Annotated in this window: 58 protein-coding genes and 2 tRNA genes (1 of these 60 running past the window's edge); 37 read left to right on the top strand and 23 right to left on the bottom strand. The window is 69.7% G+C overall.

Features of this window, described 5'->3' with window-relative positions:
- The 4 genes in view from VF592_RS04575 to VF592_RS04560 are tightly spaced (at most 11 nt apart) and all read left to right on the top strand, a layout consistent with a single transcriptional unit that may run on beyond the window.
- Positions 1-402, top strand: partial view of a GlcG/HbpS family heme-binding protein gene (locus tag VF592_RS04575; RefSeq protein WP_331004428.1) — the 3' portion only. It extends 21 nt beyond the left edge of the window; the window shows 402 of its 423 coding nt (coding positions 22-423); its start codon lies beyond the left edge, outside the window; the stop codon is at positions 400-402.
- On the top strand, positions 399-1,355 hold the full coding sequence (locus tag VF592_RS04570; RefSeq protein WP_331004427.1) for a D-2-hydroxyacid dehydrogenase: 957 nt from the start codon (positions 399-401) through the stop codon (positions 1,353-1,355). Before VF592_RS04575 ends, VF592_RS04570 begins: the two co-directional genes overlap by 4 nt.
- A 2-nt stretch (positions 1,356-1,357) precedes the next feature.
- On the top strand, positions 1,358-2,551 hold the full coding sequence (locus VF592_RS04565) for a M24 family metallopeptidase (RefSeq protein WP_331004426.1): 1,194 nt from the start codon (positions 1,358-1,360) through the stop codon (positions 2,549-2,551).
- A gap of 11 nt (positions 2,552-2,562) precedes the next feature.
- On the top strand, positions 2,563-4,005 hold the full coding sequence (locus VF592_RS04560; RefSeq protein ID WP_331004425.1) for a carotenoid oxygenase family protein: 1,443 nt from the start codon (positions 2,563-2,565) through the stop codon (positions 4,003-4,005).
- A gap of 13 nt (positions 4,006-4,018) precedes the next feature.
- Here the strand turns inward: VF592_RS04560 and VF592_RS04555 are convergent, their stop codons facing one another.
- On the bottom strand, positions 4,019-4,678 hold the full coding sequence (locus VF592_RS04555) for a glutathione S-transferase family protein (RefSeq protein ID WP_331004424.1): 660 nt from the start codon (positions 4,676-4,678) through the stop codon (positions 4,019-4,021).
- Between the two features lie 13 nt (positions 4,679-4,691).
- A complete protein-coding gene (locus VF592_RS04550; RefSeq protein ID WP_331004423.1) occupies positions 4,692-7,097 on the bottom strand; it encodes a TonB-dependent receptor in 2,406 nt (801 codons plus the stop codon).
- A gap of 189 nt (positions 7,098-7,286) precedes the next feature.
- On the opposite strand from VF592_RS04550, the gene VF592_RS04545 reads away from it, so the two are divergent.
- Complete coding sequence (locus VF592_RS04545) at positions 7,287-7,973, top strand: DAPG hydrolase family protein (RefSeq protein ID WP_331004422.1); 687 nt, start codon at positions 7,287-7,289, stop codon at positions 7,971-7,973.
- A gap of 327 nt (positions 7,974-8,300) precedes the next feature.
- Here the strand turns inward: VF592_RS04545 and VF592_RS04540 are convergent.
- Positions 8,301-8,375, bottom strand: a tRNA-Thr gene (locus VF592_RS04540).
- Between the two features lie 99 nt (positions 8,376-8,474).
- On the opposite strand from VF592_RS04540, the gene VF592_RS04535 reads away from it, so the two are divergent.
- Positions 8,475-8,600, top strand: coding sequence for a hypothetical protein (locus tag VF592_RS04535; RefSeq protein ID WP_331004421.1), 126 nt, complete (start codon positions 8,475-8,477; stop codon positions 8,598-8,600).
- Here the strand turns inward: VF592_RS04535 and VF592_RS04530 are convergent.
- The 4 genes from VF592_RS04530 to VF592_RS04515 all read right to left on the bottom strand — a co-directional run bounded on the left by VF592_RS04530 (position 8,567) and on the right by VF592_RS04515 (position 11,897).
- Complete coding sequence (locus tag VF592_RS04530; protein ID WP_331004420.1) at positions 8,567-8,689, bottom strand: hypothetical protein; 123 nt, start codon at positions 8,687-8,689, stop codon at positions 8,567-8,569. The two genes, VF592_RS04535 and VF592_RS04530, sit on opposite strands and share 34 nt — an antisense overlap.
- Positions 8,668-10,467, bottom strand: a complete 1,800-nt coding sequence (locus tag VF592_RS04525; RefSeq protein ID WP_331004419.1) for an aminopeptidase P family protein — start codon at positions 10,465-10,467, stop codon at positions 8,668-8,670. Before VF592_RS04525 ends, VF592_RS04530 begins: the two co-directional genes overlap by 22 nt.
- 100 nt (positions 10,468-10,567) lie before the next feature.
- On the bottom strand, positions 10,568-10,939 hold the full coding sequence (locus VF592_RS04520; RefSeq protein ID WP_331004418.1) for a hypothetical protein: 372 nt from the start codon (positions 10,937-10,939) through the stop codon (positions 10,568-10,570).
- A 34-nt stretch (positions 10,940-10,973) separates the two neighbouring features.
- Positions 10,974-11,897: an NAD(P)/FAD-dependent oxidoreductase gene (locus VF592_RS04515; protein WP_331004417.1), complete on the bottom strand. Its 924-nt coding sequence runs from the start codon at positions 11,895-11,897 to the stop codon at positions 10,974-10,976.
- A 50-nt stretch (positions 11,898-11,947) separates the two neighbouring features.
- On the opposite strand from VF592_RS04515, the gene VF592_RS04510 reads away from it, so the two are divergent.
- Entirely contained in the window at positions 11,948-12,295 is a 348-nt protein-coding gene (locus VF592_RS04510; protein WP_331004416.1) for a DUF393 domain-containing protein, read from the top strand.
- 113 nt (positions 12,296-12,408) lie between these two features.
- The gene (locus tag VF592_RS04505; protein ID WP_331004415.1) at positions 12,409-13,494 is read left to right on the top strand and encodes a hypothetical protein; all 1,086 of its coding nucleotides are present in this window, start codon (positions 12,409-12,411) and stop codon (positions 13,492-13,494) included.
- A 15-nt stretch (positions 13,495-13,509) separates the two neighbouring features.
- Here VF592_RS04505 and VF592_RS04500 read toward each other — a convergent pair whose 3' ends face one another.
- Positions 13,510-14,274 (bottom strand): outer membrane protein, encoded by a 765-nt coding sequence (locus VF592_RS04500; protein ID WP_331004414.1) that lies wholly within the window; start codon positions 14,272-14,274, stop codon positions 13,510-13,512.
- A 213-nt stretch (positions 14,275-14,487) separates the two neighbouring features.
- On the opposite strand from VF592_RS04500, the gene VF592_RS04495 reads away from it, so the two are divergent.
- Both VF592_RS04495 and VF592_RS04490 read left to right on the top strand, forming a co-directional pair.
- Positions 14,488-16,545, top strand: a complete 2,058-nt coding sequence (locus VF592_RS04495) for a S9 family peptidase (RefSeq protein WP_331004413.1) — start codon at positions 14,488-14,490, stop codon at positions 16,543-16,545.
- Positions 16,542-16,931: an acyl-CoA thioesterase gene (locus VF592_RS04490; protein ID WP_331004412.1), complete on the top strand. Its 390-nt coding sequence runs from the start codon at positions 16,542-16,544 to the stop codon at positions 16,929-16,931. The genes VF592_RS04495 and VF592_RS04490 overlap by 4 nt, the downstream gene beginning before the upstream one ends.
- A gap of 94 nt (positions 16,932-17,025) precedes the next feature.
- Here VF592_RS04490 and VF592_RS04485 read toward each other — a convergent pair whose 3' ends face one another.
- From VF592_RS04485 to VF592_RS04470, 4 genes are all read right to left on the bottom strand, one after another.
- Entirely contained in the window at positions 17,026-17,436 is a 411-nt protein-coding gene (locus tag VF592_RS04485) for an endonuclease domain-containing protein (protein ID WP_331004411.1), read from the bottom strand.
- A 66-nt stretch (positions 17,437-17,502) separates the two neighbouring features.
- A complete protein-coding gene (ppc, locus tag VF592_RS04480; protein WP_331004410.1) occupies positions 17,503-20,253 on the bottom strand; it encodes a phosphoenolpyruvate carboxylase in 2,751 nt (916 codons plus the stop codon).
- Between the two features lie 56 nt (positions 20,254-20,309).
- Positions 20,310-20,690 carry a hypothetical protein gene (locus VF592_RS04475; RefSeq protein ID WP_331004409.1) on the bottom strand — a complete coding sequence of 127 codons (381 nt, stop codon included), beginning with the start codon at positions 20,688-20,690 and terminating at the stop codon, positions 20,310-20,312.
- A gap of 14 nt (positions 20,691-20,704) precedes the next feature.
- The gene (locus VF592_RS04470) at positions 20,705-21,271 is read right to left on the bottom strand and encodes an HNH endonuclease (protein ID WP_331004408.1); all 567 of its coding nucleotides are present in this window, start codon (positions 21,269-21,271) and stop codon (positions 20,705-20,707) included.
- 140 nt (positions 21,272-21,411) lie between these two features.
- Here VF592_RS04470 and gluQRS point away from each other — a divergent pair, with 140 nt between their 5' ends.
- From gluQRS to VF592_RS04455, 3 genes are read left to right on the top strand one after another with little or no spacing between them, the layout of a single operon-like run.
- Complete coding sequence (gene gluQRS / locus VF592_RS04465; RefSeq protein WP_331004407.1) at positions 21,412-22,263, top strand: tRNA glutamyl-Q(34) synthetase GluQRS; 852 nt, start codon at positions 21,412-21,414, stop codon at positions 22,261-22,263.
- 9 nt (positions 22,264-22,272) lie between these two features.
- The gene (locus tag VF592_RS04460; protein ID WP_331004406.1) at positions 22,273-22,497 is read left to right on the top strand and encodes a twin transmembrane helix small protein; all 225 of its coding nucleotides are present in this window, start codon (positions 22,273-22,275) and stop codon (positions 22,495-22,497) included.
- 17 nt (positions 22,498-22,514) lie between these two features.
- The gene (locus tag VF592_RS04455; RefSeq protein WP_331004405.1) at positions 22,515-23,087 is read left to right on the top strand and encodes a cob(I)yrinic acid a,c-diamide adenosyltransferase; all 573 of its coding nucleotides are present in this window, start codon (positions 22,515-22,517) and stop codon (positions 23,085-23,087) included.
- Between the two features lie 4 nt (positions 23,088-23,091).
- Here VF592_RS04455 and VF592_RS04450 read toward each other — a convergent pair whose 3' ends face one another.
- On the bottom strand, positions 23,092-24,096 hold the full coding sequence (locus VF592_RS04450) for a DUF1176 domain-containing protein (RefSeq protein ID WP_331004404.1): 1,005 nt from the start codon (positions 24,094-24,096) through the stop codon (positions 23,092-23,094).
- A 29-nt stretch (positions 24,097-24,125) separates the two neighbouring features.
- Between VF592_RS04450 and VF592_RS04445 the strand changes: the two genes are divergently transcribed.
- The 6 genes from VF592_RS04445 (at position 24,126) to VF592_RS04420 (ending at position 27,840) form a co-directional block, all read left to right on the top strand.
- Positions 24,126-24,995: a 3-hydroxybutyryl-CoA dehydrogenase gene (locus VF592_RS04445; RefSeq protein ID WP_331004403.1), complete on the top strand. Its 870-nt coding sequence runs from the start codon at positions 24,126-24,128 to the stop codon at positions 24,993-24,995.
- Positions 24,992-25,720 (top strand): 4-hydroxy-tetrahydrodipicolinate reductase, encoded by a 729-nt coding sequence (gene dapB, locus VF592_RS04440; protein ID WP_331004402.1) that lies wholly within the window; start codon positions 24,992-24,994, stop codon positions 25,718-25,720. The genes VF592_RS04445 and dapB overlap by 4 nt, the downstream gene beginning before the upstream one ends.
- A 4-nt stretch (positions 25,721-25,724) precedes the next feature.
- Positions 25,725-26,381 (top strand): endonuclease III, encoded by a 657-nt coding sequence (gene nth / locus VF592_RS04435; protein ID WP_331004401.1) that lies wholly within the window; start codon positions 25,725-25,727, stop codon positions 26,379-26,381.
- Positions 26,374-26,769, top strand: a complete 396-nt coding sequence (locus tag VF592_RS04430; protein WP_331004400.1) for a hypothetical protein — start codon at positions 26,374-26,376, stop codon at positions 26,767-26,769. Before nth ends, VF592_RS04430 begins: the two co-directional genes overlap by 8 nt.
- 34 nt (positions 26,770-26,803) lie before the next feature.
- A tRNA-Arg gene (locus VF592_RS04425) sits at positions 26,804-26,880 on the top strand.
- A 177-nt stretch (positions 26,881-27,057) separates the two neighbouring features.
- Complete coding sequence (locus tag VF592_RS04420) at positions 27,058-27,840, top strand: transglutaminase family protein (protein WP_331004399.1); 783 nt, start codon at positions 27,058-27,060, stop codon at positions 27,838-27,840.
- Here VF592_RS04420 and VF592_RS04415 read toward each other — a convergent pair.
- Together VF592_RS04415 and VF592_RS04410 are read right to left on the bottom strand one after the other, a co-directional pair.
- Positions 27,837-28,067, bottom strand: coding sequence for a hypothetical protein (locus VF592_RS04415; protein WP_331004398.1), 231 nt, complete (start codon positions 28,065-28,067; stop codon positions 27,837-27,839). The genes VF592_RS04420 and VF592_RS04415 overlap by 4 nt on opposite strands.
- Entirely contained in the window at positions 28,064-28,801 is a 738-nt protein-coding gene (locus VF592_RS04410) for a Crp/Fnr family transcriptional regulator (protein WP_331004397.1), read from the bottom strand. The genes VF592_RS04415 and VF592_RS04410 overlap by 4 nt, the downstream gene beginning before the upstream one ends.
- Before the next feature lie 213 nt (positions 28,802-29,014).
- Here VF592_RS04410 and VF592_RS04405 point away from each other — a divergent pair, with 213 nt between their 5' ends.
- Positions 29,015-29,263 (top strand): glutaredoxin domain-containing protein, encoded by a 249-nt coding sequence (locus tag VF592_RS04405; protein WP_331004396.1) that lies wholly within the window; start codon positions 29,015-29,017, stop codon positions 29,261-29,263.
- A 3-nt stretch (positions 29,264-29,266) separates the two neighbouring features.
- Here VF592_RS04405 and VF592_RS04400 read toward each other — a convergent pair whose 3' ends face one another.
- The 3 genes from VF592_RS04400 to VF592_RS04390 are packed head-to-tail and all read right to left on the bottom strand — an operon-like array spanning position 29,267 to position 33,529.
- Positions 29,267-30,328 (bottom strand): carotenoid 1,2-hydratase, encoded by a 1,062-nt coding sequence (locus tag VF592_RS04400; RefSeq protein ID WP_331004395.1) that lies wholly within the window; start codon positions 30,326-30,328, stop codon positions 29,267-29,269.
- Positions 30,328-32,850 carry an FtsX-like permease family protein gene (locus VF592_RS04395; RefSeq protein WP_331004394.1) on the bottom strand — a complete coding sequence of 841 codons (2,523 nt, stop codon included), beginning with the start codon at positions 32,848-32,850 and terminating at the stop codon, positions 30,328-30,330. Before VF592_RS04395 ends, VF592_RS04400 begins: the two co-directional genes overlap by 1 nt.
- Complete coding sequence (locus VF592_RS04390; RefSeq protein ID WP_331004393.1) at positions 32,843-33,529, bottom strand: ABC transporter ATP-binding protein; 687 nt, start codon at positions 33,527-33,529, stop codon at positions 32,843-32,845. The genes VF592_RS04395 and VF592_RS04390 overlap by 8 nt, the downstream gene beginning before the upstream one ends.
- A gap of 251 nt (positions 33,530-33,780) precedes the next feature.
- On the opposite strand from VF592_RS04390, the gene VF592_RS04385 reads away from it, so the two are divergent.
- The 14 genes from VF592_RS04385 to VF592_RS04325 all read left to right on the top strand — a co-directional run bounded on the left by VF592_RS04385 (position 33,781) and on the right by VF592_RS04325 (position 49,029).
- Positions 33,781-34,941, top strand: a complete 1,161-nt coding sequence (locus tag VF592_RS04385) for an alpha-hydroxy-acid oxidizing protein (protein WP_331004392.1) — start codon at positions 33,781-33,783, stop codon at positions 34,939-34,941.
- 96 nt (positions 34,942-35,037) lie between these two features.
- Entirely contained in the window at positions 35,038-36,570 is a 1,533-nt protein-coding gene (locus VF592_RS04380) for an acyl-CoA carboxylase subunit beta (RefSeq protein ID WP_331004391.1), read from the top strand.
- Positions 36,551-36,862, top strand: a complete 312-nt coding sequence (locus VF592_RS04375; RefSeq protein WP_331004390.1) for a hypothetical protein — start codon at positions 36,551-36,553, stop codon at positions 36,860-36,862. Before VF592_RS04380 ends, VF592_RS04375 begins: the two co-directional genes overlap by 20 nt.
- Complete coding sequence (gene mce / locus VF592_RS04370; protein WP_331004389.1) at positions 36,859-37,284, top strand: methylmalonyl-CoA epimerase; 426 nt, start codon at positions 36,859-36,861, stop codon at positions 37,282-37,284. The genes VF592_RS04375 and mce overlap by 4 nt, the downstream gene beginning before the upstream one ends.
- Positions 37,285-37,300: 16 nt before the next feature.
- Positions 37,301-37,552, top strand: a complete 252-nt coding sequence (locus VF592_RS04365) for a hypothetical protein (protein WP_331004388.1) — start codon at positions 37,301-37,303, stop codon at positions 37,550-37,552.
- 90 nt (positions 37,553-37,642) lie between these two features.
- Positions 37,643-37,837 (top strand): type II toxin-antitoxin system RelE/ParE family toxin, encoded by a 195-nt coding sequence (locus VF592_RS14295; RefSeq protein ID WP_414714155.1) that lies wholly within the window; start codon positions 37,643-37,645, stop codon positions 37,835-37,837.
- Entirely contained in the window at positions 37,834-38,616 is a 783-nt protein-coding gene (locus VF592_RS04360; protein ID WP_331004387.1) for an enoyl-CoA hydratase-related protein, read from the top strand. Before VF592_RS14295 ends, VF592_RS04360 begins: the two co-directional genes overlap by 4 nt.
- Before the next feature lie 45 nt (positions 38,617-38,661).
- Positions 38,662-40,887 carry a methylmalonyl-CoA mutase gene (gene scpA / locus VF592_RS04355; protein ID WP_331004386.1) on the top strand — a complete coding sequence of 742 codons (2,226 nt, stop codon included), beginning with the start codon at positions 38,662-38,664 and terminating at the stop codon, positions 40,885-40,887.
- Between the two features lie 2 nt (positions 40,888-40,889).
- Complete coding sequence (gene bioB, locus VF592_RS04350) at positions 40,890-41,918, top strand: biotin synthase BioB (protein WP_331004385.1); 1,029 nt, start codon at positions 40,890-40,892, stop codon at positions 41,916-41,918.
- Positions 41,919-42,128: 210 nt separating this feature from the next.
- Complete coding sequence (locus tag VF592_RS04345; protein ID WP_331004384.1) at positions 42,129-44,132, top strand: acetyl/propionyl/methylcrotonyl-CoA carboxylase subunit alpha; 2,004 nt, start codon at positions 42,129-42,131, stop codon at positions 44,130-44,132.
- Between the two features lie 53 nt (positions 44,133-44,185).
- Entirely contained in the window at positions 44,186-45,688 is a 1,503-nt protein-coding gene (locus tag VF592_RS04340) for an efflux transporter outer membrane subunit (protein WP_331004436.1), read from the top strand.
- Positions 45,688-47,088 (top strand): efflux RND transporter periplasmic adaptor subunit, encoded by a 1,401-nt coding sequence (locus VF592_RS04335; RefSeq protein WP_331004383.1) that lies wholly within the window; start codon positions 45,688-45,690, stop codon positions 47,086-47,088. Before VF592_RS04340 ends, VF592_RS04335 begins: the two co-directional genes overlap by 1 nt.
- Positions 47,089-47,116: 28 nt before the next feature.
- On the top strand, positions 47,117-47,821 hold the full coding sequence (locus VF592_RS04330) for an ABC transporter ATP-binding protein (protein WP_331004435.1): 705 nt from the start codon (positions 47,117-47,119) through the stop codon (positions 47,819-47,821).
- Positions 47,821-49,029 carry an ABC transporter permease gene (locus VF592_RS04325; RefSeq protein WP_331004382.1) on the top strand — a complete coding sequence of 403 codons (1,209 nt, stop codon included), beginning with the start codon at positions 47,821-47,823 and terminating at the stop codon, positions 49,027-49,029. The genes VF592_RS04330 and VF592_RS04325 overlap by 1 nt, the downstream gene beginning before the upstream one ends.
- Here the strand turns inward: VF592_RS04325 and VF592_RS04320 are convergent.
- On the bottom strand, positions 48,998-49,621 hold the full coding sequence (locus VF592_RS04320; protein WP_331004381.1) for a nucleotidyltransferase family protein: 624 nt from the start codon (positions 49,619-49,621) through the stop codon (positions 48,998-49,000). The genes VF592_RS04325 and VF592_RS04320 overlap by 32 nt on opposite strands.
- Entirely contained in the window at positions 49,618-50,547 is a 930-nt protein-coding gene (locus VF592_RS04315) for an XdhC family protein (protein ID WP_331004380.1), read from the bottom strand. Before VF592_RS04315 ends, VF592_RS04320 begins: the two co-directional genes overlap by 4 nt.
- 116 nt (positions 50,548-50,663) lie before the next feature.
- Between VF592_RS04315 and VF592_RS04310 the strand changes: the two genes are divergently transcribed.
- Both VF592_RS04310 and VF592_RS04305 read left to right on the top strand, forming a co-directional pair.
- Complete coding sequence (locus tag VF592_RS04310) at positions 50,664-51,659, top strand: glycerophosphodiester phosphodiesterase (protein ID WP_331004434.1); 996 nt, start codon at positions 50,664-50,666, stop codon at positions 51,657-51,659.
- A gap of 3 nt (positions 51,660-51,662) precedes the next feature.
- Positions 51,663-51,941, top strand: coding sequence for a hypothetical protein (locus tag VF592_RS04305; protein ID WP_331004379.1), 279 nt, complete (start codon positions 51,663-51,665; stop codon positions 51,939-51,941).
- On the opposite strand, the gene VF592_RS04300 is transcribed toward VF592_RS04305, so the two are convergent.
- Together VF592_RS04300 and VF592_RS04295 are read right to left on the bottom strand one after the other, a co-directional pair.
- A complete protein-coding gene (locus tag VF592_RS04300; protein WP_331004378.1) occupies positions 51,938-52,624 on the bottom strand; it encodes an alpha/beta hydrolase in 687 nt (228 codons plus the stop codon). The genes VF592_RS04305 and VF592_RS04300 overlap by 4 nt on opposite strands.
- Entirely contained in the window at positions 52,621-53,307 is a 687-nt protein-coding gene (locus VF592_RS04295) for a TIGR02117 family protein (RefSeq protein ID WP_331004377.1), read from the bottom strand. Before VF592_RS04295 ends, VF592_RS04300 begins: the two co-directional genes overlap by 4 nt.
- Positions 53,308-53,329: 22 nt before the next feature.
- On the opposite strand from VF592_RS04295, the gene phhA reads away from it, so the two are divergent.
- A complete protein-coding gene (gene phhA / locus VF592_RS04290) occupies positions 53,330-54,199 on the top strand; it encodes a phenylalanine 4-monooxygenase (RefSeq protein ID WP_331004376.1) in 870 nt (289 codons plus the stop codon).
- 13 nt (positions 54,200-54,212) lie between these two features.
- On the opposite strand, the gene VF592_RS04285 is transcribed toward phhA, so the two are convergent.
- Positions 54,213-54,866 (bottom strand): 50S ribosomal protein L11 methyltransferase (locus VF592_RS04285; RefSeq protein WP_331004375.1); only part of this gene is annotated, 654 nt, incomplete at its 5' end.

Genomic DNA, 54,866 nt, shown 5'->3' with positions numbered 1-54,866 from the left:
CAGGGCAACATGGTCGCTTCAGCCGCGATGGCGGCGGGCGCGGAGCAAGGCTTTGCGCCGCTCTGCTGCGTCGTGCTCGATGCGGGCGGCGCGATCCTGGTCGTGCAGCGGTCCGAACAGGCCGCACCCTACCGCGTCGAGATCGCGCGCGCCAAGGCGGCGGGCTGTATCGGCATGGGGCTGGGCGGTCGGTCGATCGCGACCCGCGCCGCCAAGGTCCCCGCCTTCTACGCCGCGGTCAACGCGCTGGTGCCGCTGGTTCCGGTGCCCGGCGGTGTGCTGGTCCGCTCTGCGACCGGCGAGTTGATGGGTGCCGTCGGGATCAGCGGCGACACCGCCGACAATGACGAGCTATGCGCTTTGGCGGGGATCGCCGCCGCCGGGCTGGTGGCGGAAGCATGACCAGCGTGCTCGCTTATCTGAAGGAACCCGAGCTGAGCGCGTTCGCGGTGGAGCGGCTGGCGACATTGTTCCCCGACACGACGGTCCACAAGGCCGACAATCTCGCCGATGCCGAGGCGGTGATCGGCGATGTGGAACTGCTCGTCACGATCGGGCCTGCGCTCGGCGCGGACGCGGGCGCGTTGTTCCGCGCGGCGCGCAAGCTGCGTTGGGTCCAGACGATCGGCACGGGCACCGACAACATCTTCGGCCACCCCGATCTGCCCGCCCATGTCGCGGTGACCAACGTCCGCGGCGTCCACGGTGCGCAGATGTCCGAGGCGGCAATCGCCGCGATGCTGTCGCTGGCGCGCGACCTTCCTCGCGTGATCGCCAGTCAGCGGGATCGGAGATGGGACCGGTTCGCCCCCCGCCTGCTCGCGGGCGGCACGGTCGGGATCGTCGGCACCGGGGCGATCGCCGCGGCGCTGGCCCCTCGCTGCAAGGCGCTGGGCATGACCGTGGTCGGGGTCAGTGCGAACCCGCGCGCGATGCCGGACTTCGACCGCGTCGAGCCGAGGGCCGATCTGCTCCGCCTGGCGGGCGAACTCGACTGGCTGGTGCTGCTGACCCCCTATTCGGCCGACACGCACCGCCTCGTCGGGGCCGACCTGCTCTCGGCGATGAAGCCGACCGCCTGCCTCGTCAACCTCGCGCGCGGCGGCGTGGTCGATGAAGACGCCTTGCTCGACGCCCTGGATGCCGGACGAATCGCGGGCGCGGCGCTCGACGTGTTCGCGCACGAACCGCTCGATTCCGGCAGCCGGTTCTGGGATCATCCGCGCGTGATCGTGACGCCGCATCTCGGCGGCCTGCACGCCGGTTACGCGGACGAGGTGCTCGCCCTGATTATCGACAACATGCGCCGCTTTCGCGAAGGCGGTCCCGGCGCGCTCGCGAACCGGGTGAACTGATCATGCAGGACGACCGCGTCAACACACCCATACCAACGCGCGAGCTCGAACGCCGCTGGCTGGCGGTGCGCAGCGCGATGGAGCAGGCGGGCATCGACGTCTTGCTGACCCAGGCCAACCAGGATTTCATGGGCGGCTACGTCAAGTGGTTCACCGACCTCCCCGCCACCCAGGGCTATACCGAGATCGTGGTCTTTCCGCGCGATGCGGGCATGACCCTGATCGGGCAGGGACCGTTCGGCATCGACCGGCGCCTGCCGCCCGAAGGCGACGGCCGCCGCCGCGGGGTCGACCGCATGTTGACTGCCGCGATCTACGCCTCGGCCGGCTACACCCACGCCTATGATGCGGACCTGACCGCGAAGGCGCTGGCCGGCTATGCGCGCGCGACGATCGGGCTGGTGGGGTTGTCGACGCTGTCGCATCATCTAGTCGATGCGTTGAAGACCGGTCCGCTCTCCGCGACGAAATTCGTCGATGCGACGGATCTGGTCGACCGGATCAAGGCGATCAAGAGCGCCGACGAGATCGCGGTCATCCGCGAGACCGCCGCGATGCAGGATCGCGCGATGACCGCCGCCTTCGCCGCGTTCCGCCCCGGCGCGCGCGACCGCGACGTGACCGCCGCCGCCGAGTATAGCGCCCTGCGCGAGGGCAGCGAGCAGGGCCTCTATATGGCCGCCTCGTCGCCGATCGGCGTCGGTGTCCAGTTCGCCAACCGCCATTATCAGAATAGGGTCGTCCAGCCGGGCGACCAGCTGTCGTTGCTGATCGAGAACAGCGGAGCCGGCGGCTATTATTGCGAACTGGGCCGCACCGCGACGCTCGGGCCCCCGACCCCGGCGATGCAGGCCGGCGTGGCGTTCGTGCGCGAGGCGCGGGCGTTCATGCTCGACCGGCTCCGCCCCGGCGCCTCCTGTCCCGCGATCTGGGACGAGTATAACGCGTTCATGCGCGCGCATGGCAAGCCCGAGGAAGACCGGCTCCATTGCCATTCGATGGGCTATGACATGGTCGAGCGCCCGCTGGTGCGGTTCGACGAGCCGATGACGCTTGCGGCGAACATGGTCGTGTCGTGTCATCCGACCTGGTTCGACGGCGACGGGCTCCACTGGCTGTGCGACAATTACCTGATCGGTGAGGATGGGACGACACGCCTCCACGCCTTTCCCGAGATCATCACCGAGCTGAACTGAAGGACGACGCCGTGACGCATCTGGCTTTCCCCGACACGCCGGTCTTTCGCGGTTATGCCGCCCCCGTACGGATCGAGGGCGACGTTCATCATCTGGAGGTGATCGGCACCATCCCGCCCGAACTGAACGGCGACTATATCCGCAACAGCGCCGATCATCAGTTTCCCCCGTTGTTCGAGGACGATCTGTTCCTCAACGGCGACGGCATGCTCCACCGCGTGCGTATCGAGAACGGCCGTGCGAGCCTGAAGACCCGCTATGTCGAGACCGAGAAGCTGAAGCTGGAACGCGCCGCGGGGCGGGCGCTGTTCGGGCGCTATCGCAACCCGTTCACCGATGACCCCAGCGTCGCCGGCATCGACCGCGGCACCGCCAATACCTCGGTCGTGTGGCATGGCGGCAAGCTGCTGGCGCTCAAGGAGGCCGCTCGGCCGATGGAGATCGATCGCGACACGCTGGCGACGATCGGCAGCTATGATTTCAACGGGACGCTGAAAAGCCAGACCTTCACCGCGCATCCCAAGATCGACCCGGCGACGGGCGAGATGGTCGCCTATGGCTATTTCGTCGAGGGCAAGGCGGACACGCTGGTCGAAATCTACTTCATCGGCGCCGACGGCATGTTGACGCGGACCGAACGGTTTCACGCGCCTTACGCCTCGATGATCCACGACTGCCTGTTGTCGGAACACTATATCGCCTTCACGATCTGTCCGATGGTGTGCGACTGGGACCGCGTGCAGGCGGGGGAGGCGTTCTTCCATTGGGACGACACCCGCCCGACGACGGTCGCGGTCGTGCCGCGCGCGCCCGGTGGGGCGGGCAACGTCCGCTGGTTCGACAGCCCGACGCCGGTCATGCAGACGCACACGTTCAACGCGTGGGAGGAGGGCAGCCTGCTCCACCTCGAACATTTCATCACCCAGACCGGCTGGCTGTCGCAATTCCCCGACATCAACACGCCGGGCGCGCGCGAGCAGCCGCCCTTCGCCTATCGCTGGACGATCGATCTGGAGTCGAACACCGGGGGTTTCACGGCGGAGAAGATGTTCCCGCACATCGGCGAGATGCCGATGATCGACCTTCGCCATGCGACGACGAAGACGCGGCATTTCTGGTTCGGGACGAGCAATACCGAGCTTGGACCGATGCTGCCCTTCGGCCCCAAGGGACCGCCGTTCACCTGTATCGGGCATTTCGACGCAGGCACCGGTGCGCTCGATTACTTCTATGCGGGACCCGACAGTTCGCCCGAGGAACCGGTGTTCGTGCCGCGGAGTCCCGACGCGCCCGAAGGCGATGGCTGGCTGGTGACGATCGTCGGGCGGCGCGCGGAGAACCGCACCGATCTGGTCATACTCGACGCGTTGAACCTGCGCGCGGGTCCGGTGGCGACCATCCGCTTTCCCACGCGCGTGCACGAGGGTTTCCACGGCATCTGGATCCCGCGGTGATGCGCGCGGCGGCCTAGACGAACATCGCCAGCACGCCGGCCTCGGTCGCGGGGCGGGGAATGGTGAAGGTGATCGGTTTCCAATCGGCGGCGGCCGGGCGTTCGAGGCATTGGGTCAGCCATGCCGCGATCGACGGATATCGCGCGATTGGCACCCCCGCGATCGGCACCAGCGTCATGACCGCCGCGACGTTCAGATCGGCGACGGTAAAGCGATCGCCGAGCAGGTAGGGGCGGTCGCAAAGATGCGCTTCGAGCACGCGGAACGGCCGGTCCAGCTTCGCGCACGCCATGGTCGCCTGCGCGGCATCGCGCGCGCCTTCGGGAAAGAGCAGCAGGTTCGCCGCCGCCAGCAGCAGCGGTTTCTCCACCTCGGTCGCCACCCAGAAGCTCCACTGCGTCATCCGGGCTTCTTCGGTCAGGTCGCGGGACGATAATCCGCTCTGCCACTTGCGCGCCAGATGGAGATTGATCGCCAGCGATTCGAACAGGACCAGCCCATCGTCCACCAGCGCGGGAACGCGGCCGTTCGGGTTGATCGCCAGATATTCCGGCGTCCGCGTCGCACCGCCGCGAAAGTCGGTGGGCACATGCTCGAACGGCAGCCCGAGCTCCTTGAGCATCCACATCACGCGGTGCGCGCGCGAGAACGGGTGGCCGTACAAGGTCAACATCGCGGGAGTTCCGTCAGAAGCGGAAGCCCGCGCGCACGCCATAGGTGCGCGGCGGGCGCAGGATCACGATGGGCAGACCCGCCGCCGGCTGGACGAAGCCCGACGCGCGCACCGCCTCGTCCTCGATATTCTCGATATAGGCGCCGACGGACAGCCGGCCGTCGTCGGTCCGGTAGGTGAGCGATGCGTAGGAGACCATGGTGTCGGGCTGAAACTGGCCCGGCAGGTACTCCTCGGCGACGAAATATTCCGACTGAAGCCGCGTGCCCAGGATCGCGTCGATCCCGCCGCGACCTTCGCCGAGCTCGAAGGTCCGCTGATAGCTGGCGTTCAATACCCATTTGGGCGTCTGCGCCAGCGGGAAGCCCGCGCAGTCCACCGTCGCGAACCGCTGCCCCGACACCGGATCGACGCCGGGCGTCTGCGGGCAGCTGACCGCCGCCCGGCTGCCCGGTGCGCCCGGCAACGAGACGTTGTAGACGAGCTCCTGGAACTCGCTGAACACATATTGGAGGTTGACGTTCAGCCGGTCGTTGCGCGTCGGCCGCCAGAGCAGGTCCGCCTCGGCCCCGTAGATCTTCGCCTTGCCCGCATTTTCGGTGATGATCGAGAATCCCGCCGGGCGGATCGGCCCCAGATGCGTGATCTGCTTGTCGTTGTATCTCCAGTAGAACGCCTCGAGGTTGAGCTGGAGCGTGTTGTCGAGGAACCGGTTCTTGGACCCGAGGGTGAATGCCTGGATGGTCTCGGGCGCGAAGGTGTTCTGGGGCAGCGAGGGGTAGAAGCCGCCCGCCTTGAACCCCGTCTCGATGCTGGCGTAGAGCAGCGACGCGTCACCCGCGTCGAACTCGACGCCCGCCTTGTAGGTCAGCTTGTTGAATTCGAGATCGCCCGAAAAGGGACCGGTGCACGTGCCGGCGGGGATGTCGAACGTGCCCGGCGTCGGACAGGTCTGCGCATAGAAGGCGGCCGGCGGTCCGGGGAAGCCTGTCGGAAGCGCGGGCAGGCGCGTGATGTTGATGCCGGTCTGCGACTTCTTCTCGTTGGTATAGCGCAGCCCGCCCGTGGCGCGGAACCGTTCCGTCAACGAAACCGTTACCTGCCCGAAGGCCGCGAGGCTGCGGACGGGCAGTCCGGGCGAGGTCGTGATCGTACGGGTGAGTCCCTGGTTGGCGTCGACGAACAAGGTCGAGTCGTCGTCGAAAAAATAGCCGCCGACGACCCACTTCACCGCCGAGTCGCCGGGCGATGCCAGGCGAACCTCCACCGAGGTCTGCTCCGACCGCTCGGTCGAGGTGAGCGGGAAGCCGCCGGCATAGGCCTTGAAGTCGTTGCGGGTGAACCGATAGGCCGGGATCACGGTCAGGTTGGCGAAGCCGGCGTCGTAATTGATGGTCGCGTTCACCCCCCATGCGTCCAGGTCGACGAAGCCGTCATCCGCGATCGGCGGCAACAGCGTCGGGTTGCGTCCCCCGCTGATCGCGAGCGACGCACCACGCAGAAGCGCGTTCGATTCCGGCGAGGTCGGCCCGCGATAGGGGTCGTCATTGTCGAGGAACCCGTTCGCGGTCGAGAATACGGCGCCGGGGCCCTTGCCGCCCTGATGGATATAGTCGGCGGACAGATTGATGCTCAGCGCATCGCTCGGCTCGAGCAACAGCTGCGCGCGGACCGCCTGCCCGATGTCGTCGAGATAGCCGTCACTGAGATAGCCGTCGCGGTGCACCACCTGCGCGGCGACGCGTAACGCCGCCTTGTCGCCGATCGGCAGATTGATCATCCCCGACGCGCGAACGAGGTCATAGGTGCCGACCTCCATGTCGACGCTGCCCGCAAGCGCCCCGAGCTGCGGCCGGGCGACGATGACGTTGATCGCGCCGCCGGTCGCGTTGCGGCCGTACAGCGTGCCCTGCGGGCCCTTCAGCACCTCGACGCGTTCCAGGTCGAAGAACAATCCGTTGGGCGCGGCCGAGCGGGCCAGATAGACGCCGTCGAGATTGATCGCGACCGCAGGCTCGGAATAGATGAACGGCGCGAAATTGCCGACGCCGCGGATCGTGACCTGCGTTCCACCGGCGCCCAAGGGCGATAGCTGGAGGGCGGGAATGAGCTTGGTGAGGTCCTGCGGCTGGCTGACGCCCGCGTTGCGGATGGCCGCGCCGTCGACCGCGCTGATCGCGAGCGCGGTGCGCTGCAGGCTTTCGGAGCGGCGCTGCGCGGTGACGACGATGTCGCCGATGCCATCGGCTTCGGGCGTCGGGATCGTGCCGACCGCGCCTTGCTCCGCGGCTTGCGTCGGGACGCCCGTTGGCGCCGCGGCGTCGCCCGGTGCCTGTGCGGCGGGGGATGCCGTCTGCGCAGCGGCGCTGGACGCAATGGCGAGCGCGGCGAAACCGGCGGTGGTCAGGAAACCCTTCATGCACATCCTCCTACGGCCTTGGCGGCCTAAGCCGATCCCCTGCGCCCCCGATCGTGATGTCGGCATGTCCCGGCGCGGAGGCGCTGGGAAAGGTCGCGGAAAACCTGTTCGACTTCCTGCCAGATAAACCGTAATACGGTCAAGACGTATCGCGATGCGGTGCAATAAAATGTCGTGAGAGGAGAGATCATGCGCTTTTCCGAATGTTCCAGGCTGCTGGACCCGGCGCCCATGCCGTTGGAAATGGGCTTTGAACGCCTCGACGACGGCGTGCTGCACGTCGCGATCCGGACCGACATGCCGCGCTGCACCGGCGCGATGTTCGAATGGTGGTTCGGGTTTCGCCCCGGAACGCGCGAATATATCTGGTGGCACCCGACCGATCATGTCGCCTCCGAATGGGCCGAGACGCGCGAGGGCACGCATGTCGGATCGATCCATCATGCGACGGAACGCTTTACCGGCAGCGAGCCCGAGCAGCTTGCGATCCAGTTTCGCGATCCCGACGAGTTCTTCGAACCCGAGGCTCTGGCCGCGGCGCGCGCGGCCGGCGCGGTGACGGGCCTGATCTGTGCGCATGGCGGCCCCGGCCCGGAGCCCAAGCGGAAGCCCGACGGATCGGTGATCGGCACGCGCCTTATCCACCTGTGTCGCGACACCCCGTGGGGCATGGCGCTGCGCACCCATTTCTTCATGGGACACGATATTCCGGGCATGGGGGCGCCCAGGGCGGTGCTGGAGGAGATGTTCCCCGACGATCTGGCGCCGAGGCTGTTGCAGCATTGCTATGACGAGTTCAGCACGCTCGCCCGGTTCCTGCCGTCGCTTTATGAGGCCGAACGCCGCGACCAGGTTCCGCCGACTCCGCCCTGGTAAGTCTCAGGCGAGCGTTTCGCCCGGCAGCGATTCGGTGTCGATCTGTGGCAGTTCCGCCAGCCGTTCGATCTCGAGGATCGGAAATGAAGTGAGGTCGCTTCGAAGGGTTGCGGAGTTCACCGCTCGCCGCCTTCATCGGACCCTGCTCATCGGTCTGCCGATCAGCTGCGGCGAACCCAGGAGACGGCGGGCCGCAGGCCGTCATCGAGGCCGCACAAGCATCGATCATCTCGATCAGCCGTAACGGCCCGGTGATGGCCCGGCTCCGCGCGCTACGGCCCCGCCGCCCTCTTGAGGTCACCAACCCACTAAAAGAAAGAGGGAAAATGGTGCTGCCGGTGAGGATTGAACTCACGACCTCAGCCTTACCAAGGATGCGCTCTACCACTGAGCTACGGCAGCACTCGACCCGAACGGGCGAAGCGCGCCTAGAGCGGAGCGGGGCGGCATTGTCAAGGCGGGGGCCAGGGGCGATAGGCGGGCCATGGCGGAGAAGGACGGATGAGCGAAACGGACGACAAGGCGGCGCGGCTCGCGGCGCAGCTCAGGGCGAACCTGCTGAAGCGGAAAGCGCTGGCGCGCGAGCAGGCGGATCAGCGCAAGCCGAGCATCGAGCCCAAGGCATAGGCCGCGTCGCCGCACCCATAGGCCGCCATCAGCGCGGTCGCGCCGACCGCCAGCCACACCGCGCCGGTCAGGATCCGAGCGGCGAACATTTTTCCTCCAACCATGCCCTGTCCTCTCCCACGAGCCGGGGGCCGATGATCTCGGCCACCCTGGCATGGTAGCGATCAATCCATGTTACCTCCGGTGCCGTCAATAGGGCCGGATCGATCATGGTCCGCTCGATCGGGGCTAGGGTGAGCGTCTCGAAACCGAGCATCGGGCGGTCGGCGCCGGGGATGTCGCGCGACTCGACCAGGACGAGGTTCTCGATGCGGATGCCGTATCCGCCGGGCTTGTAATAGCCGGGCTCGTTGGAGAGCATCATGCGTGCGCGGATCGGCTCCATCGCCGCGCCGCCGGGATAATTGGGCGCGGCGATGCGCTGGGGCCCCTCGTGCACCGACAAATAGGCGCCGATGCCGTGGCCGGTGCCATGGGGATAGTCGAGCCCGGCCTCCCAGAGCGGGCGGCGCGCGAAGGCGTCGAGATGACCGCCGAGCGTGCCGTCGGGAAAGGTCGCGGTGGCGAGCGCGATATGGCCCTTCAGCACGCGGGTGAAACGGTCGCGCATCTCGGGTGTGGGATCGCCGATGGGCATCACGCGGGTCACGTCGGTGGTGCCGTCGGCATATTGGCCGCCCGAGTCGATCAGGAACAGCTGCCCGCGCTCGATCGGCGCGTTCGATCCCTCGGTGACGTGGTAATGCGGGATGGCGCCATGCGCGCCCGTGGCCGAGATGGTCGCGAAGCTGGTGTCGAGCAGCGCGCCCGTCGCCCGGCGGTATTCGAGCAATTTGGCGGCGGCGGAGAGTTCGGTCTGGCCGCCCTTGGGGCATTCGATCTCGACCCAGCGCAGGAAGCGGGTGAGCGCGGCGCCGTCGCGGACCTGGGCGGCGCGGTGGCCGGCGATCTCGGCGTCGTTCTTGAGCGCTTTGGCCAGCACCACGGGATCGCGCAGGGGGACGACCGTCGCGCCATGGGCTTCGAGCGCGTCGAAGATCGCGGCGACCGCGCGCTCGGGGTCGGCGACGACGCGTTTCCCCGCCAGGTTCGACGCGTTCGCCACGAAATCGGTCTTTTCATGCACCCGGACCGCATTGCCGAGATGCTGGCGCACGGCATCGTCGAGCTTCTCCCGCGCGACGAACAGGTCGGCGGTGCCGTCGGCATGGACGATGGCATAGGACAGGGCGACCGGGGTGTGATCGACATCCGCCCCGCGCAGGTTGAGCGCCCAGGCGATCGAGTCGAGCGCCGACAGCACTACCGCATCGGCGCCGCGCGCGGTGAGCCAGTCGGCGATGTCGGCGCGCTTGGCCGCGGTGCCCAGGCCGGCCAGTTCGTCGGGCTGGACGGTCAGCCTGGCAGGCGAGGGGGCGGGGCGGTCGGTCCAGATCGCGTCCACGGGGTTCGCGTCGACCGCGACCAGGGTGGCGCCGCTGTCGGCCAGCGCCGCCGCGAGCGCGCGGACATCGGCGCGGGTGTGGAGCCAGGGGTCGTAGCCGATGCGCTGCCCCGTTTCGGCGTGCTCGCCGAGCCAGGCCGCGACGCTCGATTCGGGAACGCCGACATAGGCCCAGTCGGCGGCGGACACCTGTTCGCGGACCTGGGTCGTGTAACGCCCGTCGGTGAAGATCGCGGCCTCGTCCGCCAGCACGACGGCGGTCCCGGCCGAGCCGCCGAAACCGGTGAGCCAGGCGAGCCGCTGGGCATAGGCGCCGACATATTCGCTCATATGCTCGTCGGTGAGGGGGACGACGAAGCCGTCCAGCCCCTGGGCGAAGAGTTGGGCGCGGAGGGCGTGGAGGCGGTCTGTGTGGGTGGACATGGCGTGGGCGGACCTGAACGGGTTTGGGAGGAATCGGCGCTGACGCGCTCCGACTGCCAGATCGCGCCGCTCCGGGACAGGGGGGAGCCGCGGCGGCGGGTCAGCCCGGCCCGGCCACGCCGATCGCGCGGAGCAGGATCGCCTGGACGAGCATCACCGCGAGCCAGGTTCCGGCGTCGGCCAAGGCGCGGGGCCAGCCGACGCGGCGCGTGACCAGGGTCACCGACACGGTGGGGAGGACGAACCCCACCCAGATGATGAAGGCGCTGCCCAGCGCGACGGTCCAGACCCCGGCCTCCACGGGCGCGAGGATCAGCGCGCCCGCCAGGATCGCCGCAAGCCAGGACAGGAGGACGAAGGTCGCGGCGAGGATGACGGGGGTGGTGCGACCGCGCCAGGCGAGGGCGATCAGCACCGTGCCCGCGAGCCCGGCGACGAGGATGGGAAGGGCGTTGACGAGGATATAGGACATGGGGGGGCTCCGCTGGAATCCAGGGGGAGAACGCTCAACCGGCCATCAGGGTAGCGAGCCGGCGGCCCGACGCCCAAGCGGCCTCGACGCGCGGCGCGAGGAGCCAGTCGCCGCAGGCGCCCAGCCCCGCGCCCGCGTCCCAGAGCGCACCGCGGGCGTCCGCCGGCGGGCGGCTGCGGGCATAGCGCCAGCGATGCGCGGCGAGATGGACCGGAGGGGGCAGCGCGGCGCCGAGATGGCGCGCGAGCAGGTCGATAAGCGCGGCGGCGACCTCGTCGGGCTCGTCCTCCAGATGCGCCTGGGACCAGTCGGGATCGGCCTGGACCACCCAGGTCTCGCCCCCCGCGCGGCCGGGCTTGGCGCCGTCGCGCGCGGCCCAGCCGATCGCCCCGGCGTTGCGGATCACGTCGGCCGCGACCGGCAGCGGCGCGTCGAAGGCGGCCATGACGGTCCAGCAGGGGAGCGTGCGCGACGCCGCGGCGGTCGCCGCGAAGCCGGGCCGGTGCGGCGCGAGGAGCGGGGCGGCCTGTTCGGCGGGCAGCGCGATCACGACCGCATCGAACGGCTCGGCCGCGTCGACGCCCTCCAGCACCCAATCACTACCATCGCGGCGGAGCGCGTCGACCCGCGCGGACCAGCGGACGTCGTGCCCCGCCGCCATCGCGCGGACGGGGGCGCTCATGCCGGGGGTGCCGACCCAGGCATCGGGCCCGGCGGCGGGCCAGGGGGCGACGACGCCCGCCGCTTCCCAAGCCTTTACCTGCGCCAGGAAGGCGGGATCGCGCGCGGTCAGGTATTGGGCGCCGTGATCGAAGGCGCCGTGCTCGGTGCGGCGGGTGGACATGCGGCCGCCCGGGCCGCGCCCCTTGTCGAACAAGGCTGTGCCGTAACCGGCGGCGACGAGCGCGTCGGCGCAGGCGAGCCCGGCCATCCCGGCCCCGACGATCGCGACGCGCATGATCTTTCCCCAGGTTACGCGGGCGGGTGGCCGCGCCTATGTGTCGCCCCATGGCACAGGTGACGGTCTGGTACGACGGGGGTTGCCCGTTATGCGTGCGCGAGATCGCGCTGATGCGGCGGCTCGACCGGGGACGCGCGATCGAATGGGTGGATGTGGCCGATGGTGACAGCGTCTGTCCGATCGACCGCGCGACCCTGCTGGCGCGCTTCCATGCGCGCGAGGGTGCGACCGTCCATTCGGGCGCGGCGGCGTTCGCGGCGATGTGGCGGGCGATCCCGGTGCTGCGGCCCTTGGGACTCCTCGCGCGGCGACCGGCCGTGCTGCGGGTGCTGGAGGCGAGCTATGGCCGCTTCCTGCGCGTGCGCCCCGCGCTCCAGCGCTGGATGCGGCGCTGACGTCTTCGGGCGTGGTGGAGGCGTCTTGCGCCTCGAACCGCGTCTTTTCTATAATCCGCCCAGGCCGGGTCGGCGCGGCTCGACCCGTCGGTTGTCCATGAGGCGGGGGGCGCGTGAACGACGATCTGCAGCGATTGATCGGGATGATCTATGAAACGGCGGGTGATCGACAAGGATATGACCAGGTCGCGTCGGAGATGCTGCGACTGACGAACTCCCGCCTGATCCTGCTGCCGGTCTATGATCGAGCGCGGCGGAGCATCGTGGCGGCGGTTCATTTCGGCGATATCACGGGCCGGGTGGAAACCGGCCTGCACGATTGGGTCGCGGGGGCGTTCGCGAGCGATCCCACCATCGCCTTCACCGCCGCCAATCCGGGTGCGACGATGTTCGCGACCGATCTCCACATGACCCGCGAGGCGCATCGGCACGACGATTTCATCGCCTGGTCGCGCGATCGCATCGGCACGGGGCATTGGACCGCCGTCTTCGCCGAGCGCGACGGCGCGCAGTTCGGCGCATCGGTCCATGCGCGCGGTGCGGACGAGCCACATGACGCGCGCGAGCGCGCGATCTTCGTCGCCCTGTTCGATCACCTGACCCGCGCCCAGCGGATGGGTACGCGAACCTTGGACCTGGGGCTTTCGGATGAGGTGACGATAACGCTGAACGCGGCCGGAAAGGTCACCGGCGCCACCCCGGCCGCCGAGGCGATGCTGACGCGTGGCGCCGGTATCACGGTGCGCGGCGGCGAGCTGTCGCCCACCGCACCCGCGAAGAAGCACGAGTTCGACGCGTTGATCCGCGCCGCGTTGCGGGGCGATCCGGCGCGTCGACGGGAGGGCGGGATGATGTTGCCGCTTCCCGGCGGCGAGAAGGAGATCGTCGTGCTGGTCGCGCCGGGCCGCGACTATGCCGTACCGTTGGACCTACATTTCGGCGCGGTGGTCCGGATCGTCGACCCCGAGGCCGCGCCGCGCCGATCGGCGGCGCGGGTGCGCCGGACGTGGCGGCTGACCGAGGCCGAAGCCCGGCTGGCCGACATGCTGCTGGAGACGCGGTTCGATCTGCGCGCCGCCGCCGACCGGCTCGGCGTCACCTATGCGACCGCGCGCACGCAGCTTGCCCGCGTGTTCGCCAAGACGGGAACGCACAGCCAGCCCGAGCTGGCGCGCTTGCTGACGCGCCTGCTGGGCTGACCGCGTCGCCTCGCGTCAGAAGCGGAAGCGGAGTCCTGCCGTGAACAGGTTGGTCTTCACCTTGCCGATCCGCACGCCCGCGTCGGGGAACTCGTCGTCGGTGATGGTCGTGCCGTTGGTCTGTCGACGACGATAATCGACCGACAGCGATACGCCCGGCGACACGTCGAACGCCACGCCCGCTCCGAGCTGCCAGGCGAAGCGTGCCTTGCCCTCGCCGTCCAGCTCATAGCCGGCGATGCCGAGACCGCCGCCCGCATAGGGCGTCACGACCGACCCCGTCGGAATGTCCAGCCACAGATTGGCCAGCGCGCTGAGCTGGCGCAAGCGGCTGCCGTCGAACGTGAAGCTGTTGCCCGACCCGCCGCAGCTATCGGCTTCCAGATAATCGCAGACTTCCGCGCGGTCGGCGGCGTCCAGCGTGACCGTCTGACCGTTGATGTTGCGCAGCTCGAGCCCCTTCACCCTGTTGCGCGAATAGTTGAGCTCGATGTCGCCGCGAACGGTGCCGAAGTCGTACCCGATCGCCCCACCAAAGGTGAATGCGTTCTTCAGGTCGACCCGGAAGGCGGCGGTGTCGGTGGCGCCGCTGCCGCCGAAGGTGCCGCCCTCGTCGAAATAGCCGACATTCACGTCGTTCACCCCGGCCACGCCCGCATGGAGCGAGACATAGGCGCCGCGCGCATCGGTATCGACCGGGGCCTCCTGCGCGGCGACCTGGGTCGCCATGAACGCGCCCGTCAGCGCGAGCGCCGAGGCATAGCTTCGGATAGTCATCATTCCCTCCCTTTTCAGCTCTGTACAGTCGGTGAGCCCCCCACGAGAGCGCGCCCGCGAACTTGTTAGGAAAGGGAGCGAAACCTCCGCATCCTTCAAATGATGTATTCTGGTCATCCTTGTCACACTGTTGCGGGGCGGTGACAGGAAGGGCCATGCCCGCCGCGATCGCCGGCGGGTTGAGCGTGTCACCTCCCGCCTCTAGAGCCGGACGGGATGACCGATATTCCTCCCCCCGTCGCCGAGCGGCGTCCGTACAGTTTCACCATCCACGGCACGACCGTCGAGGACCCCTATCACTGGCTGAAGGACCCGAACTATCCGGAGGTCGAGGACCAGGACGTGCTCGCCTATCTCAAGGCCGAGAACGCTTATTTCGAAAGCGTGATGGCGCCGCACCGGCCGCTGATCGACCGACTCTATGAAGAGATGAAGGGGCGCATCAAGGATGACGAATCCTCCGTGCCGCAAAAGGATGGCGACTGGCTCTACTGGACCGCGTTCGAGACGGGGGGGCAGTATCGGTTGTGGTGGCGCAAGCCCGTCGCCGGCGGGCCGGACCAGCTGCTGCTGAGCGAGCCCGAACTGGCCGAGGGGCATGAATATTTCCGGCTGGGCGCGTTCGCGGTGTCCAATGACGGGCGGCATTTGGCCTATGCGATCGACGACAGCGGCGCCGAGCGGTTCGAGGTGCGCGTCAAGAACCTGGAAACGGGCGAGCATCTGCCCGAGGTGATACCGGGGATGCTGTCCGACATCGTGTGGACCGCCGACGACAGCGGCTTCCTCTACGGTGTCGCCAACGAGCAATGGCGCACCGACAATGCGCGCTTCCACCGGCTGGGCACCCCCGTCGCGCAGGATGTGGAGCTGTTCAAGGAAGCGGACGAGGGGTTTCGCGTGGCGGTGGCGGAAACGTCGTCGCGGGCGTGGATCGTCATCGGCACGGGCGACCATGTGACGAGCGAGGTGCGGCTGCTGCCCGCGAACGATCCGCTCGCCGAGCCGATCCTGGTCGCGCCGCGGCTGGTCGGGCGCGAGTACGATGTCGACGAGCATGAGGGCACCCTGTTCATCCACACCAACGACATCGACCCGCAATTCCGGCTCTGCACCGCACCCGTCGCCGATCCGGGCCGGTGGACCGAGCTGATCGCGCCGTCCGCCGATTTCTACATGACGGGCGTCGAATGCTATCGCGACTTCTTCGTCGTCGAGGGGCGCGAGGACGGGTTGGATCAGGTGCTGATCCATTCCTATGACGGCGGCGAGTCAAAGCGCATCGCCTTTCCCGAAGCGAGCTATGCCGCCGGGCTGGGCGACAATCCCGAATATCATGTCGAGAAGCTGCGGCTCGGCTACGAGTCGATGGTCACGCCGGGCACGGTCTACGATTATCACCTCGCGACCGGCGCGCTGGAGACGCTGAAGGTGCAGGAGATTCCGTCGGGCTATGACGGATCGCGCTATCGCACCGAGCGGCTGAAGATCGCGGCGCGCGACGGGACGCCGGTGCCGGTGTCGATCGTCTACCCCGCCGACTTCCCGCGCGACGGGACTGGGCGCGTATTCCTCTATTCCTATGGCGCGTACGGCCATGCGATCCCGCCGGGTTTCTCGACGGGGCGGCTGTCCTTTCTCGACCGGGGCTTCGCCTATGCGATCGCGCATATCCGGGGCGGGGACGATCTGGGGCAGCAATGGTATCTGGACGGCAAGCTGGAGAAGCGGGAGAACACCTTCAACGATTTCGTCGATGTCGCGCGCGGGCTGATCGCGGAAGGCTGGACCGCCGAGGGGCGGATCGCGATCGCGGGCGCCTCGGCGGGGGGCGAGCTGATGGGGGCGGTGGTCAATTCCGACCCCGAACTCTGGGGGGCGGTGATCGCCGACGTGCCCTTTGTCGACGTGCTCAACACCATGCTCGACGCCGACCTCCCGCTGACGCCCGGCGAATGGCCCGAATGGGGCAATCCGATCGAGGACCCGGCGGCGTTCGCGCTGATCCGGGGGTACAGCCCGTACGACAATGTGCGCGCCCAGGCCTATCCGCCGCTGTTCATCTCCGGCGGGCTGAACGATCCGCGCGTGACCTATTGGGAGCCCGCCAAATGGGCGGCGAAGCTCCGCGCGACGAAGACCGACGACAAGCTGCTGCTGCTCAAGACCAATATGGGCGCGGGGCATGGCGGCAAGTCGGGGCGGTTCGACAGCCTGCGCGAGGCGGCCGAGGAACATGCCTTCGTGCTGTGGCAGATGGGCGTGGAGGGGTGACCTTCCGGCGCGTCTTCACCGCCGCGCCGGAGGACATCGACGAGCTGGGTCATGTCAACAACGCGGTCTGGGTGCGCTGGGTGCAGGAGATCGCGGTCGCGCATTGGGAGGCGGTGGCGCCGCCCGAGCACCGGCTGGCCTATGTCTGGGTCGTGGTGCGGCACGAGATCGATTACCGGGGCAACGTCGCCGTCGGCGAGCGGGTGACGGGCGAGACCTGGGTCCCCGATCCGCCACGCGGCGCGCGCTTCGACCGGCGGGTGCGCTTCGCCGGCGCGGACGGGCGAGTGAAGGTGGAGGCGGTGACCAGCTGGGCGCTGCTCGACCGCGCGACCGGGCGGCTGCTGCGGATCAGGCCCGAGGTGGCGGCGCCGTTCCTGGCCTGAAGTCCTCCCCCGCCAGGGGGAGGGGGACCACTCGCGTTCTTCACGCGAGTGGTGGAGGGGGAGGACTCCCCGACGGTCGCCCGGTCCTCTCCCTTCACCGCTTCGGGGTTCCCTGCCCCTGGCGGGGAGAAGTGGGGGCTCGTGATGGCAGCGATAGGCGGGCTTCGGTTTCCGCTACGATGAGGCGAAGCGCCGCGTCGAGGTCGCGAAGGATCGCCGAAGCCGTGATGCGGAGCGTGCTGACGCCGTGCTCGGACATCCACGCATCGCGCGCAGCGTCGCGCTCGGGGCGGTCACCGCGACCATGAGCCTCGCCGTCCACCTCGATGGCCAGTTTCGCCGGCGCGCAGTAGAAATCCAAGGTGTAAGGCCCCGCCGGGTGGCTTTTGCGCCAGCGGATCGACTCTCTGCGGAGTTCGCGCCAGAGCAGGATTTCGGGAAGGCTCATGTCGCGGCGGAGGGCTTTGGCTTGGCGCTTGCCGCTATCGTCGCTGGTCAGGCGCATTCTGTCCTCCCCCTCCACCACTCGCTTCGCGAGCGGTTCCCCTCCCCCTGGCGGGGGAGGACTTGATTACCCGCTATTCCTCAGCGCCGTCGCGATGGCGTTGATCGACAGCAATATCCCTTCCTCCACCCGCGCGTCGGTCTCGCCGGCGCGGTGGCGTTTCAGGAGCTCGATCTGGAGGAGGTTGAGGGGTTCGATATAGGGGAGGCGCAGGCGGATGCTCGCGTCGAGGGCGGGGTGCTTGTCAAGCAGGCGCGACTGACCGGTGACGCGCAGCAGGGCGTCGTGGGTCAGGTGCCATTCGTCCCGGATGCGGGTGAAGATGCGCGTCCGCAGCCCCTCGTCCTCGACCAGGGCCGCGTAGCGGGCGGCGACCGCCATGTCGGATTTGGCGAGCACCATCTCCATATTGGCGAGCGTCGCGGCGAAGAGCGGCCAGCCCTCCGCCATGTCGGCGAGGAGCGCGGGGTCGCCCTGCGCCAGCGCGGTGCCGACGCCGTACCAGCCCGGCAGCATGACGCGCGCCTGCGCCCAGCTGAACACCCAGGGGATGGCGCGCAGATCCTCGATCCGGTCGGACTTGGTGCGGCTGGCGGGGCGCGAGCCGATCTTGAGCCCGGCGATCTCCGCGATCGGGGTGAGCTGGCGGAAGAAGGTGCGGAAACCCCGGTCGTCGCCGTCCTCGCCATAGACGAGGTCGCGATAGCCCCGGAACGCGGCGGCGGAGGCGGCGTCCATCGCGGCGGCGAAGCGTTCGTTCTCGGCATCGGACAGGCGCGGCGGCTCCAGGCTGGCGAGGAGGGTGGCCGATGCCATCGCATCCAGATTCGCCATTGCGCTGTCGCGGGTGCCGTATTTGCCCGCGATCACCTCGCCCTGTTCGGTGATGCGGATGCGGCCCTGGACGGTGCCGGGCGGCTGGGCGCGGATCGCGGCGAAGGCGGAGCCGCCCCCGCGCCCGACCGCGCCCCCGCGCCCGTGGAAAAGCTGCATCGCGACCCCCGCCTCGGCGAAGACGGGCGCCAGCGCGGCGGAAGCCTTGGACAGGCTCCAGGTCGATGTTAGATAGCCGCCGTCCTTGTTCGAATCGGAATAGCCGATCATCACTTCCTGATGCCCGCGCGCCCTGGCGATCGCGGCGACCTCCGGGATGGCGAGCCAGTCGCGCATGATGGCGGGGGCGGCCTCCAGATCCTCGATCGTCTCGAACAGCGGCACGGCCATGATCGCGGCGGTAGGCGGATCACCGGGTCGGTAGAGCCCGACCTCCTTCAGCAGCAGATGGACCTCGAGCAGGTCGGACACCGACCTGGCCATCGACACGACATAGTTGGTGATCGCGGCGGGACCGTAGCGCGCATGCGACTCGGTGGCGGCCTGGAGGATGGCGAGTTCGGAGGCGGTTTCCGCCGAATAGGCAGTGAAGCGGCTGGCGAGCGGGCGGGGGCCGGCGAGCTCGCGGCGGAGCAGCGCGACGCGATCCTCCTCGGGCAGCGCGAGATAATCGGGCTCCACCCCGGCGACGCGGAGCAGCTCGGCCACGACCCGTTCGTGGACCGCCGAGTTCTGGCGCAGGTCGAGCGTGGCGAGGTGGAAGCCGAATATCTCCACCGCGCGGATCAGCCGGCCGAGCGCGCCGCCCGACGACAGCGCCTCGCCGGTCGCGGCCAGCCCCTTGGCGATGGCGACGAGATCGGCGCGTAGCGTGGCGGGGTCGGGATAAGCGTCGCCCTTCAGGGCGCCGGGACGGGGCGCGGGCTTGCCGGTCAGGTGGAGATGCGTGGCGGCCAGGCGGGCATGGATGCCCGACAGGGCGCGGCGATAGGGCTCGTCGGCGCGGCTGGCGGCGGTGTCGCCCGATCGGTCGGCGAGCGCGCAGACGCCGCCCGGCACCTCGACATGGTCCGCCGAGATGGACAATTCGGCGCCGAGCGCGTGGACCGCGTCCAGATAATGGCCGAGCACCGCCTCGCAGGCGCGGGCGAGCGCGGCGCGGAGCGAGGCGGCGTCGACATAGGGGTTGCCGTCGCGGTCGCCGCCGATCCACGAACCGGGGCGCAGGAAGGAGGGCACGCGAAAGCCGAGCGCCCGGTCCCAGCGCTGGTAGAGCGCGGGCAGGGTGGGCACGAACACGTCGCGCAGATAGCTGAGCGCGGTCTCCACCTCGTCGGACACGTAGAGGCGCTCGCGGCGCAGCACCCGCGTCCGCCAGAGCAGCGCGATCTGGCGGGCGACGCCTTCCTCGATCAGGTCGCCGTCCGGCGTCTCGGTCAGCCCCCGGTCGCGCAGCGCCAGCAATTCGGCGATGCGGTTGCGGTGGTCGATCATGCTCTTGCGCCGGACCTCGGTCGGGTGGGCGGTGAGCACGGGGGCGATCAGCGCGGTGGATAGCAGCTTCTCGACCGCCGCATGGTCGATCCCCTGTTCGGCCAGGCGGTGGAGCGCGCCGGCCATGTCGGCCTGCGGCCGGCCCGCGGCGGCAGAGCCGCCGTCGGACGACGGGCTCCGCCCCTCGCCGGCCGGGCCGAAGCCCTGACGGTCCTCGGCCAAATTGGCGAGCATCGAGAAGAGCATGAAGCCGCGCACGAAATCGAGCGTCTCGTCCAGGTCGAGCGCGTCGAGATGGAGGTCGAGCGCGCGGGCCTCCCCACCGCCGCGATGCCGATCGACCGAGGCGCGTCGGATCGACTCGGTCGCCTCGAACAGCCGGTCGCCGCCCTGCGCGCGGATCACGTCGCCGAGCAGCGTCCCCAGCAGGCGCACATCGGCGTTGTTGGCGATGGGGGGCAGGTCGGCGGCGGGGGAAGGATGGGCCATGGGCCGATGCTGCGACGCGGCGCGGCGCCCGTCAATCGGCCCGTCGTCTCAGCGCCTCACTCGACGGCGAGGGTGCCGTTGCGGGTGGTTTCCTGTTCCTCGGAGGTGACGGTGCCGTCCCGGTTCAGGTCCATGCGGTCGAACCGGTCCATGGCGCGGGTGGTGAACTCGCCCTTGGTGATCTCCCCGTCGCGATTGGCGTCGGCGCGGACGAGCCGCGAGTCGACGCGGGGAAATTCCTGATCGGTCAGCTTGCCGTCGGCGTTGCGGTCCAGCGCGGTGAAGCGACGTTCCTGCTGGCCGCCCCAGTCGAGGCGCGAGGTGACGGCGGGTGGGGTGAAGTTGGCCGCACGCGCATCGGCGGCGGCGCGTTCCGCTTCATGATCGTTGCAGGCCGCCAGAGCGAGCAGCATCGTTCCAACCACCATCAGCCGCATCGACCATGCTCCCTCTAGGCTTCGAGTTCGATGTCCCAGTAGAGCCAGTCGCGCCAGGTGTCGTGGAGATAGTTGGGCGGAAAGGCGCGGCCATGTTCCTGGAGCTGCCAGCTGGTCGGGCGGATGGGATCGATGTGGAGCGGCATCGCCGCCTGTTTCGGGGTGCGGCCGCCCTTTTTCAGGTTGCACGGCGCGCAGGCGGTGACGACATTCTCCCAGGTCGTGCGCCCGCCCTGTGCGCGCGGGACGACATGATCGAAGGTCAGTTCGCGGTGGCGTCCGCAATATTGGCAGTGGAAGCGGTCGCGCAGGAACAGGTTGAAACGGGTGAAGGCGGGAAATTGCGACGGGCGCACGAACTGCTTGAGCGCGATCACCGAGGGGAGCTTCAGCGCGGTATGCGCGCTCCTGACCTCGCGTTCGTAATGCGACACGATGTCGACGCGGTCGAGGAACACCGCCTTGACCGCGGTCTGCCAGGGCCACAGGCTCAAGGGATAATAGGAAAGCGGGGTATAATCGGCATTGAGGACGAGCGCGGGACAGCCGTCCGGATGGCGGATCAGGTCGGGATGAAACACGGCTCCTCCCCAGGTTCGTACCGATGCGCCCCTGCCCGGACGCGGTGACGGCATGATGACAGCACGACCGACAACGCCTGGTCAAGCGCGCGGGTTGCCACCAGCGGTGGTGGGTGTCCCGCCCTATCGGACCCCAGCCTATGGATGAACGCGCGGTGGTCACCCGTTTCGCGCCGAGCCCGACGGGCGCGCTGCATCTGGGCCATGCCTATTCGGCGGTGCGCGCGCACCGATTGGCGCGGGCGCGGGGCGGCGCCTTCCTGCTGCGGATCGAGGATATCGACGGCATGCGCAGCCGGGCGGCGCATGTCGCGGGCATCCTGGACGATCTGCGCTGGCTGGGGCTCGACTGGGACGGGCCGGTCGTCTTCCAGTCGGCGCGGCTGGAGGCCCATGCGGCGGCATTGGAGACGTTGAAGCGCCGGGGACTGGTCTATCGCTGTTTCTGCACACGCGCCGAGATCGCCGGGGCGATATCCGCGCCGCACGGGCCGACCGCCCCCTATCCGGGGACGTGCCGGACGATCGACGCGGCGTCGCGCCCGGGGGAGAGTCATGCCTGGCGCATCGACATGGCGCGCGCGGTAGCGGCAGCGGGTCCGCTCGACTGGCGGGACGAGCGCGCGGGCGTCGTGCGCGCGGTGCCGGAGGCGCAGGGCGACGTGGTGCTGGCGCGCAAGGACGTCGCCACCAGCTATCACCTGGCGGTGACGGTGGACGACGCCGCGCAGGGCGTGACCGACGTGGTGCGCGGGGTCGACCTGTTCGACGCCACGCATGTCCACCGGCTGCTCCAGGCGTTGCTGGGGTTGCCGACGCCGCTCTACGACCACCATCCGCTGCTGGTCGGCGCCGATGGCGAGCGGCTGGCCAAACGGCGGGGAAGCCCGTCGCTGGCGAGCCTGCGCGCGGGCGGCGTGGACGGCCGGAAATTGGCCGCCGGGTTGATGGAGGATACCCCGCCCGCTGGATTTTCGATCGCGAGGACCTAGATCGGGGTCATGAATACTTTCCTCGTCATTCTCCTCGTCGCGGCGATGATCGCGACCGTCGTGGCCCTGGTGCGCGGTGTGATCGCGTTTCTCCAGGAATCGAGCGCGGAGGTGCGCGGCGGGCCCTCGGCCTCGTCGGTCAAGTCGAACCGCATGATGCAGCAGCGCATCTTCTTCCAGGCGATCGCGGTGATGATCGTCGTCGTGATGCTCTTCGCGGCCGGCCGGACCTAAGGGCGCCAGCCAGAATCGTGGTCAAGCTCAACCGCATCTACACGCGCACCGGCGACGCCGGGGATACCGGGCTGGTCGACGGATCGCGCCTGTCAAAGGCGAATCCGCGGCTGGCGGCGATGGGCGATGTCGACGAGGCGAATAGCTGCATCGGCGTCGCGATCGTCGCGCTGGGCGACCATCCGGTCGCGCGCGACCTGGCGCTGGTGCAGAACGAGTTGTTCGACCTCGGCGCCGACCTGGCGACCCCGGGCGAGGATTTCACGCCGTCCGAGATGGTGCTGCGGGTCGTCCCGGCGCAGGTCGAGCGGCTGGAGCGCGCGCTCGACGCGCTCAACGAGGAACTGGCGCCGCTCACCAGCTTCATCCTGCCCGGCGGTGGCGCGGGGGCGGCGGCGCTCCATGTGGCGCGCGCGGTGACGCGGCGGGCGGAGCGCAGCGTCGTCGCGCTGATGGAAAGCGGGGGCGCCGCGGCGAACCCGCAGGCCCTGGCCTATATCAACCGCCTGTCCGATTATCTGTTCGTCGCCGCGCGCGTCGCCAATGGCGCGGCGGGAGACATCTTGTGGAAGCCGGGCGCGACCCGCTGACGGGCTATCGCGCGGTCGTCACCGCCGCGCGCCAGGTTGTGATATAATCGATCGAACCCCGGCACTCGCCCATGTCGCGCTGTTCGGCGAGGCGGAAGTCCCGGCCGTCCCAGGCGTATTCCTGCATGGTCCCGCAGTCGCCGAGCCCGCGGCCCTTGGCGAAGCCGGTCAGCCGTCGTCGCCTCGCATCCCAATCGGCGTTGACGAGCATGTTCGGGTCGGCCCCGTCCGGGTCCATGCCGGTCCCGGCGTCGAAGGCGGCGGGACGGACCCGTCCGGTCTCGTCGACGACGAACACGCTGGTGAAGATGTTGTACGCGCCATTGCCGCAGGGGTGCGTGACGAGCGCGACGCTGTGACGCGCGTCGAGTCGGATCGCGCGTGGGCGTACCGGGCCCGAGGCATGGGCGCAGCGGGCATTGTCGGGCCCGATCAGGCGCGCGGCGGCGCCGGCGGCAAGAGCGCGCGGGGCACCGCCGGTCGGTCGCGGCTGGACGATGCGCGGCAGCGGCGGCGGCGCGGGCACCGTCGCGTCCGGGCGCGGACCCCGCCGGATCAGCGCGCCCGCCGTGCCGAGGCGGCGCTGCTGCTCGTCGATGTGGAGGAACGCCGCCGCGATCCCCCTGAGCGAGGCGGCCGCGAGGGGCGGGCCGTCCCCGCCATGTACCGTGAGCTCTCGTCCATTAGCCAGCATCGACGCGAATGCGCGGTTGAAGGGCAGTGCGGCTTCGCGTGTGATCCTTCCTGCTAACTTGCCGTCGATGCGAATGGTCAGCGGTCCGGCGGGCAGGTCGTTGCCCGAGGCAACGCGCAGGCTGGGCTGCGCCGTCGGCTGGCCTTCGCGGGTGATCACCGCGAGCAGATAGCGGTCCCGGTCCTCGGAAGCCGGAACCAGCGCGACCGCCCGGCAGGCGCGGACATTGTCGCATCCCGCCGTCCAATGGCCGACCGTCCGCAAGCTCCCGGGTTGCGGTTGGAGGGCGGCGGCGGCAAGGGCAGCTACGAGCATGGGCGGGAGCCTAGCGCGCGGAGGTCGGCATGAACATCGTGGGCGTGATCGGGGCGGGGCAGATGGGCGCGGGCATCGCCCAGGTTTCCGCGCAGGCGGGATACCGGGTGCTGCTGTCCGACGTGTCGCTGGACCGCGCGCGGGCCGGGCTGGCGGGGATCGCCAAGCAGCTCGACCGCGCCGTCACGAAGGAGAAGATCGCCGCCGCCGACCGCGACGCCGCGCTCGCGCTGATCGAACCGGTCGAGGGCGCCTCGGCGATGGGCGACTGCGACCTGGTGATCGAGGCGGCGACCGAGCGCGAGGAGATCAAGCGCGCGATCTTCGGCGATGTCGGCGCCGTGCTGCGCCCCGACGCGATTCTGGCGACCAACACCTCGTCCATCCCGATCACGCGGCTGGCCCAGGCCGCGCCCGACCCCGCGCGCTTCGTGGGGGTGCATTTCTTCAACCCGGTGCCCGTCATGGGGCTGATCGAGCTGATCCGCGGGCTCGCCACGTCGGACGCCACGGTCGCAACGGTCGAGGACTTCGCGCGGACGCTGGGCAAGCAGGTGGTGCGCGCCAACGACGCGCCGGGCTTCATCGTCAACCGGGTGCTGATGCCGATGCTGAACGAAGCGTGTTTCGCGCTGGGGGAGGGGGTGGCGACGATCCCCGACATCGACCTGGGCTGCCAGCTCGGGCTCAACCACCCGATGGGGCCGCTGACGCTCGCTGATTTCATCGGGCTCGACACCTGCCTGGAGATCACGCGGGTGCTCCATGAGGGCACGGGCGATCCCAAATTCCGGCCCGCGCCGCTGCTGGTCAAATATGTCGAGGCGGGATGGCTGGGCCGGAAGACGGGACGCGGCTTCTACGACTATCGCGGCGATGCGCCGGTGCCGACGCGATGACGTCGATCGGCATCTATGGCAGCCTGGGCCGGATGGGGCGCACCATCGCCGAGGTGATGGAGGATGTCGGCGCCACCAACGCGGGCGGGGTTGATGTGCGCGACGATTGCCGCCCGCTCGCCGAGCGCGCCGACGTGCTGGTCGACTTTTCGGTCGCCAGCGCCTTGCCCGAGCATCTGGAGGCCGCGCGCGGGGCGGGGCGACCGATCCTGGTCGGCACCACGGGGCTGTCGGCGCGGCATCACGCCATGATCGACGCGGCGGCGGCCGAAATCCCGGTGCTCCAGACGGGCAACACCTCGCTGGGCGTCACGCTGCTCGGCATCCTTGTGCGCGAGGCGGCGGCGCGGCTGGGGCCGGAATGGGACATCGAGATCGTCGAGATGCACCACCGCCACAAGGTCGACGCGCCGAGCGGCACCGCGCTGCTGCTGGGCGAGGCGGCGGCGACCGGGCGCGACACCACGCTGTCGGAGGTGCGCGTCGACGGGCGCGCGGGATTGACGGGCGCCCGGACGGAGGGGACGATCGGTTTCTCCAGCTTGCGCGGCGGATCGGTGATCGGCGACCACAGCGTGATCTTCGCCACCGATGGCGAGCGGATCGAGCTGGGGCACCGGGGCGAGGACCGGGTGATCTTCGCGCGCGGCGCCGTGCGCGCGGCTTTGTGGCTCGTCGGCCGGGCGCCGGGGCGCTACCGCATGGGCGACGTGCTGGGCCTGTGACCGGGTGACGGAAGCGGAAGTCTTCGAATTCTATCGCCGGCTGGCGGAGAACGATCCCGATCCCCGGACCGAGCTGGCCTGGAGCAATCCCTATACCTTGCTGGTCGCGGTAGCGCTGTCGGCGCAGGCGACCGATGTCAGCGTCAACAAGGCGACCGGCCCGCTGTTCGCGCGCGCCGACCATCCCGCCCGCATGATCGAGCTCGGCGAGGACGAAGTGCGCGCGCATATCCGCACGATCGGGCTGTTCAACACCAAGGCGAAGAACGTCATCCTGCTCAGCCAATTGCTCCTCGACGAGCATGGCGGCGAGGTGCCCGCCGAGCGCGAACTGCTCGAACGGTTGCCGGGCGTCGGGCGCAAGACCGCCAATGTCGTCATGAACGTCGCCTTCGGAGCGGAGACGTTCGCGGTCGACACCCACATCTTCCGGGTCGGCAACCGCACCGGGCTCGCGCCCGGCAAGACGCCGCTGGCGGTCGAATTGGGGCTGGAGGCGGTGACGCCCCAGCCGTTCCGCCTGAGCGCGCATCACTGGCTGATCCTGCACGGGCGTTATGTCTGCAAGGCCAGGCGCCCCGAATGCTGGCGATGCATCGTCCGCGACCTTTGCGCGTTCGAGCCCAAGACCCCCGCGCCGAAAGAGGCCTCCGATGCGTAGACACCTCCCCGCCCTGCTTCCCGCTCTTTTGGCGGCCGCCATCGCCACGCCCGGTGCCGCCGGCCAGCGTTCCGACCGCGTTCCCGCCGCGACCCCGACCGGGGAGGCGCGCAGCTGCATCCCGCTACGCTCCATCCGCGAGACGCGGGTCAGGTCGGACCGGGTGATCGATTTCGTGATGACGGGCCGCCGGACCTATCGCGTCACCCTGCCCCAAGGCTGTCCGGGCCTCGGCTTCGAGCGGCGCTTCGGCTACGCGACCTCGCTCAGCCAGCTCTGCGCGCAGGACATCATCACCGTGCTCAACCAGACCGGCGGCCTGTCGCGCGGCGCGAGCTGCGGGCTGGCGCCGTTCCAGCCGGTGCGGATTGCAGGCAAAACCCGCTAGCGCCCCGGCGCCCGCGCTGCTATCCCGGACCCACGCACTCGTAGCTCAGCTGGATAGAGCACTGCCCTCCGAAGGCAGGGGTCACAGGTTCGAATCCTGTCGAGTGCACCACCCGCCGACGACCGGATCGACCGGCGCCGGTGACGTTCCGGGCGCGGCTTCCTGCGCCGGCGCCTCGGTCGGGCGGCGCATTGACCTCCATCAACACGGTTTTTCGCGTCGGGCTTCGATCTTCGGCTAGGGGCGGTCGATGCTCGTCCGTCGGACCGGGCGCGACAGGATGACCCGATGCGCCTTACGGTGGAAGCGACCCTCGCCTATCATATGCCCGAACCTGCCGACGTGCTGCTGGCGATCGAGGCGGCGCCCATGGAGGAGCAGCGGCTGATCGAGGACGCGCTCACCGTCAGCGGGGTGGGGCCGCTGCGGACGGTGCCGGGCGATGACGGGATCGGCCGGCGCACCTGGACGCGCGCCGAAGGGGCGTTCCTGGCCGAATATCGCGGCACCTTCGACGTGGAGCGCGCGCCGGAGCCGCTGATCGGTCTGGCCGTCACGCCGCTGCCGGAACTGCCCGCCCCGGTCATTCCTTATATCTGGCCGAGCCGGTTCTGCCAGTCCGATCGCTTCGTGGCCTTTGTCGCGCGCGAGTTCGGCCACCTGGAGGGTGGGGCGGCGGTCGACGCGATGGCGCGCTGGATCGGCGACAATATCGATTATCGCATCGGGTGCAGCGACGGGACGACGAGCGCGGTCGACAGCTTCGTCGCGCGCCAGGGCGTGTGCCGCGACTTCTCCCATGTGATGGCGGCGTTCGTCCGTGCCGCCGACATTCCGGCGCGGCTGGTCTCCGCCTATGCCTGGCAGCTCGATCCGCCGGATTTCCATGCGGTGGTGGACGTCTGGCTGGGGGGTCGCTGGCGACTGGTCGACGCGAGCGGCCTGGCGCCGGTCGAGGGGCTGGTGCGGATCGCGGTGGGACGCGACGCGACCGATATCTCGTTCATGACGATCTTCGGCGCCGCGCAGTTGCGGGACCAGCGGGTGCGGGTGACCCGGACCGATCCCTAGCCGCGCTCGCCGATCCAGGATGCGACATCGTCCAGCGCCGGGAACGGATCGGCGCGCGGGCGCGGAACGCCGTCGAAGACCGCTTCGACGAACCAATAACCCGCCAGTCCGTCATGCAGGTCGCCCAGCCGCGACACGATGGCCGCCAGGCGGTCCTCCTGGAACACCAGCCGCGCGTCGCAATCGTCGGCGCTGGCCAGCAGGATCGGTTCAAAGCGGATCATCATGCCGCCCGGTCCAGGTGGAGATAGGCAGGATCGAAATCCGCGATGCGCTGCATCCGGGGCCAGTCGACGATCTCGATCCGGCGCTTGTGGCGAACGATCACCCCTTCGGCGCCGAGCGCGGCCAGCATGCGGTTGACGTGGATCGGCGTCATCCCCGTGGCGTCGGCGATCTGTTCCTGCGTCATCGGCAGGGTAAATTGCTCGGCATCGCCCTGTCCTGCCGCCGCGCGCCGAAACGCGAACTCGCACAACAGGTGCGCGATGCGCGTGCGGGCGTCGCGCTGCCCGACATTGAGCACCCATTCGCGGTAGACGGACGCGTCGATCAGCGTGTCCCGCCACAGCGCGTCGGCGACGGTCGGGCGGGCCCGCGCGACCGCGCGCAGGGCATCGGCCGGGATCCACGCGATCTCTCCATCGGTGATGAGCTCGACATTGTGATCGGCGATGTCGAGCAGCAGATGCTGCAGGTCGAGCACGTCGCCGGGGATGTGGAAGGACACGATCTGCCGTCGTCCCTCGCTCGTCAGCTTGCTTCGGCAGGCATAGCCCGACAGCAACAGGCAACAATCGACGACGCGCCCGCCTTCGCGCACGAGATAGGTGCCGGCCCGTGCGGTCTCGGCGCGTAAAGGCAGTGCCTCGATCGCGGCGATATCGTCGCGGTCGAGCGGCGCCAATCTGCTCAGCTTGCCGATCAGCCCGGTCAGTCGGGGTTCGTCGCTGCTCGACATGTCGTTCCTCGTTCCAGATCGCCCCAACGATACCAAGCAGCGAGCGATGGTGTTAAGAACATGGATCAAGTCCGACCATCTGACCCGGCGAAGGCGGACCGATGGCCGCCCGGCGGGAACGACTAAGCGGCGACAGGGTTCACCCAGCGTCCGCGTCGGGGCGCCATCCATGCCCCGCCGCCATCCCCATCCCTTCGAGGAGCGCCAGAGCCGATGACCGACACCCCGCATGCGACGCTGTACCGGATGGTGCTTCCCGATCACGTCTGCCCGTTCGGGGTCCGTGCCAAGGTCCTGCTCGAGGAGCGCGGCTTCGTCGTCGAGGACCGGGTGCTCGGCACGCGCGACGAGGTGGACGCCTTCAAGGCGGAACAGGGCGTGTCGACGACCCCTCAGATTTTCATCGACGGCCAGCGCATCGGCGGCAGCGACGATCTGGAGCGCCATCTCGCCGCCGCGTGACTGCTACATCGTCAGCGGGCCGGCATAGCCGGTGAGCTCCAGATAGCCCCGGCCGCCCGTCGTGCGGACCGCGCCCTCCCAATAGACGGGCAGGCCGCTCGCGCGCGCGTCGAGTTCCTGGGCGGGGAACAGGGGGCGCAGCGGAAAGCGGCGCGGGCCTTGGGGCAGGCGCACCGTCAGTTCCTGCACGACCGGATAGACGGCGCCCGTACGTCGCGAGCGCCAGGTCGCCAGCGTGCGGAAACGGACGTCGCCTGGCGCGAAGACGACCCGGCGGCCGTCCGGATAGCGATAGGAGCCGCCCGCCCAGATCGTGCCCCCGCCCTTGCGGCGGATGCGGAAGGCCATGAGCGCGGCGCCGTCGTCGAGGTTGAGTCCGGTCCAGTCCCATCCCTCCGCATCGGGGGCGAGATAGTCGGAGGACCATTCGCGGTCGAGCCAGGCCTCGCCGGTCACGCGCTCCGCCGTGCCGCCGCGCGTGACGACGCCCGACGCGCGCAGATGCGGGATCGAGTAATAATAGCTCGCCTGGTCGGGGCGGGGGCCCTTGCGGCTGTAACCGCCCAGCCCTTGCGCGAGCGGGGGCTGGCCGGGTCGGAAAACCAGGTCGAAGGCGAAGCCGGGTGCCGTCACGCGCGCCGCGAAACGCCCGTCGGGGAAGCGCCGCAGCCGCCAGTCGCGGATCGCGACATCGGCGTCGCCGACCCTGGCACCCGCCAGCCCGAACCCCGCACGGGCGGCGCGCTCGCCGTGGAGGAGCCGGCCGGTCGCCGGATCGGACAGCGCGGCATGGGCGAACAGGATCTGCCGGGCGGCGAAGCGGCTGGGATTGGCGGGGTCGACCCGCGGGCGGGTACGAAAGAAGGTGACCTGAAAGCCGAGGTCGCGGCCCCCCGCCGTCCGCAGCCAGCCGGTCACGTACCACCATTCGGTGCGGAACGCGGGATGCGCGCCGTGATCGGCGGGGAAGCGCAGCGCGATGCCGGGGCGCACGACCGGATAGGGCGCGGGCGCGGCCAGCGCGGCGCCGGCGATCAGGGCGGGTAGGGCGAACAGGCGGCGCATCACCAATCCTCGCGCACGGCGAGCACCGCGTCGGTCGCGGTCGCGCGGCGGCCCGCCAGGATCGCGGTGCCCGCGCCCGCCGCGATCAGGGCGAGGACGACGCCCAGCACCGTGCCGACGGGCACGCGCGTCGCCATGGTGAAGTTGAACGATTGGGGGTTGATCACATGGATCAGCACCTGGCCGAGTATCCCGCCGAGTAACACTCCCGCCAGCCCGCCGATCAGCCCGAGCAGCGCGCCCTCCATAGCCAGCATCGCGGTGATCTGGCGCTTAGCGACGCCCAGATGGCGGAGCATCCCGAACTCGCGGCTGCGCGCCATCGTCTGCGCCGACACGGTGGCGGCGACCCCCGCCAGCCCGACCAGGATCGCGACGCCTTCGAGGATATAGGTGACCGCGAAGCTGCGGTCGAAGAGCTGGAGCGCGAAGCGGCGCAGCGTCGCGGGCGCCGCGACCTGGGTCAGCGCGCGCCGGTCCGGCGACAGCACGGCGAGCAACGCGCGGCCGACGGTCGCGCCGTCGGCGCCGGGGCGGAGCGTGGCGGCGGCCTCGTCGCGGGTCGTGTCGCCGGTCAGGCGGGTATAATCGGCGTCGCGGATCACGGCGGCCCCGGCCTGGCGGGCATAGTCGCGCCACACGCCCGCGACCGCGAAGCGCCGGCCGTCGCCGATCGGCAGCGCGATCAGCTCGCCGGGGTCCCAGCCATGGATGCGCCGCGCGGGCTCTGACACCCAGACCGGTATCGCCCCCGGCGGCACCGCCGCCTCCGCGATCAGCGGCAGGACCGTGTCGCGGCCGGCGTTCACGCGGCGCGCGATCAGCGTGACGGGCGGCCGGTCGGGGGCGAGGGTCAGCGGGATCTGGCGGCTGAAGGCGAGCGAGGCGATGCCGGACGCCCCGCGCAGCCTTTCCTGCGTGGCGGGATCGAAGCCGGGACCCCCCTCTGTGCGCAGATACAGGTCGGCGGAAAGCAGATCGCCGAGCCACTCGTCGACGGCGCCGCGAAAGCTGCCCACCATCGTCGCCATCGCGATCATCAGCGCGGTGGAGGCGACGATGCCGCACAAGGCGGTGGCTGCTTCACCAGGTGCCCCATGGATGTGGCGGACCGCGAGAAGCGCGGGCACGCTGGCGGTCGGGCGCTTGGCCCAGCCGCTCAGCAGCCGCCGCGCGAGCCAGGGCACGCCCGCGACCCCGCCGGCGAGGAGAAGCGCCATGCTGGCGAAGCCGAATAGCGGGAGCCCGGCGACCGCGGGGAGAAAGGCGGCGAGCACGCCCAGCCCCATGAGCAGCAGCGCGGGGCGCCACGGCACGGGCGCACGCGGGTCGATCACGTCGCCGGCATTCTTGAGCGCGGCGGCAGGGGCGGCGCGGGAGGCGGCACGGGCGGGCAGGACGCTGCCGAGCACGGCCGCCGCCAGACCCAGCGCGAAGAAGGCGAGCGCCGCGCCGGGCTGGAAGGCGACGCGCGACGCGCCTCCCGCGAAATAGCCCGCGCCCAGATCGCCCCCGAACAGCCGCAGGGCGAGCAGCGCGAGGCCATAGCCCGCGAGCAGGCCGAGCCCTGCGCCGATCAGCCCGATCACCAGCCCCTCGATCGCGACCGCCGCGACGATCCCGCGCCGGGGCAGTCCCAGGGTGCGGACGAGGGCAAAGGCGCGCAGCCGCCGCGCGACCGACAGCGACTGGGCGGAAAAGACCAGGAACCCGCCCGTCAGCAACGCCACGAGCGCCAGCATGTCGAGATTGACGCGGTAGGCGCGCGACAGCGTCTCCCCCTGCGCCGCCTCCGCCGCCGCGCCGCCGACCGTCGCCGTAGCGGGCAGCAGGCGGGCGAGCGCGGCTTCGGCGGCGGCGCGGTCGGCGAGCTTGAGGTCGACGCGGTCGAGCCGGCCGAGCCGGTCGAAGCGCCATTGGGCGGCGGCGATGTCGATCACGCCGATCGCCTGGCCCTCGCCGATACCCGCGAGCAGTCCCGCGACGGTGAGCGGCACCGTGCGGCCATTGGCGGTGACCGACAGCCGCGCGCCGACCCGCGTGCCGAGCCGGGTCAGCGCGTCGCGCGACAGGAAGAGGGCGGACTCGTCGAACGCCGCGTCGCCCCGTCCCTCGGGGCCGCTCGCGCGCAGGCCGATCAGGCTGGGGGTGACGGCGGCGGCGCGGATCACGTCCAGGCCGAGCAGGGTGAACGGCTTGCCGTTCGCGCGCGCGGACAGGCGGACCACAGGGCTGGCGTCGGCCACGCCGGGGGCGGTCGCGACGGGCGGATAGAGCGCCTCGTCGAAGCCGAGCGGGCTCGCCGCGCGCACCGCGAGTTCGGCCGAACCGTTCACGCCCCGGATCGCGCGGTCGAACGAGGCGAGCGCCGAGCCGTTGACGAGGTGCACCGCGAAACCGAGCGCCACCCCGACCGCAATCGCCACTGCGGTCAAAAGGAAGCGCACCGGATGCCAGCGCCACTCGCCCCCGATCAGCCAGCCCAGCGCCAGCCGGGCCGAGACCAGCCCCGGCTCAGCCATTGGAGACGAGACCGCCCGAGGTCAGCGTCAGCACCCGGTCGGCGACGGCGGCGGTCGCGGCCGAATGGGTGACGAGCAGCGCGGCGGCACCCCCCGCGCGCACCGCGTCGGCGAAAAGCGCGAGCACGCGGGCGGCGGTGTCGGGGTCGAGATTGCCCGTCGGCTCGTCCGCCAGGATTAGCGCGGGGCGATGGACGAGCGCGCGGGCGATGGCGACGCGCTGCAACTCGCCCCCCGACAGGTCGCGCGCATAGCCGTCGCCGCGTGTCGCGAGCCCGACCGCGTCCAGCATCTCGTCCGCGCGCGTCGCCGCGGCGCGCGCATCGGGAGAGACGAGCGCGAGCGGGAGCGCGACGTTCTGGCGCAGCGTCAGATAGGGCAGGATGTGGAAGGCCTGGAACACGAACCCGATCCGCTCCCGGCGCAGCCGCGTGCGCGCCGCCTCGTCCAGGGGACCAAGGGCCGTGCCCTCGATCCGCACCTCGCCCGTATCGGCGTCGTCGAGGCCGGCGAGGATGTTGAGCAGGGTCGACTTGCCGACCCCCGATTCGCCCAGGATCGCGACCACCTGACCACCCGCGACCTGCAGGTCGAGGTGGCGGAACAGCGTGCGCGCCGGCGGGACCGATTTGGCGAGGCCGCGGACGTCGAGCAGGGGCGCGTCGGTGGAACGGGTCACGAAGCCTCCCCGGCTGGGTCGTTTGAACAAAGCACCGCCACGTCGCACGGTTCCGCGCCGAAATGAATGATAGGCGTGCCGGAATTCAACCTCGATCACCTCGGCAGGCATGATGCCGATGATCGTCGCATACGCGATCCGAGCCGGTCGGGGCCGGCGCCGAACTTCCCGAGGACAGGGCACGCTCGGGCCCGCCCGGGCTTGCGCCGACGCGCGGGGGCGGCGAATGCTTCCGGTCGAGGAGAGGCCGCATGGCGCATTATGGCGATTACCAGAACCTGATCTACGGCGCGGGGCTGCAGGGAGTGATCCCCAAGCTGCCGGTCGATTTCGCCACGCTGTCCGTCCGCGCGCAGGCGGCGATGCCGCCCCAGGTGCTGACCTATGTCCAGGGCGGGTGCGGGGACGAGACGACCCAGGACCGCAACGCCGCCGCCTTCGCCCATTGGGGCATGGTGCCCCGGATGATGGTCGACGCGACGACGCGCGACCTGTCGGTGGAGCTGTTCGGGCGGCGTTACCCCAGCCCGTTGTTCATGGCCCCGGTCGGGGTCAACGGCATCTGCACCCAGGACGGCCATGGCGATCTCCACGCCGCGCGCGCCTCGGCGATGACGGGGGTGCCCTTCTGCGCGTCGACCCTGTCGAACGACCCGCTGGAAAAGGTGGCGGCGGCGCAAGGCGATACGCCCGGTTTCTTCCAGCTCTACACACCGCGCAGCAAGGAGCTGGCGGAAAGCCTGGTGTCGCGCGCGGAGGCGGCGGGGTATGGGGCGATCGTCGTCACGCTCGACACCTGGGTCACGGGCTGGCGGCCGCGCGACCTGAACGTCGCCAATTTCCCGCAGCTGCGCGGGGCTGTGCTCCAGAATTATTTCAGCGATCCCGTCTTCCGGGCGATGCTCGCCAAGCCGCCCGAGGACGACCCGCGCGCCGCGATTACGACATGGGGCGCGACCTTCGGAAAGGTGCTCACCTGGGACGATCTGCCATGGCTCAAGGGCATGACGAAATTGCCGATCGTCCTTAAGGGCATCTGCCATCCCGACGATGCGCGCCGTGCCGTCGATGGCGGGGCTGACGCGATCTATTGCTCCAATCATGGCGGGCGCCAGGCCAATGGCGGGATTGCGGCGATCGACATGCTGCCCGGCGTCGTCGCGGCGGCGGGAGACACGCCCGTGCTGTTCGATTCGGGCATCCGGTCGGGCAGCGACATGGTCAAGGCGGTCGCGCTCGGCGCGCGGATGGTCGGGATCGGGCGGCCCTATACCTATGGTCTCGCGCTCGACGGAGCGGAGGGCGCGGCGCATGTGCTGCGCTGCGTGCTGGCGGAGGCGGACCTGCTGATGGCGGTCAACGGCTATCCGACGATCGCGGCGGTGCGCGCGGCGGGGGCGATCCGAGTCTGAGGGTCGCGCTATCGCCTTGATAGGCGTGCGAACTTCGCATTTGCATCGTCGCGCGGGTGCGGCCAGAGCGACTGGAGCCGCGTCCGCAGGAGAGGAATGCCAGTGTCGTCGACGATCGCAATGCTCGAGACGAAACGGGAAGCGGCGAGAACGGGGGGCGGCGACAAGCGTGTCGCCGCCCAACATTCCAAGGGCAAGCTGACCGCGCGCGAACGGCTCGACGTGTTGCTCGACGAGGGCAGCTTCGAGGAGCTCGACATGTTCGTCGAGCATAATTGCGTCGATTTCGGGATGGAGGATCAGGTCTATCCCGGCGACGGGGTGGTGACCGGGTCGGGGACGATCAACGGGCGCCTGGTGTTCGTCTTTTCCCAGGATTTCACCGTGTTCGGCGGCTCGCTGTCGGAGCGGCACGCGCAGAAGATCTGCAAGATCATGGACATGGCGATGAAGGTCGGAGCGCCGGTGATCGGGCTGAACGACTCAGGGGGCGCGCGCATCCAGGAGGGCGTGGCGTCGCTCGGCGGTTATGCCGAGGTGTTCCAGCGCAATGTGCTCGCCAGCGGCGTGGTGCCGCAGCTCTCGCTCATCATGGGCCCCTGCGCGGGCGGGGCGGTCTATTCGCCGGCGATGACCGACTTCATCTTCATGGTGAAGGACAGCTCCTACATGTTCGTCACCGGCCCCGACGTGGTCAAGACGGTGACCAACGAGGTCGTGACCCAGGAAGGCCTGGGCGGCGCGTCGACCCACACCGTCAAGTCGGGCGTCGCCGACAACGCCTATGAGGACGATATCGAGGCGCTGCTCGCCGCGCGCGACCTGATCGACTTCCTGCCGCTCTCGAACCGGGAGGGCGTGCCCGAGCGGCCGACCGCCGACGACTGGGACCGGGTCGAGGACAGCCTCGACACGCTGATCCCGGCCAGCGCCAGCCAGCCCTATGACATGCACGAGCTGATCCGAAAGGTCGTCGACGAGGGCGACTTCTTCGAGATCCAGCCGCGCCATGCCGGCAACATCCTGTGCGGCTTCGGGCGGATCGAGGGGCGCAGCGTCGGCTTCGTCGCCAATCAGCCGACCGTGCTGGCCGGGGTGCTCGACATCGCCTCGTCCAAGAAGGCGGCGCGGTTCGTGCGCTTCTGCGACGCGTTCGACATCCCCATCGTGACGTTCGTCGACGTGCCCGGCTTCCTGCCGGGCGTCGCGCAGGAGCACAACGGCATCATCAAGCACGGTGCCAAGCTGCTCTTCGCCTATGCCGAGGCGACCGTGCCCAAGATCACCGTCATCACCCGCAAGGCCTATGGCGGCGCGTATGACGTGATGGCGTCCAAGCATCTCCGCGGCGACCTGAACTATGCCTGGCCGACCGCCGAGATCGCGGTGATGGGCGCCAAGGGCGCGGTCGAGATCATCTTCCGGGGCAAGACGCCCGAGGAGATCGCCGAGCGCACCGCCGAGTACGAAGCGCGCTTCGCCAACCCGTTCGTGGCAGCGTCAAAGGGGTTCATCGACGAGGTGATCCAGCCCCACTCCACCCGCCGCCGCATCGCGCTGGGCCTGCGCAAGTTGCGGGGCAAGCAGCTGGAGAACCCGTGGAAGAAGCATGACAACATTCCGTTGTGATCACGCGCTACCCGGGCTGTTGAGTGCCTTCTTAGACGTGCGACAGAATTGGTATCCGGGTGAAATCGATACTTTGACCGGCTACGAGCAGGCCGAATATGAAGTGCTACAGACTGGAAACGAGCGACCGAGCGATGAAGATGTCGTTCTGATGCTGAGGCAGGCGACGAACACCTTGATGGGCCTGCCTACCAGTTCGGATCAAGCATGTGCCGAACATATCGGTAACGATTGGCTGCCCGAGCTCAGGGACTTCTTGGACATGACGCACGACTCCGGGACACTGGCATGACCCTCGGCCGCCTCAACCATATCGGCGTCGCCACACCCTCAATCGAGCGATCGGTCGAGACCTACCGTACCCTGCTCGGCACCGACGCAATTGGAGAGCCTTTCGATCTGCCCACGCAGGGCGTGCGGGTGTGCTTCGTCGACACGCCGAACACTCAGATCGAGCTGATCGAGCCGCTGGACGACCGCTCGCCGATTGCGGGCTTCATCGCCAGGAACCCGGCCGGGGGGCAGCATCACCTGTGCTTCGAGGTGCCCGACATCGATGAGGCCATCGTGGAGCTCCGTGCCAAGGGCGCGACCCTGCTGGGCGAGCCGCGGATCGGCGCGCATGGGACGCCGATCGTCTTCGTCCACCCGCGCGATTTCGGGGGCGTGCTGGTCGAGCTGATGGAGACGCCCGTGGCGGGTGGGCACCGATGATGGTATAGGACTAGTCATGGCAGAGCAGTCAGGCCTGGAAGCGGATATTGCGCTCTTTACAGGGCTGCTGAACGGACCGGATAAGGGGCTGGCCGAATTCATGGCCAATCAGCCGAACTTTCGGACGCCTGACGATGGCCGCCGGCTCGTGGCCGACATCTTGGTCGGGCTAGAAGATGTAGATGCCGGGCGGACTGTGCCGCATGCCGAAATCGTTCGCGACATGGAGGAACGTCAGCGGCAGTATCGGATGCGCGCAGCCGGATAGTGGAGGTCATCTGGACCAGCGCCGCGCGAGCGGACCTCTGTCCGTATTTTCGAATTCAACCTATGACTTGCTGAATCCAGGGCCGCGCTGGTGGAAAGGCGGCTCGTCACCGGCTGTGGGGCTCTCGGCCGCTTTCCCCATATCGGTCGTCCGATTTCTGACTCGAACATATGGGAATTCTCTTTCACCGACATCCAGTATGTAGCGCGATATCGGATCGATCGGGAGCGGGCTATCTCGATCCTTCGTGTCCACCACACCCACGAGAACAGGGAGCAGCCATGACCTACGAGACCATAACCTTCGAAAAGCGCGGCGACGTGATGATCCTCACGCTCAACCGGCCCGAGCGGTTGAACGCCGCCTCACTGGACATGGCAAACGAGCTGAACGCGGCGCTCGACCGGCTGGACGGTGCGCGGGCGGTGCTGCTGACGGGGGCGGGGCGGGCCTTTTGTTCGGGGGCGGACCTCCAGGCGCGGAGCGGCGGGGCCACCGGGCGCGGGCAGGGATCGCACACCGCGCTGACGCGCCACTACAACCCGCTGATGATGAAGCTGGCCGAGCTCGACGTGCCGGTCGTGACCGCGGTGAACGGGCCGGCGGCGGGGATCGGCTGTTCGATCGCGCTCGCGGGCGATTTCGTGGTCGCCGGGCGGTCGGCCTATTTCCTCCAGGCCTTCGTCAATATCGGGCTGGTGCCCGATGGCGGCGCGTCCTGGATGCTGACGCGCCTGATCGGCAAGGCGCGCGCGACCGAGATGATGATGCTGGGCGAGAAGATCGGCGCCGAGAAGGCCCTGGCCTGGGGGATGATCCATGCCTGTGTGGAGGACGACATGCTCCAGACGCACGCTTTCGCGCTCGCCGAGCGGCTGGCGGCCGGGCCGACGGTCGCGATCGGCATCATGCGGCGCAACATCGCCGACGCGATGGACGGTACCTATGCCCAGGCATTGCAGCGCGAGGCGGCCGGGCAGCGCCGGGCGGGCGACACGGGCGACGCGATGGAGGGCGGGCTCGCCTTTCTGGAAAAGCGCAAGCCCGCCTTTAAGGGTGCATGAGCGAGGAGGGTTGATGCGACGCGCTGGTGGCGTAGAGACCGGCGCATGACCGACCGTACCACCGTCGACGCTTCGCTCGCCGCGCCCGGCGAGGACCCCGGCATTCCGCCCGCTCCCCGCGACCTGCCCGAGCCTTCGGCCGAGGCAACGCCGGCCGAGTGGGAAAGGCTAGCGGCCAAGGAGGTCAAGGGCGCGGACCTGACCTGGCACACGCCGGAGGGGATCGCGGTCAAGCCACTCTACACCGCAGAGGACGTGACCGTCGACCCCGGCCTACCCGGATTCGCGCCGTTCACGCGGGGGGTGCGGGCCTCGATGTATGCGGGGCGGCCCTGGACGATCCGGCAATATGCCGGCTTCTCGACCGCCGAGGAGTCGAACGCCTTTTACCGCCGCAATCTGGCCGCGGGGCAGAAGGGCCTCTCGGTCGCTTTCGATCTCGCCACCCACCGGGGCTATGACAGCGATCATCCGCGCGTGACGGGCGATGTCGGCAAGGCGGGGGTCGCGATCGACAGCGTCGAGGACATGAAGATCCTGTTCGACGGCATCCCGCTAGACAAGATGTCGGTCAGCATGACGATGAACGGCGCGGTGATCCCGATCCTCGCCTTCTTCATCGTCGCGGGCGAGGAACAGGGCGTGCCGCGTAGCGCTCTCGACGGGACCATCCAGAACGACATTCTGAAGGAGTTCATGGTCCGCAACACCTATATCTACCCGCCCGAGCCGAGCATGCGGATCATCTCGGACATATTCGGCTTCACGTCGCGCGAGATGCCGAAGTTTAACAGCATCTCGATCAGCGGCTATCACATGCAGGAGGCGGGGGCGACGCAGCTCCATGAGCTCGCCTTCACCATCGCCGATGGGCGGGAGTACGTGAAGTACGGCGTCGCGAGCGGGCTGGATATCGACAAGTTCGCTGGCCGCCTCAGCTTCTTCTTCGCGATCGGCATGAACTTCTTCATGGAGATCGCCAAGCTGCGCGCCGCGCGGGTGCTATGGCACCGGGTGATGACCGAGTTGGGCGCGAAGGACGAGCGCTCCAAGATGCTGCGGACGCATTGCCAGACGTCGGGCGTGTCGCTGACCGAGCAGGATCCGTACAACAACGTCGTGCGCACGTGCGTCGAGGCGATGGCGGCGATGCTGGGCGGCACCCAGTCGCTACACACCAACGCGCTCGACGAGGCGATCGCGCTGCCGACCGATTTCTCCGCCCGGATCGCGCGCAACACCCAGATCGTGCTCCAGGAGGAGACGGGGATGACCAGGGTCGTCGACCCCCTGGGCGGCAGTTATTATGTCGAGAGCCTGACGCAGCAGCTGGTCGACGGCGCGTGGGAGATCATCGAGCGCGTCGAGCGCGAGGGCGGGATGGCCAGGGCCGTCGCGGCCGGTTGGCCCAAGGCGATGATCGAGGAGGCCGCCGCCGCCCGCCAGGCCCGCGTCGACCGGGGCGAGGACGTGATCGTCGGGGTCAACAAATACAAGCTGGAGACGCAGGACGCGATCGACATCCTCGATGTCGACAATGTCGCGGTGCGCGAGGCGCAGGTCGCCCGCATCGCGCGCGTGAAGGCGGCGCGCGACGAGACGGCGTGCCGCGCCGCGCTCGACGCGCTGCGCGAGGGCGCGCGGGGCACGGGCAATCTGCTCGACCTCGCGGTGGACGCGGCGCGGGCGCGCGCGACTTTGGGCGAGATCAGCTCGGCGATGGAGGACGTGTTCGGGCGCTATGGCACCCAGCCGACGCCGGTGAAGGGTATCTATGGCGGCGCCTATGCCGAGGACGTACAATGGGCGCGGCTGGAGGAAGGCGTCGCCTCGACCGAGCGGCGCCTAGGCCGCAAGCCGCGCATGCTCGTCGCCAAGATGGGGCAGGACGGGCATGACCGCGGCGCGAACCTGGTGAGCTCGATGTTCGGCGATCTGGGATTCGAGATCGTGCCGGGCCCCTTGTTCCAGACCCCGTCGGAGGCGGCGGCGCTGGCGGTCGAGCGCGATGTCGACGTGGTCGGCGCGTCCAGCCTGGCGGCAGGGCACAAGACGCTGATCCCCGAGCTGATCGGGGCTTTACGCGAGGCGGGTCGCGCGGACATCAAGGTGATCGCCGGGGGCGTGATCCCCGCGCAGGATTATCAGCTGCTCCGCGACATGGGGGTGCAGGCGATCTTCGGGCCGGGCACCAACCTGATCGACGCGGCGGCGGAGGTGCTCCGCCTGCTGGGGCATAATATGGGACCGGTGGAGGAAGCGGCGGAATGAACATGATCACGGACCTTATCCCTTCGCTCCGCGCCGAGCCGGACGTGCGCACCGACTGGACCCGCGCCGAAATCGCCGACCTGTTCGACCTGCCCTTCACCGACCTCCTCTTCCGCGCCGCGACCGTTCACCGCGCGCATCACGCGCCGGACGAGGTACAGCTCTGCACCTTGCTGTCGATCAAGACCGGCGGCTGCCCGGAGGATTGCGGATACTGCTCGCAGTCGGCCTATGCGGACACCGATGTGGGCGCCAGCAAGCTGATGGACGTGGACGCCGTCCTCGCCTCCGCCGCCGAGGCCAAGGCAGCGGGGTCGCAGCGTTTCTGCATGGGCGCCGCGTGGCGCAACCCGAAGGACCGCGACATGGACGCGGTGGTCGCGATGGTGTCGGGCGTGCGTGCGATGGGGCTGGAGACGTGCATGACGCTGGGAATGCTGACGCCCGCGCAAGCCGATCGGCTGGCCGGGGCGGGACTCGATTACTACAACCACAATATCGACACCTCCCCGGAGAAGTATGGCGAGGTGATCACGACGCGGACGTTCCAGGACAGGCTCGACACGCTGGGCCATGTCCGTGACGCCGGGATCGCGGTGTGCTGCGGCGGGATCGTGGGAATGGGGGAGACGCGGGCCGACCGGGTCGGCTTCGTCCACGCGCTCGCCACCCTGCCCAGGCACCCCGAGAGCGTGCCGGTCAACGCGCTGGTGCCCGTCCGCGGCACGGTGCTGGGCGACATGCTGGCGGACACGCCGATGGCGAAGATCGACGATATCGAGTTCGTCCGCACCGTCGCGGTCGCGCGGGTGACGATGCCCAGGTCCATGGTCCGGCTGTCGGCGGGGCGCGAGTCGATGTCGGACGCGACCCAGGCGCTATGCTTCCTGGCGGGCGCGAACTCGATCTTCACGGGCGACAAGCTGCTGACGGCGGGCAATGCTGGCGGCGGCGCGGACGCGGCGCTGTTCGCGAAGCTGGGACTCGCGCCGATGACGGGCGAGGAGCCGATGCGGGTGGCGGCGGAGTGAGCCGTTTCGCAATCCAAGTACTTTTCGGCGCGTTGACCTTAGCTTGGGCTGTATACGTCGCGGTTGACTTGTTCGCCTATACTTTTGGTGATTGCGCGGACGCCTCGTGCGAGAACTACAGAGGAGCGATGAGAGGCATGATAACCTGGCGAGGCCTTTGCGTTTTTCTACTGCTCGTGCTCGCCTACCGCTTTTTCCGCAAGGAACGTGATGTTTAAGAAAATCCTGGTCGCCAATCGTGGCGAGATCGCGTGTCGGGTCATGCGGACCGCCAAGCGGATGGGGATCGCGACCGTCGCGGTCTATTCGGACGCCGACGCGCGCAGCCCGCATGTGCTGATGGCGGACGAGAGCGTGCGGCTCGGCCCCGCGCCCGCGAACGAGAGCTATCTCGTCGCCGAGCTGATCCTGCTCGCGGCCAAGGAGGCCGGGGCGGATTGCATCCATCCGGGATACGGCTTCCTGTCGGAGCGCGAGAGCTTCGCGCGCGCCTGCGCCGAAGCGGGGATCGCGTTCGTCGGCCCGCCGCCGAACGCGATCGCGGCGATGGGGGACAAGATCGAGTCCAAGAAGCTCGCGCAGGCCGCTGGGGTCAACGTCGTGCCGGGGTTCCTGGGCGAGATTGACGGGACCGAGCATGCGGTGCGGATCGCGGGGGAGATCGGCTATCCGGTGATGATGAAGGCGTCGGCGGGCGGCGGCGGCAAGGGGATGCGGCTCGCCTGGTCCGAACAGGATGTCCGCGAAGGCTTCGAGGCGACCAAGCGCGAGGGGCTGGCGAGCTTCGGCGACGACCGCGTGTTCATCGAGAAGTTCATCGAGAGCCCGCGCCATATCGAGATCCAGCTGCTCGGCGACCGGCACGGCAACATCGTCTATCTCGGCGAGCGCGAATGCTCGATCCAGCGGCGGCATCAGAAGGTGGTGGAGGAGGCGCCGTCGCCGTTCGTGACGCCCGAGATGCGCCGGGCGATGGGCGAGCAGGCGGTCGCGCTCGCGCGGGCGGTCGGCTACTATTCGGCGGGCACCGTCGAGCTGATCGTGTCGGGCGCCGATACCACCGGCCAGGGCTTCTACTTTCTCGAGATGAACACGCGGCTTCAGGTCGAGCATCCGGTGACCGAGGCGATCACCGGGCTCGACCTGGTCGAGCAGATGATCCGCGTCGCGGCGGGCGAGCCGCTGTCCTTCGGGCAGGACGAGGTGCGGCTGAACGGCTGGGCGGTCGAGAACCGCGTCTATGCGGAGGACCCGTATCGCGGGTTCCTGCCGTCGACGGGGCGGCTGGTGCGGTACAATCCGCCCGTAACGGGCAAGCCGCTCGACCCGGCTACCCCCTATGTCCGCGTCGACGACGGCGTCCTCGAAGGCGGCGAGGTGTCGATGTTCTACGACCCGATGATCGCCAAGCTGATCACCTGGGCGCCGACCCGCACGGAAGCGATCGACGCGCAGGTCGCGGCGCTCGACGCATTCGAGATCGAGGGGCCGGGCAACAATCTCGATTTCCTGTCGGCCCTGATGCAGCATCCCCGATTCCGGTCGGGCGCGATCACGACGGGGTTCATCGCGGAGGAATATCCCGACGGGTTCACGGGGGCGCCCGCGAGCGCCGAACTGGTGCGCACCCTGGCGGCGGTGGCGGCGTTCGCCGCGACCGCCCATGCCGACCGCGCGCGGCGGGTCGACGGGCAGCTCGGCCAGCGGCTGCGCCCGCCCGCCGACTGGGTGGTACGGATCGGGGGCGTCGACCACGGCGTGTCCGTCTCGACCGAGAGGCTGACGATCGACGGCGAGGAACTCGATCTCGCGATCGAATACACGCCGGGCGACCGGATGGTGGAGGTGGAGCAGGGCGAGGAGACGCTCACCGTCCGCATCGCCCCGACGCGCACCGGATTCCGGCTGACGGCGCGGGGGGCCTCTCACGTCGCGCGCGTGCTTCCGGCGCGGGTGGCGCCCTATGCGCGGCACCTGCTGGAGAAAGTGCCGCCCGACCTGTCGCGCTTCCTGCTCGCGCCGATGCCGGGGCTGCTGGTGCGGCTCGATGTGGGCGTCGGCGACCGGGTGGAGGCGGGCCAGCCGCTCGCGGTCGTCGAAGCCATGAAGATGGAGAACATCCTGCGCGCGGGGAAATCGGGCCGGGTCAAGTCGGTCGAGGCCAAGGCGGGCGAAAGCCTCGCGGTGGACGCGGTGATCCTGGAGCTGGAGTGACCGCCCGCATCGCTCATCCCCGGTTCACCGCCGATGCGCTTGAGACGGAAGCGATGACGAATGCGACCAGCCCCGATCCGAGCAGGTCGAACGGACCGAGGTCGTGGAGCGTCGCCCTGGCGACCATCGCCTTCGGGCTCGGTGGTTGCACCGTCGGCCCCGATCATCGCCCGCGCACCGCCGCCGAACTCGGCATGCCGGAGCGTTATTCCGTCCCGGCCGCGCCCGATCGCGAGGATCTGACCCGCTGGTGGACGCGGTTCGACGATCCCGTGCTGGGGCGGCTGGTCGAACAGGCGGGGCTCGCGAACCTCGACATCGCGCAGGCGGTCGGACGGCTGCGACAGGCGCGCGAGGGACTGCTCCAGTCGCGCAGCAACCTGCTGCCGACGATCAGCGGGTCGGCGGGGTATAACCGGTCGTTGAACCTGGTCGGCGGCGGCACGGCGGTGACGCTGCCCGACGGGTCGATCACGACGATCACGCGCTCGGCGGGCGGCAATTTCTCCGCCGGGCTCGACGCGCGCTATCAGGTCGGGCTGTTCGGCGAGATCCGGCGCACCGTCGAGTCGACACGCGCGCAGTACGAGGCGGCCGGGTTCGACCAGGCGGCGGTGCTGCTGACGGTGCAGAGCGAGGTGGCACGGAACTACATCCTCGCGCGCGGGCTCCAGGCACAGATCGCCAATGCCCGCTCCAGCCTCCTGCTCCAGGACGACAATCTGGAGATCGCCGGGTTCCGGGTCCGGGCGGGGCTCGTCTCGTCGCTCGACTCGGAACAGGCCCGCCAGCAACGCGCGCAGACGGCCGCTGCCATCCCGCAGCTCGACCAGCAGCTGAACGCCGCGCTGTCGCGGCTCGGCGTGCTGACCGCGCAGGCGCCCGGTGCGCTCAAGCCCGAATTGTCGGCGCCGCGCCCGATCCCGACGGGGCCGCGCACCGTAAGCGCGGGCGTGCCCGCCGACACGTTGCGCCGCCGCCCCGACATCCGCGCGGCCGAGCGCCAGCTGGCCGCCGCCACCGCCGAGATCGGGGTGGCGCAGGCCGCGCTCTATCCCGCGCTGGCGTTGACGGGGAACATCAACACCAACGCCGCCTCGCTCGGCGGGCTGGGCGACGCGATCACCGGCGCCCTGTTCGCGGGAGTGACGCAGGCGATCTTCAACGGCGGGCGGCTGCGCAGCCAGGTGCGCAGCGCGCGGGCAGGTGCGGACATCGCCTTCGCCTCCTACCGCGCGACGGTGCTGCTGGCGCTGGAGGATGTCGAGAACGCGCTCGCCGCGCTGGCCTCGGCGCAGGCGCGCGAGCGGGAATTCAGCATCGCGCTCGACGCCGCGACCAATTTCGCGACGCTCAGCCGCAGCCAGTACCGCGCCGGGCTGACCGATTTCACGACGCTGGCTCAGGCGGAGGCGGCGTTGTTCAATGCGCTGAGCGGCGCGACGCAGGCGCGCGCCGACGCGGCGACCGCCACGGTGCAGCTCTTTTCCGCGCTCGGCGGCGGCTGGGACGCGGCGGTGACCCCGGTCGCGCCCGATCAGACAGGAATTCGGTAATGGCCCCCCAGGAACAAGATGGCGCGACGCTCGACGACTTCCTGGGTGTGAAGCCCGCCCCCGCTTGGCGGCGCTGGGTCAAATGGGTGCTGGTCGCCCTCGGCGTCGCGCTGCTCGTCTTCACCCTGCTGCGCCTGTTCGGCAGCGACGAGGCGGTCGGTTACTCGACGGCGCCGGTGCGCCGCGGCGACCTCAGGGTCAGCGTCTCGGCGACGGGCAAGCTGGCGCCCACCAACCAGGTGACGGTCGGTTCGCAATTGTCGGGGCTGGTCACGCGCGTCGTGGTGGACGTCAACGACCGGGTGAGCGCGAACCAGCCCCTCGCGCTGATCGACCCCGAGCAGCTCGACGCGCAGATCCGCCAGGGCGAGGCCGCGCTCGCCGCCAATGTCGCCGGCGTCAACCAGGCGCGCGCGACGGTGGGCGAGGCGCAGGCGCAGCTGGCGCGGTTGGAGGAGGTGTTCCGGCTGTCGGGCGGGCGCGTGCCGTCGGGCGCCGAGCTTCAGACGGGCCGCGCCAACGCCCAGCGCGCGGTGGCGGCGCTCGGGGTGGCGCAGGCGAACGTGACGGCGGCGCAGGCCCAGCTCGCGCAAAGCCGGACGCAGCGCGCGCGCGCGATCATCCGCTCGCCGGTGGCGGGCGTGGTGCTCGCCCGCGCGGTCGATCCGGGGCAGACGGTGGCGGCGTCGTTCAACACGCCCACCCTGTTCGTGATCGCGGAGGACCTGACCCAGATGAAGCTGGAGGTCGCGATCGACGAGGCCGATGTCGGATCGGTCCAGGTCGGCCAGCGCGCGAGCTTCGTCGTCGACGCGTTTCCGGGGCGCACCTTTCCGGCCGCGATCACGCGGGTCGATCTGGGATCGAACCTGACGGTCAGCAGCGCGGCGTCCTCGGCGGCCACGACGACGACCGCCACGACCGGTCAGGTGGTCAGTTACGCCGCCGACCTGTCGGTCGCCAATCCGAGCGGGGTGCTGCGGCCCGGCATGACGGCGACCGCCGACATCGTCACCAGCGAGAAGAAGAACGTGCTGCTCGTTCCCAACGCGGCCTTCCGCTTCCGGCCGGCGACGGGTGGGGCCCAGGGCGGGGGGATCGCCGGCGCGATCGTCCCGCGCGGCGGACGGCGCGGCGGGCAGGGCCGGCCCGAACGTACGGCCACGGTCGGGCGCGGCGGCACCCAGAGCCTGTATGTGCGCGGCGCCGACGGTCAGCCCCGGGCGCGGCAGGTGACCACGGGCGACACCGACGGCACGGTGACCGAAGTGCTGTCGGGACTGCGCGCGGGCGAGCAGGTGATCACCGGCCAGCTGGCGGGCGGCGACACCCCGGCCGCGGGCGGCGGCCGCCAGGGCGGTGGCGGCGGCCGGCGTGGGGGAGGCGGCGCCGGTGGCTGAACCCGCCATCGCCGCCCCCATCATCTCCATGCGGGGCGTCACCAAGACCTATGGCGAGGGGCCGACCGCGTTTCAGGCGCTGAAGGGCGTCGACCTCGACATCCAGGCGGGGGATTTCGTCGCGGTGATGGGCGCCTCGGGATCGGGCAAGTCGACGACCATGAACATCCTGGGCTGTCTCGACGTGCCGAGCGGCGGGCGCTTCCTGTTCCGGGGGCACCCGGTCGAGCGGCTCGACCGCGACCAGCGCGCGCTGCTCCGGCGGCGCTATCTCGGCTTCGTGTTCCAGGGCTTCAACCTGCTCAGCCGCACCTCCGCGCTGGAGAATGTAGAACTGCCTTTGCTCTACCGGGGCGAGGACAAGCGGGCGCGGCGCGAAATGGGCATGGCCGCGCTCGACAAGGTCGGGCTGGCGAATTGGTGGGACCACACCCCCGCCGAACTGTCGGGCGGCCAGCAGCAGCGCGTCGCCATCGCCCGCGCGATCGTCACCGAGCCCGACGTGCTGCTGGCAGACGAGCCGACGGGCAATCTCGACTCGGAACGCTCGGTCGAGATCATGGAACTGCTCTCCGGGCTCAACCGCGACGCGGGTATCACCGTCATCATGGTCACCCACGAACCCGACATGGCCGCCTTCGCGCGCACGGTGGTGCATTTCCGCGACGGGCTGGTCGAGCGGATCGAGGCGCGGCCCGGTCAAGTTCTGGGCCAGGGCGCGGCGGTCGCCTGATGCTGGGCACCACCTTCCTTCTAGCGATCCGGTCGATCCAGCGGCACATCCTGCGGTCGTTCCTGACCATCCTGGGCATTGTCATCGGCGTCGGCGCGGTCGTGACGATGGTGACGTTGGGCAAGGCGACTACCGCCGCCGTCCAGCAGCAGATATCGGCGCTGGGCACCAACATTCTCCAGATCCGCCCTGGCCAGGGCTTCGGGCGTGGCGGCGGCGGCCCGCGTCCGCCCGATTTCGAGCCGGAGGACGTGACCGCGATCGCCAACCAGATCGCGGGCGTGACGGCGGTCGCGCCCCAGGCGTCGGCGACCGCGACCGCGATTCATGAGGGCGCGAACTGGTCGACGACCGTCAACGGCACCACGAGCGCGATCTTCCGCGTACAGCCCTGGCCGCTCACCGCGGGCCGCACCTGGACGCGCGCGGAGGAGGAGGCGGGCAAGGCGGTGTGCGTGATCGGCTCCACCGTCCAGCGCAACCTGTTCGCGGGCGTGGACCCGGTCGGGCGGCGCTTCCGTGTGGGGCCGATCTCGTGCGACGTGATCGGCACGCTGTCGACGCGCGGCCAGGCGGGCTTCGGGGGCGATCAGGACGATGTGATCGTGATGCCGATCAAGACGGTGCAGCGGCGCTTCACCGGCACGCGCGACATCCGGCTGATGCTGGTCGGCACCGACCAGGCCTATTCCACCCAGCAGATCCAGGCGGGCATCACCGACCTGCTGCGCGAACGCCGCGCCATCACCGGCGGGCGCGAGGACGACTTCAACATCTTCGACACGCGCCAGATCTCCGACACGCTGACCGGCACGACGACGCTGCTGACCCGCATCGTCGCGGCGGTGGCGGCGATCAGCCTGGTGGTGGGCGGGATCGGCATCATGAACATCATGCTGGTGTCGGTCACCGAACGCACGCGCGAGATCGGCATCCGCCTGGCGATCGGCGCGGTGGCGAACGAGGTGCTGCTGCAATTCCTGGTCGAGGCGGTCGCGCTGTCCTGCCTGGGCGGGGTGATCGGGCTGATCCTGGCCCAAGGCGTCATCCTGCTGCTGGTGCCGGTGATGCAGGTGCCCTGGACGTTCGACCTTCAGATCAACGTCGTCGCCTTCGCCATATCGGCGGTGATCGGGGTGGTGTTCGGCTATTTCCCCGCCCGGCGCGCGGCGGCGCTCAATCCGATCGACGCGCTACGGCACGAGTGATCGCGGCGGGCGAGTGGATGAGGGCACGCAGTTCCTCCAGCTCCTCACGCGTGTCGACGTCGATCAGCTCGGCCGGGGCGGTGACGACGTGGCGCCCCGCCCGCACCATGTCGCGCGCGCCCTGGTCGCCCTGGATCGTGAGCAGATGATCGAACCGCTCCGACCCGAACAGAGCGGGCGGCTTGGTGGTCACCCCGTCGGACGAGGAGACGACGCAGGTCGTGTCGGTGGCCGCGTCGAACAGGCGGTGGATGTGCGCGGCCGTCACGCGCGGCATGTCGGCGAGCGCGAACAGCACCGCGTCGGCGCCGCGCTCCTTGGCGCAGGCGACCCCGCGCCGGACGGAACTGGCCATGTCGCCGACCGGATCGTCGTTGCGGAGCATGGTGAAATTATGCTGCGAGTAATCGATGCCGCAGGCGCGCACGATCGCGATGCGCTCCTTGAAGGGCATATCCTCCAGCGTCACCGCGACGCGGAGCCCAAGCGGTTTGCCCAGGAAATCCTCGTCGAGCTTGGAGCCGACATCGCCGAAGCGTTCGGATCTGCCCGCCGCGAGGAGCAGCAGGATCGTGTTCTCGACCGCGATCATGTTCGTGCCTTTCCGTGAAATGCCCGAATCATCGCGGCGGCGATCGACAGCGCGATCTCCGACGGGCCGATCGCGCCGATGTCCAGCCCGACCGGGCCGTCGATCCTGTCCAGATCCTCCACCGCGACGCCCATCGCGGCCAGACGCTCGCGCCGCGCGGCATGGCTGCGCCGCGATCCGAGCGCGCCGACATAGGCGGTCGGATGGCGCAGCGCTTCGAGCAGGGCGGGATCGTCGATCTTCACGTCATGGCTGAGCGTCACCACCGCGGTGGCCGGGCCGGGCCGCGACGCCGCCACGGCCTCGTCGGGCCAGCGGTCGTCGAGCGTCGCGCCGGGAAAGCGCTCGGGCGTCAGGAAGCGGGCGCGCGGATCGATCACCACCGTGTCGATGCCGAGCGTGCGGGCGAGCGCGACCAGGCTCTGCGCGATCTGCACCGCGCCGACGACGAGCAGCCGGCGCGGCGGGTCGTAGCGGTTGACGAAGACCTCGCCAGTCTCGAGGGGCCGTTCGCTGGAATGGCCGGACGCCAGGTCGGTCGTGACCACCAGCGCGCGCCCATCGGCCCGGGCCTCGGCAATGCGGTCGAACAATTCGGGATCGAACCCTTCGGCCGACACGGGCTGGACCAGCACCGCGATCTCGCCGCCGCAGGGCAGCCCGACTTCCCAGGCGGCCGCGTCGGCGACGCCGTAGCGCTTCACCTGGGGTGGGGCGCCCGCGATCACGTCGGCAGCGGTCTGGAGGATGTCGGCCTCGACGCAGCCGCCCGACACAGATCCCTCGAACCGGCCATCGGCATGGACCAGCATGTGGCTGCCGCGCGGGCGCGGCGCGGAGCCCCAGGTGGACACGACGGTGGCCAGCGCCAGCTTCTCGCCCGCCCAGGCGCGCGCGGCGGCGATCACGCCGTCATTGTCGGTCATGACGTCACACGATTGTCCCCGGGCCGGCGCATGATCGCGCCATGTCGGGCAAATAGGGGATGATGATGGTTCCGCAACGGCTGGCCGTGCTGCTGCTGCCCCTGGCATCCTGCGCCATGCCGGGGCAGGATGCGCCGGTGGAACGCCCGCTCTCGCCCCCGATCGTCATCGCGCATCGCGGCGCGAGCGGCGAGCGGCCCGAGCATACGCTCGCTGCCTATGACCTGGCCATCGCGCAGGGGGCCGACGCGATCGAGCCCGATCTGGTGCCGACCAAGGACGACTTCCTTGTCGCGCGGCACGAGAACGAGATTTCCGAGACGACCGATGTCGCCGCGCATCCCGAATTCGCCGCGCGCCGCGGGACCAGGCTGATCGACGGACGATCGATCACCGGCTGGTTCGTCGAGGACTTCGCGCTGGCCGAGCTGAGGACGCTCCGCGCGCGCGAACGCCTGCCGACGCTCCGGCCGGGGAACACCGCTTATGACGGGCGGGAGGCGATCCCCACGCTGGACGAGGTGATCGCGCTCGCCAAGCGGCGATCGGGCGAGCTGGGGCGGACGATCGCGGTCTATCCCGAGACCAAGCATCCGACCTATTTCGCGCGGATCGGCCACCCGACCGACGCGCTCCTCGTCCGCGCGCTCGACGCGGCGGGGTGGCGGACGCCAGCGGCGCCCGTGTTCATCCAGTCGTTCGAGGTTGACAATCTCAAGCGGCTGGCCGGGATGACGCGCGTGCGGCTGATCCAGCTGCTCGACGCCACCGGCGTGCCCGCCGACGGCGCCGCGCCCAGCTATGCCGCGATGGCGACGCCCGCGGGGCTGCGCGCCGTAGCGACCTATGCCTGGGGGATCGGCCCGAACAAGGCGATGCTGTGGGCCGGGGAGGCGGCGTCGCCGCTGGTGCGCGACGCCCATAGAGCGGGTCTGCGGGTGCATCCCTGGACGTTTCGCGCGGAGAACCGGTTCCTCGACCCCCGCTTCCGGCATGAGGGCGCAGCGCATGGCGACCTCGCCGGCGAGATTTCCGCCGCGCTTCGCCTTGGAATCGACGGTTTCTTTACCGATTTTCCGCAGATCGGCGCCCGCGTCCGTGATAAGGAATAGCTCATGCGTAAACTCATCCTCGCCGCCGCCCTGCTTCCGCTCTTGACCGGGGGCTGCGTCCGCACCGTAGGCGCCGTCGTCACCGCGCCCTTCAAGGCGGCGGGGCAGGTGGTCGACTGGACCACGACCAGCCAGGATGAGGCCGACCGCAATTTCGGGCGGGAGATGCGCAAAAAGGAAGCGCGCGAGGGCCGCGAGCGGCGCGATTACGAGCGGCGCTGCCGCAAGAGCCGAGAAGGCTGCCGGGGCTATGACGGCTATCAGGCGAGCGCCGACGATTAAGGCCGGACGATCGCCCTCGCGACCGCGAGGAGCAGCGCGGGCTTGAGCTGGACGCCCAGATGCCCGCTGCGTATCTCGACGGCCACGGCGTGATCGCAGCGGCAGATTTCGCCCGCGACCAGGCCGTCCGACGCACTCCAGATCGCGGTGGCGGGGACCGGGAGCGGCGCCGCGATCCGGGCGCTTCGGGCGCGGACCGACGGGTCGTCGACGCGCTCGCCGGTGAACAGCTCGAACGCCCGCCAGACATTGGTGGCACGCGGATCGCCGGCATAGGGCGAACTGACCGTCACGACGGCGCGGACGAGATCGGGCCGCCGATGGGCCACGAGCCGCGCGAGCATCCCGCCCAGGCTGACGCCGACCAACGTGACCGGCCCCGCCTCGGCCGCCAGTGCCGCGATCCGCGCGATCAGCCGTTCCGCGTCGGGCCCCACGCTGCGGACCCCGCGATTGCGGCCCAGCCCCCAGCCCTCGACGCGGTAGCCCAGCCTTCGCAGGAACCGCGCCATCACGAAGTTCGACCGGTCCGAATTGAACAGACCGGGAAGGAGCATCACCGCGCGGCCGTCGCCCGGCGGTGCGCCCGCCAGCGCGACCCGGTGGCGCCACCAGGTCGCGACGACCCAGGCGGCACGCGGCAGTTCGGCTGCCCAGAGGAGCTTGGAGGGCGGACGCGTCATCGCAACCACCACATTACCGTGGCCGGAAAGGGTGTCCACCGGCCCATGCGTACACCGGCATGGGCCAGCGCCTCGCCCGTCCAGGCGTTGCAGGTCCGCCGCGCCGAATAACGGCCCCGCGCTTCGTAGAAGGCGTCATATGGACCATAACCGCGATGGCGGCGCGGATCGTCGGCGAGCGTCGCGCGGATGAACGCGGCCAGCCGCCGATACTCGTCCGCGCTGAGCAGGATCGCGCGCACGTCCGGGCCGAGGATCGGGCGCGGTAGGTGATCGACATGGATCAAGGTGTCGCCGCTCCCCAGCGCCGCCGCGATCACGGTGCGGGCGCGCACGTCCGACCAGCGCGGCGTTTCCAGGTAGAAGGCGCGGTCGCCCCAGCCGACGGACAGATGGGAGTGCGCGCCGTAGCGCGGATCGGCGAGGTGCTCGGGCCGCGCGAGGTCGCGCCAGTCGACGCCGGCCGCGACCTTGGGCACGATGATGCCGGTATGGACGCCGTTGCTTTCGACGAACACCAGCACCCCGCGTTCGGGCGGGCGGCGATCGGTGTTGACGGGCAGGGCGCCGCCGATCAGCCCGGCCGCGGCGTAGAGCAGCAGCGTCGCCGTAACCCCCGCGAGCGCGTAACCGCCCCATCGCGAGGCAACCCGCATCGCCCGCCGCACGTTTTCCCCGCTCATCCCGTCATGCTAGGGGCAAAACATGGCAGAAGAAACGCATGTGCTCGACCGACCCCCGCCCGGCGCGGCGCCCGACTGGACGATCCCGCAGGACTGGGAGCGCTTCACCCCCGAGGAACATGCCACCTGGGACACGCTGTTCGCGCGCCAGGCGAAGCTGCTCCCGGGCCGCGCTTCGGACGCCTGGCTGCGTGGGCTCGACGTGCTCAAGCTCGATCGGCCGGGCATCCCGCGCTACGAGGAGCTCAACGAGCGGCTGATGAAGGCGACCGGCTGGCAGGTGATCGCGGTGCCGGGGCTCGTCCCCGACGACGTGTTCTTCGACCATATGGCGAACCGCCGCTTCGTCGCGGGCAATTTCATCCGCCGGCCCGACCAGCTCGATTATCTGCAGGAGCCCGATGTCTTTCACGACGTGTTCGGCCATGTGCCGATGCTCGCCGATCCGGTGTTCGGCGATTATCTCGCGGCCTATGGACGCGGCGGGCAGCGCGCGCTGGGGCTCGACGCGCTCAAATATCTGGGGCGGCTCTACTGGTACACGGTCGAGTTCGGGCTGATCGCCGAGCCCGAGGGCCTTCGCATCTATGGCTCGGGCATCGTGTCGAGCTTCGCCGAGAGCCGCTTCGCGCTCGACGATCCCAGCCCTGACCGCATCGCGCTGGACCTGGCGCGGGTGATGCGGACTGAGTATCGGATCGACGATTTCCAGCAGAACTATTTCGTCATCCCCAGCTTCGACGAATTGCTGCGCCTGACCGTGGAGACCGACTTCGCCCCGCTCTACGAGGCGTTAAAGGAACTGCCCGACATCCCGGTCGCCGCGATCGAGCCGGGCGACCGGGTGATCACGCGGGGCACGCAGGACTATGCGCGGGGCAGGGCGGCATAGCGCCGGGACATGATCAGCCGTCGGTCGCCCAGGCGTCGCGGTCGCCCGGCGTGACGCCGCCGGTGACGGTGCGCTCGCCCGCGGTGAGCCGCAGGATCGTCCAGTCGCCGCGCCGATCGGCGCGCGCGGGCTCGCAACCGGCCGCGCGATAGGCGTTCGTCACCGCGTCCGCCTGCGTTGCCAGCAGGCCGGCGAGCATGATCGTCGCGCCCGGCGCGGCGATGCCCGCGATCTCGGGCGCCATCGCGATCAGCGGGCCGGCGAGGATGTTGGCGATGACGAGATCGAACGGCGCGGCCGCCGCAATGGCGGGGTGGCGGGTGCCGTCCGCGACGAGCAGCCGGACGCCGCCCACGCCGTTGCGCCCGGCATTCTCGCGCGTGACCGCGACCGCCACGGGATCCATGTCGGTCGCCATCACGGACGCGCCCGGCCAGAGATGCGCGGCTGCGAAGGCGAGCAGGCCGGTGCCGGTCCCCAGGTCGACGATGTTCGCGAAATCCTCGTCCGCCAGCGCGTCGAGCATCGCCAGACAGCCCGAGGTGGTTTCGTGATGACCGGTCCCGAACGCCTGCCCCGCCTCGATCAGAAAGGCGCGGCCATGCTCGGGCGCCGCCACCGGACAGGCGGCCGTGTGGACGACGAACCGGCCCTCGCGGATCGGCTC

Source organism: Sphingomonas sp. (assembly GCF_036388435.1).
GTDB lineage: Bacteria > Pseudomonadota > Alphaproteobacteria > Sphingomonadales > Sphingomonadaceae > Sphingomonas.
This window is presented reverse-complemented; position numbering and strand designations above follow the sequence as displayed.

Coding starts and splice junctions, on each gene's coding strand:
- VF592_RS04365 (WP_331004388.1), top strand. CDS start 37,301: ATGGCAGAGCAGTCAGGCCTGGAAGCGGATATTGCGCTCTTTACAGGG.
- VF592_RS04335 (WP_331004383.1), top strand. CDS start 45,688: ATGGCCCCCCAGGAACAAGATGGCGCGACGCTCGACGACTTCCTGGGT.
- VF592_RS04520 (WP_331004418.1), bottom strand. CDS start 10,939: ATGTCCTATATCCTCGTCAACGCCCTTCCCATCCTCGTCGCCGGGCTC.
- VF592_RS04545 (WP_331004422.1), top strand. CDS start 7,287: ATGCGCTTTTCCGAATGTTCCAGGCTGCTGGACCCGGCGCCCATGCCG.
- VF592_RS04515 (WP_331004417.1), bottom strand. CDS start 11,897: ATGCGCGTCGCGATCGTCGGGGCCGGGATGGCCGGGCTCGCCTGCGCC.
- VF592_RS04400 (WP_331004395.1), bottom strand. CDS start 30,328: ATGCGCCGCCTGTTCGCCCTACCCGCCCTGATCGCCGGCGCCGCGCTG.
- VF592_RS04395 (WP_331004394.1), bottom strand. CDS start 32,850: ATGGCTGAGCCGGGGCTGGTCTCGGCCCGGCTGGCGCTGGGCTGGCTG.
- VF592_RS04325 (WP_331004382.1), top strand. CDS start 47,821: ATGCTGGGCACCACCTTCCTTCTAGCGATCCGGTCGATCCAGCGGCAC.
- VF592_RS04570 (WP_331004427.1), top strand. CDS start 399: ATGACCAGCGTGCTCGCTTATCTGAAGGAACCCGAGCTGAGCGCGTTC.
- VF592_RS04330 (WP_331004435.1), top strand. CDS start 47,117: ATGCGGGGCGTCACCAAGACCTATGGCGAGGGGCCGACCGCGTTTCAG.
- VF592_RS04345 (WP_331004384.1), top strand. CDS start 42,129: ATGTTTAAGAAAATCCTGGTCGCCAATCGTGGCGAGATCGCGTGTCGG.
- VF592_RS04535 (WP_331004421.1), top strand. CDS start 8,475: ATGAGCGAAACGGACGACAAGGCGGCGCGGCTCGCGGCGCAGCTCAGG.
- VF592_RS04555 (WP_331004424.1), bottom strand. CDS start 4,678: ATGTTGACCTTGTACGGCCACCCGTTCTCGCGCGCGCACCGCGTGATG.
- VF592_RS04380 (WP_331004391.1), top strand. CDS start 35,038: ATGCCAGTGTCGTCGACGATCGCAATGCTCGAGACGAAACGGGAAGCG.
- VF592_RS04500 (WP_331004414.1), bottom strand. CDS start 14,274: ATGATGACTATCCGAAGCTATGCCTCGGCGCTCGCGCTGACGGGCGCG.
- VF592_RS04385 (WP_331004392.1), top strand. CDS start 33,781: ATGGCGCATTATGGCGATTACCAGAACCTGATCTACGGCGCGGGGCTG.
- VF592_RS04460 (WP_331004406.1), top strand. CDS start 22,273: ATGAATACTTTCCTCGTCATTCTCCTCGTCGCGGCGATGATCGCGACC.
- VF592_RS04340 (WP_331004436.1), top strand. CDS start 44,186: ATGACGAATGCGACCAGCCCCGATCCGAGCAGGTCGAACGGACCGAGG.
- mce (WP_331004389.1), top strand. CDS start 36,859: ATGACCCTCGGCCGCCTCAACCATATCGGCGTCGCCACACCCTCAATC.
- VF592_RS04405 (WP_331004396.1), top strand. CDS start 29,015: ATGACCGACACCCCGCATGCGACGCTGTACCGGATGGTGCTTCCCGAT.
- VF592_RS04415 (WP_331004398.1), bottom strand. CDS start 28,067: ATGATGATCCGCTTTGAACCGATCCTGCTGGCCAGCGCCGACGATTGC.
- VF592_RS04300 (WP_331004378.1), bottom strand. CDS start 52,624: ATGACGCGTCCGCCCTCCAAGCTCCTCTGGGCAGCCGAACTGCCGCGT.
- VF592_RS04485 (WP_331004411.1), bottom strand. CDS start 17,436: ATGCGCCTGACCAGCGACGATAGCGGCAAGCGCCAAGCCAAAGCCCTC.
- VF592_RS04445 (WP_331004403.1), top strand. CDS start 24,126: ATGAACATCGTGGGCGTGATCGGGGCGGGGCAGATGGGCGCGGGCATC.
- VF592_RS04430 (WP_331004400.1), top strand. CDS start 26,374: ATGCGTAGACACCTCCCCGCCCTGCTTCCCGCTCTTTTGGCGGCCGCC.
- VF592_RS04295 (WP_331004377.1), bottom strand. CDS start 53,307: ATGAGCGGGGAAAACGTGCGGCGGGCGATGCGGGTTGCCTCGCGATGG.
- VF592_RS04360 (WP_331004387.1), top strand. CDS start 37,834: ATGACCTACGAGACCATAACCTTCGAAAAGCGCGGCGACGTGATGATC.
- VF592_RS04475 (WP_331004409.1), bottom strand. CDS start 20,690: ATGCGGCTGATGGTGGTTGGAACGATGCTGCTCGCTCTGGCGGCCTGC.
- VF592_RS04525 (WP_331004419.1), bottom strand. CDS start 10,467: ATGTCCACCCACACAGACCGCCTCCACGCCCTCCGCGCCCAACTCTTC.
- VF592_RS04550 (WP_331004423.1), bottom strand. CDS start 7,097: ATGAAGGGTTTCCTGACCACCGCCGGTTTCGCCGCGCTCGCCATTGCG.
- VF592_RS04320 (WP_331004381.1), bottom strand. CDS start 49,621: ATGATCGCGGTCGAGAACACGATCCTGCTGCTCCTCGCGGCGGGCAGA.
- phhA (WP_331004376.1), top strand. CDS start 53,330: ATGGCAGAAGAAACGCATGTGCTCGACCGACCCCCGCCCGGCGCGGCG.
- VF592_RS04565 (WP_331004426.1), top strand. CDS start 1,358: ATGCAGGACGACCGCGTCAACACACCCATACCAACGCGCGAGCTCGAA.
- ppc (WP_331004410.1), bottom strand. CDS start 20,253: ATGGCCCATCCTTCCCCCGCCGCCGACCTGCCCCCCATCGCCAACAAC.
- VF592_RS04305 (WP_331004379.1), top strand. CDS start 51,663: ATGCGTAAACTCATCCTCGCCGCCGCCCTGCTTCCGCTCTTGACCGGG.
- VF592_RS04510 (WP_331004416.1), top strand. CDS start 11,948: ATGGCACAGGTGACGGTCTGGTACGACGGGGGTTGCCCGTTATGCGTG.
- gluQRS (WP_331004407.1), top strand. CDS start 21,412: ATGGATGAACGCGCGGTGGTCACCCGTTTCGCGCCGAGCCCGACGGGC.
- VF592_RS04495 (WP_331004413.1), top strand. CDS start 14,488: ATGACCGATATTCCTCCCCCCGTCGCCGAGCGGCGTCCGTACAGTTTC.
- VF592_RS04315 (WP_331004380.1), bottom strand. CDS start 50,547: ATGACCGACAATGACGGCGTGATCGCCGCCGCGCGCGCCTGGGCGGGC.
- VF592_RS04310 (WP_331004434.1), top strand. CDS start 50,664: ATGCCGGGGCAGGATGCGCCGGTGGAACGCCCGCTCTCGCCCCCGATC.
- VF592_RS04410 (WP_331004397.1), bottom strand. CDS start 28,801: ATGTCGAGCAGCGACGAACCCCGACTGACCGGGCTGATCGGCAAGCTG.
- dapB (WP_331004402.1), top strand. CDS start 24,992: ATGACGTCGATCGGCATCTATGGCAGCCTGGGCCGGATGGGGCGCACC.
- VF592_RS04420 (WP_331004399.1), top strand. CDS start 27,058: ATGCGCCTTACGGTGGAAGCGACCCTCGCCTATCATATGCCCGAACCT.
- VF592_RS04375 (WP_331004390.1), top strand. CDS start 36,551: ATGACAACATTCCGTTGTGATCACGCGCTACCCGGGCTGTTGAGTGCC.
- bioB (WP_331004385.1), top strand. CDS start 40,890: ATGATCACGGACCTTATCCCTTCGCTCCGCGCCGAGCCGGACGTGCGC.
- VF592_RS04530 (WP_331004420.1), bottom strand. CDS start 8,689: ATGTTCGCCGCTCGGATCCTGACCGGCGCGGTGTGGCTGGCGGTCGGC.
- scpA (WP_331004386.1), top strand. CDS start 38,662: ATGACCGACCGTACCACCGTCGACGCTTCGCTCGCCGCGCCCGGCGAG.
- VF592_RS04450 (WP_331004404.1), bottom strand. CDS start 24,096: ATGCTCGTAGCTGCCCTTGCCGCCGCCGCCCTCCAACCGCAACCCGGG.